This is a genomic window from Eisenbergiella tayi (assembly GCF_001881565.1).
Classification (GTDB): Bacteria; Bacillota; Clostridia; order Lachnospirales; family Lachnospiraceae; genus Eisenbergiella; species Eisenbergiella tayi.
Genome location: NZ_MPDJ01000001.1, coordinates 1,370,577 through 1,428,247, shown reverse-complemented (window position 1 = coordinate 1,428,247; position 57,671 = coordinate 1,370,577). Strand labels below are relative to the sequence as shown.

45 protein-coding genes (2 of these 45 cut by a window edge) are annotated in these 57,671 nt (G+C 47.7%); 27 read left to right on the top strand and 18 right to left on the bottom strand.

Translation table 11 applies throughout. The features are described 5' to 3' along the window. The 6 genes from BLA28_RS05870 to BLA28_RS05845 form a co-directional block, all read left to right on the top strand. Positions 1-19, top strand: the end of a protein-coding gene (locus BLA28_RS05870; RefSeq protein ID WP_050018580.1) for a hypothetical protein. 785 nt of this gene lie to the left of the window's left edge; 19 of the gene's 804 nt are visible here — the last part of the coding sequence; its start codon lies off the left edge, out of view; it ends in the stop codon at positions 17-19. Between the two features lie 14 nt (positions 20-33). Continuing rightward, entirely contained in the window at positions 34-489 is a 456-nt protein-coding gene (locus BLA28_RS05865; RefSeq protein WP_169897205.1) for a prepilin peptidase, read from the top strand. 15 nt (positions 490-504) lie between these two features. After that, positions 505-945, top strand: a complete 441-nt coding sequence (locus BLA28_RS05860) for a hypothetical protein (RefSeq protein ID WP_009256521.1) — start codon at positions 505-507, stop codon at positions 943-945. Positions 946-980: 35 nt separating this feature from the next. Further along, positions 981-2,555, top strand: a complete 1,575-nt coding sequence (locus BLA28_RS05855) for a DUF6382 domain-containing protein (protein WP_069156406.1) — start codon at positions 981-983, stop codon at positions 2,553-2,555. Positions 2,556-2,687: 132 nt separating this feature from the next. Then, positions 2,688-3,317, top strand: coding sequence for a rhomboid family intramembrane serine protease (locus BLA28_RS05850; RefSeq protein ID WP_069156647.1), 630 nt, complete (start codon positions 2,688-2,690; stop codon positions 3,315-3,317). Positions 3,318-3,356: 39 nt separating this feature from the next. Further along, positions 3,357-3,770 (top strand): HIT family protein, encoded by a 414-nt coding sequence (locus BLA28_RS05845; RefSeq protein ID WP_009256524.1) that lies wholly within the window; start codon positions 3,357-3,359, stop codon positions 3,768-3,770. Positions 3,771-3,867: 97 nt separating this feature from the next. On the opposite strand, the gene BLA28_RS05840 is transcribed toward BLA28_RS05845, so the two are convergent. Both BLA28_RS05840 and BLA28_RS05835 read right to left on the bottom strand, forming a co-directional pair. Beyond that, a complete protein-coding gene (locus BLA28_RS05840; protein WP_044966033.1) occupies positions 3,868-4,956 on the bottom strand; it encodes an undecaprenyldiphospho-muramoylpentapeptide beta-N-acetylglucosaminyltransferase in 1,089 nt (362 codons plus the stop codon). Between the two features lie 23 nt (positions 4,957-4,979). After that, entirely contained in the window at positions 4,980-5,228 is a 249-nt protein-coding gene (locus tag BLA28_RS05835) for a TIGR03905 family TSCPD domain-containing protein (RefSeq protein WP_009256526.1), read from the bottom strand. Between the two features lie 191 nt (positions 5,229-5,419). Here BLA28_RS05835 and BLA28_RS05830 point away from each other — a divergent pair, with 191 nt between their 5' ends. The 5 genes from BLA28_RS05830 (at position 5,420) to BLA28_RS05810 (ending at position 13,970) form a co-directional block, all read left to right on the top strand. Then, positions 5,420-6,232, top strand: coding sequence for a hypothetical protein (locus BLA28_RS05830; protein WP_044966036.1), 813 nt, complete (start codon positions 5,420-5,422; stop codon positions 6,230-6,232). A gap of 269 nt (positions 6,233-6,501) precedes the next feature. Beyond that, entirely contained in the window at positions 6,502-7,848 is a 1,347-nt protein-coding gene (locus BLA28_RS05825) for a glucose-6-phosphate isomerase (RefSeq protein ID WP_044966038.1), read from the top strand. A gap of 307 nt (positions 7,849-8,155) precedes the next feature. Further along, positions 8,156-10,150 (top strand): ATP-binding response regulator, encoded by a 1,995-nt coding sequence (locus tag BLA28_RS05820; RefSeq protein WP_069156405.1) that lies wholly within the window; start codon positions 8,156-8,158, stop codon positions 10,148-10,150. A 414-nt stretch (positions 10,151-10,564) separates the two neighbouring features. Next, complete coding sequence (locus tag BLA28_RS05815) at positions 10,565-12,952, top strand: glycoside hydrolase family 31 protein (protein ID WP_069156404.1); 2,388 nt, start codon at positions 10,565-10,567, stop codon at positions 12,950-12,952. A gap of 58 nt (positions 12,953-13,010) precedes the next feature. Further along, the gene (locus BLA28_RS05810) at positions 13,011-13,970 is read left to right on the top strand and encodes a D-2-hydroxyacid dehydrogenase (protein WP_069156403.1); all 960 of its coding nucleotides are present in this window, start codon (positions 13,011-13,013) and stop codon (positions 13,968-13,970) included. 5 nt (positions 13,971-13,975) lie between these two features. Here BLA28_RS05810 and rsgA read toward each other — a convergent pair whose 3' ends face one another. Together rsgA and BLA28_RS05800 are read right to left on the bottom strand one after the other, a co-directional pair. Continuing rightward, positions 13,976-15,025 carry a ribosome small subunit-dependent GTPase A gene (rsgA, locus tag BLA28_RS05805; RefSeq protein ID WP_044966044.1) on the bottom strand — a complete coding sequence of 350 codons (1,050 nt, stop codon included), beginning with the start codon at positions 15,023-15,025 and terminating at the stop codon, positions 13,976-13,978. 403 nt (positions 15,026-15,428) lie between these two features. After that, entirely contained in the window at positions 15,429-16,760 is a 1,332-nt protein-coding gene (locus BLA28_RS05800) for a hypothetical protein (protein WP_069156402.1), read from the bottom strand. Positions 16,761-16,947: 187 nt separating this feature from the next. Here BLA28_RS05800 and BLA28_RS05795 point away from each other — a divergent pair, with 187 nt between their 5' ends. The 10 genes from BLA28_RS05795 (at position 16,948) to BLA28_RS05750 (ending at position 30,757) form a co-directional block, all read left to right on the top strand. After that, on the top strand, positions 16,948-17,922 hold the full coding sequence (locus tag BLA28_RS05795) for an aldo/keto reductase (RefSeq protein WP_069156401.1): 975 nt from the start codon (positions 16,948-16,950) through the stop codon (positions 17,920-17,922). 126 nt (positions 17,923-18,048) lie between these two features. Then, on the top strand, positions 18,049-18,885 hold the full coding sequence (locus BLA28_RS05790; RefSeq protein WP_069156400.1) for a methyltransferase domain-containing protein: 837 nt from the start codon (positions 18,049-18,051) through the stop codon (positions 18,883-18,885). A gap of 7 nt (positions 18,886-18,892) precedes the next feature. Next, the gene (locus tag BLA28_RS05785) at positions 18,893-19,498 is read left to right on the top strand and encodes a GNAT family N-acetyltransferase (protein ID WP_069156399.1); all 606 of its coding nucleotides are present in this window, start codon (positions 18,893-18,895) and stop codon (positions 19,496-19,498) included. 272 nt (positions 19,499-19,770) lie between these two features. Continuing rightward, the gene (locus tag BLA28_RS05780; protein ID WP_069156398.1) at positions 19,771-21,456 is read left to right on the top strand and encodes a sensor histidine kinase; all 1,686 of its coding nucleotides are present in this window, start codon (positions 19,771-19,773) and stop codon (positions 21,454-21,456) included. Then, positions 21,449-22,744, top strand: a complete 1,296-nt coding sequence (locus BLA28_RS05775; protein ID WP_069156397.1) for a helix-turn-helix domain-containing protein — start codon at positions 21,449-21,451, stop codon at positions 22,742-22,744. The genes BLA28_RS05780 and BLA28_RS05775 overlap by 8 nt, the downstream gene beginning before the upstream one ends. A gap of 391 nt (positions 22,745-23,135) precedes the next feature. Continuing rightward, positions 23,136-24,848, top strand: coding sequence for an extracellular solute-binding protein (locus BLA28_RS05770; protein ID WP_081337260.1), 1,713 nt, complete (start codon positions 23,136-23,138; stop codon positions 24,846-24,848). Positions 24,849-24,904: 56 nt separating this feature from the next. Continuing rightward, on the top strand, positions 24,905-25,816 hold the full coding sequence (locus BLA28_RS05765) for an ABC transporter permease (protein ID WP_009256541.1): 912 nt from the start codon (positions 24,905-24,907) through the stop codon (positions 25,814-25,816). A gap of 11 nt (positions 25,817-25,827) precedes the next feature. Then, complete coding sequence (locus BLA28_RS05760) at positions 25,828-26,712, top strand: carbohydrate ABC transporter permease (RefSeq protein ID WP_009256542.1); 885 nt, start codon at positions 25,828-25,830, stop codon at positions 26,710-26,712. 38 nt (positions 26,713-26,750) lie between these two features. After that, on the top strand, positions 26,751-29,306 hold the full coding sequence (locus BLA28_RS05755) for a glycoside hydrolase family 97 catalytic domain-containing protein (RefSeq protein WP_069156396.1): 2,556 nt from the start codon (positions 26,751-26,753) through the stop codon (positions 29,304-29,306). A gap of 203 nt (positions 29,307-29,509) precedes the next feature. Further along, positions 29,510-30,757 (top strand): adenosylhomocysteinase, encoded by a 1,248-nt coding sequence (locus BLA28_RS05750; RefSeq protein ID WP_009256544.1) that lies wholly within the window; start codon positions 29,510-29,512, stop codon positions 30,755-30,757. A gap of 92 nt (positions 30,758-30,849) precedes the next feature. On the opposite strand, the gene BLA28_RS05745 is transcribed toward BLA28_RS05750, so the two are convergent. The 11 genes from BLA28_RS05745 to BLA28_RS05695 all read right to left on the bottom strand — a co-directional run bounded on the left by BLA28_RS05745 (position 30,850) and on the right by BLA28_RS05695 (position 45,192). Then, the gene (locus BLA28_RS05745) at positions 30,850-31,224 is read right to left on the bottom strand and encodes a LytR/AlgR family response regulator transcription factor (protein WP_069156395.1); all 375 of its coding nucleotides are present in this window, start codon (positions 31,222-31,224) and stop codon (positions 30,850-30,852) included. A gap of 41 nt (positions 31,225-31,265) precedes the next feature. Beyond that, positions 31,266-32,972, bottom strand: coding sequence for a GGDEF domain-containing protein (locus BLA28_RS05740; RefSeq protein WP_069156394.1), 1,707 nt, complete (start codon positions 32,970-32,972; stop codon positions 31,266-31,268). Then, positions 32,969-34,381: a sensor domain-containing diguanylate cyclase gene (locus BLA28_RS05735; protein WP_069156393.1), complete on the bottom strand. Its 1,413-nt coding sequence runs from the start codon at positions 34,379-34,381 to the stop codon at positions 32,969-32,971. The genes BLA28_RS05740 and BLA28_RS05735 overlap by 4 nt, the downstream gene beginning before the upstream one ends. Next, positions 34,378-35,670, bottom strand: coding sequence for a sensor histidine kinase (locus tag BLA28_RS05730; protein WP_069156392.1), 1,293 nt, complete (start codon positions 35,668-35,670; stop codon positions 34,378-34,380). Before BLA28_RS05730 ends, BLA28_RS05735 begins: the two co-directional genes overlap by 4 nt. A 193-nt stretch (positions 35,671-35,863) precedes the next feature. Then, positions 35,864-36,667, bottom strand: a complete 804-nt coding sequence (locus BLA28_RS05725; protein WP_009256549.1) for a response regulator — start codon at positions 36,665-36,667, stop codon at positions 35,864-35,866. After that, a complete protein-coding gene (locus BLA28_RS34075; protein ID WP_069156391.1) occupies positions 36,664-38,484 on the bottom strand; it encodes a sensor histidine kinase in 1,821 nt (606 codons plus the stop codon). The genes BLA28_RS05725 and BLA28_RS34075 overlap by 4 nt, the downstream gene beginning before the upstream one ends. Before the next feature lie 232 nt (positions 38,485-38,716). Beyond that, complete coding sequence (locus BLA28_RS05715) at positions 38,717-40,120, bottom strand: glycoside hydrolase family 32 protein (RefSeq protein ID WP_069156390.1); 1,404 nt, start codon at positions 40,118-40,120, stop codon at positions 38,717-38,719. Between the two features lie 69 nt (positions 40,121-40,189). Further along, positions 40,190-42,004 (bottom strand): extracellular solute-binding protein, encoded by a 1,815-nt coding sequence (locus BLA28_RS05710; protein ID WP_069156389.1) that lies wholly within the window; start codon positions 42,002-42,004, stop codon positions 40,190-40,192. Positions 42,005-42,083: 79 nt separating this feature from the next. Continuing rightward, positions 42,084-43,016: a carbohydrate ABC transporter permease gene (locus BLA28_RS05705; protein WP_069156388.1), complete on the bottom strand. Its 933-nt coding sequence runs from the start codon at positions 43,014-43,016 to the stop codon at positions 42,084-42,086. Positions 43,017-43,032: 16 nt separating this feature from the next. Further along, complete coding sequence (locus tag BLA28_RS05700) at positions 43,033-43,968, bottom strand: ABC transporter permease (RefSeq protein ID WP_069151556.1); 936 nt, start codon at positions 43,966-43,968, stop codon at positions 43,033-43,035. A 249-nt stretch (positions 43,969-44,217) separates the two neighbouring features. Continuing rightward, complete coding sequence (locus BLA28_RS05695; protein ID WP_044969040.1) at positions 44,218-45,192, bottom strand: LacI family DNA-binding transcriptional regulator; 975 nt, start codon at positions 45,190-45,192, stop codon at positions 44,218-44,220. A gap of 232 nt (positions 45,193-45,424) precedes the next feature. On the opposite strand from BLA28_RS05695, the gene BLA28_RS05690 reads away from it, so the two are divergent. Continuing rightward, positions 45,425-46,522, top strand: coding sequence for a glycerol dehydrogenase (locus tag BLA28_RS05690; RefSeq protein WP_069151558.1), 1,098 nt, complete (start codon positions 45,425-45,427; stop codon positions 46,520-46,522). 12 nt (positions 46,523-46,534) lie between these two features. Here BLA28_RS05690 and BLA28_RS05685 read toward each other — a convergent pair whose 3' ends face one another. Next, positions 46,535-47,437 (bottom strand): AraC family transcriptional regulator, encoded by a 903-nt coding sequence (locus BLA28_RS05685; protein WP_169897204.1) that lies wholly within the window; start codon positions 47,435-47,437, stop codon positions 46,535-46,537. A gap of 136 nt (positions 47,438-47,573) precedes the next feature. On the opposite strand from BLA28_RS05685, the gene BLA28_RS05680 reads away from it, so the two are divergent. The 3 genes from BLA28_RS05680 to BLA28_RS05670 all read left to right on the top strand — a co-directional run bounded on the left by BLA28_RS05680 (position 47,574) and on the right by BLA28_RS05670 (position 50,872). After that, a complete protein-coding gene (locus tag BLA28_RS05680) occupies positions 47,574-48,743 on the top strand; it encodes a uroporphyrinogen decarboxylase family protein (RefSeq protein ID WP_069156386.1) in 1,170 nt (389 codons plus the stop codon). Between the two features lie 79 nt (positions 48,744-48,822). Then, positions 48,823-49,947 carry a uroporphyrinogen decarboxylase family protein gene (locus BLA28_RS05675; RefSeq protein WP_069156385.1) on the top strand — a complete coding sequence of 375 codons (1,125 nt, stop codon included), beginning with the start codon at positions 48,823-48,825 and terminating at the stop codon, positions 49,945-49,947. Between the two features lie 70 nt (positions 49,948-50,017). Continuing rightward, positions 50,018-50,872 (top strand): hypothetical protein, encoded by an 855-nt coding sequence (locus tag BLA28_RS05670; protein WP_069156384.1) that lies wholly within the window; start codon positions 50,018-50,020, stop codon positions 50,870-50,872. Positions 50,873-51,624: 752 nt separating this feature from the next. On the opposite strand, the gene BLA28_RS05665 is transcribed toward BLA28_RS05670, so the two are convergent. Together BLA28_RS05665 and BLA28_RS05660 are read right to left on the bottom strand one after the other, a co-directional pair. After that, positions 51,625-53,136 carry a helix-turn-helix domain-containing protein gene (locus BLA28_RS05665; protein ID WP_071698893.1) on the bottom strand — a complete coding sequence of 504 codons (1,512 nt, stop codon included), beginning with the start codon at positions 53,134-53,136 and terminating at the stop codon, positions 51,625-51,627. A 12-nt stretch (positions 53,137-53,148) separates the two neighbouring features. Next, positions 53,149-54,915: a cache domain-containing sensor histidine kinase gene (locus BLA28_RS05660; RefSeq protein ID WP_069156381.1), complete on the bottom strand. Its 1,767-nt coding sequence runs from the start codon at positions 54,913-54,915 to the stop codon at positions 53,149-53,151. Between the two features lie 547 nt (positions 54,916-55,462). Here BLA28_RS05660 and BLA28_RS05655 point away from each other — a divergent pair. After that, on the top strand, positions 55,463-56,881 hold the full coding sequence (locus tag BLA28_RS05655; RefSeq protein ID WP_069156380.1) for an ABC transporter substrate-binding protein: 1,419 nt from the start codon (positions 55,463-55,465) through the stop codon (positions 56,879-56,881). Between the two features lie 100 nt (positions 56,882-56,981). Continuing rightward, a protein-coding gene (locus tag BLA28_RS05650; protein ID WP_069156379.1) for a carbohydrate ABC transporter permease crosses the window boundary here: on the top strand, positions 56,982-57,671 show its 5' portion. Its footprint extends 222 nt past the window's final position; 690 of the gene's 912 nt are visible here — the first part of the coding sequence; the start codon lies at positions 56,982-56,984; its stop codon lies beyond the right edge, outside the window.

Genomic DNA, 57,671 nt, shown 5'->3' with positions numbered 1-57,671 from the left:
CTGTTCCAGATGTGGATAAAGGAAGGAGAAAAAATGGCAGAAAATTTAATCTTATGCAGTTTCCTGGGAATCTGCTGCTGTTACGATTTGAAACTCAGAAAAATACCGGGATGGCTTCTGTATACCGGTATCCTTCTGGGAGCGCTTTACTGGGGGATTTTGAAAATGGCCGGACAGGTCAGCTGGGCTGCTCTGCCGGTAAGCTTGCTTCCGGGAGGCGTGATACTTTTTTACAGTTATATAACAGAAGGTAAGATTGGGATTGGCGACGGACTGCTGGTCATGCCGGCAGGGCTTATGCAGCAATGGCAGAGATGTACGGCGGAAATTATCGGCGCCTGTCTGCTCACCTTCTTTTTGGCGGCGGGATTACTGATAAGCAGAAAAGGAAACCGAAATACCCGTATCCCTTTTGCACCGTTTTTTCTGGCAGCGGTGGTTTTGGTGTGGATAATGGAGGCCTGGATCGGAGTTCCTGTGGATAAGTGAGGAAGAAGGAGCTGTATGGATAAAATGAAAAAAATGTATGATGCCTATATGACCCTGGAAGCCAGCTTCATTATGCCGCTGGCAGTCTTTCTGATTGCGGCATTGATGTATCTGTCCTTCTATCTGTATACGGTATCCTTTCTGAATCAGGCGGCATATGTATCCGCCTTCCGGGGAAGCCTGTGCGAGCCGGACAGCGGAAGAATGAAAGCGACAGCAGAGTCGGAACTGGAAAAGCTTCTGGAGGAGAGGGTGCTGCCGGTAAGGAATCTGGAAAAGCAGGTGAGGGCGTCCCCGCTGGGAGTGAACGTATCCCTGAGAGCGGAGCTTTCACTTCCCTTTCCGGGGGTACGGTTATTTACCGGGGCAGGCTGGGAGATAAAGGCGGAGAAAAAAGCCCTGAGCAGGGATGCCGTTGCTTTTATCCGCCTGGCAAGAAAGGCCGGCAATTTATGATTGACTGACGCAAAGGAGCGCAGATAGGAGAAAAGATGATAAAGCCTGAATATAAACGCGAGCTTAGCCATAGCTATCTGATTCTGGAAAATATACCGAAGGACAAAATGGACAATTATCAGTGCCGGATGATACTGAAGAATAAAATTCCCGGTCTTCTGTGCAGCAGTGAAAGATTTATAAACGGAAAGGTATGCCTGTATTATGATATCAGTTCCCGCCAATCCCTGGAACAGCTGTATGAGGCGGGTAAGATGTCTTTTGCGGAAATACTGGGAATAGTAGACGGACTTGCCCATGTACTGGAAAATATGTCCGGTTTTTTGCTGGAGGAACAAAATCTTTTGCTGGATCCCCGGTATATGTATCTGGATTTGGATACACAGCAGCTGTGCCTCCTTTATTATCCCTTTGCGGAGAAGGAAAATCCGGCCGGCAGCATTTATATGCCGGTAGCGGAGTTTTTTCTGGAGCATGTGGATCATAAGGAGGAGAAAGCAGTGAGTGCTGCTTATCAATTCTATAAAATGTCAAAGGCGGAGAGCTTCAGTATAGAGAGCTTCCGTGGTATATGGGAAAAGAACGAAGGTATCGGGCAGGAGGATACAGGACCGGCCGGCCATGCCGGAGAGGCGTTTTACGGAGATGACGGATATCCGGAGTGGGTGGCGGAAAGTGATGACCGGCAGGGACAGTTTTATGAGGAACCAGGCCTGTATACCTACAGTACAGAGAATGAAAAGCAGAAACTTTCCTTTATTGATATAGATGAAGATAATTTTACGAGGGAATATATCGACAGAGGAATAGCAGAGAAAAGAATAGCAGAAAAGAGAACGGCTGAGAAGAAAGAGAGCGAGAAGAAATCGGCAAATAAGAAAGCGTCAGGTAAGAGATCAGCAGATAAGGCAGCAGCAGAAAAAGGGATGGAGAAAAAGACGACGGGAAGGGATATTGCGGACGCTGCAGAAAGTGAGAAAAGTGCGGATAAGCTACGAAGACTTAATCTGACAGGCCTTGGATCGGCCAGTCTGGCCTTCGGAATTTTGTGTATGGTTATCTGGTATCTGCAGCCTGAAAAACTTTTAAAAACAGCCCTGTTTGGCCTGCTCGCGCTGGATGGTGTCGTTTTGCTGGTATTTTTATGGAGACTGACAGTGAGGAAAGAACCGAAAGAAGAAAAAGGAGAGGAGATGCAGGATGCAGATACATGGGAGTCCTTTGAATGGCTGTCGGAATATGGAGAAGACAGTAAGATGGTTTTTCTGGGGGAGCCTGGATGTAATCAGGGAAATTCAGGACAGCAGAAGAAAGGAAAGCCCAGGCTGAGGGGAGTGGTGGAAGGAAAGGAAGTCAGTTATCGGCTGGAGCCGCTTCCAATGATAGCGGGAAAGCTGAGAAACCGGGTTCAGCTGCTGCTCCCTGATGCATCGGTGAGCCGTATTCATGCAAGGCTTGTGGAAAAAGAAGGAAGGGTGGCATTGATGGACTTAAATTCTGCAAATGGGACTTATATCAACGGAATACGTCTGGAACAGAACGAGAGCATGGTGCTGGAAAAAGGGGATGAAATCCGGTTTGGAGATATGATTTTTCAATATGAGGAATAATCGGAACCGGAGGTGAAATAGTAAGCGGATAACTGCACAAAACGGCGAACGGTTTATTGACAAGTATGTAAGGAAGTGTTACCCTTTTGGTATTGACAAATATTGGACTAAAGGGCAGTAATGGGGGTTCCTATGGTAAAACCGCAGACTTATCGGTACCAAAACCAGAACATGAAAGAGATTCCCTGGTGCAGTGCAGTGCTTACGGCTGCAAATGTCATTATTTTTCTGGTGTGCCAATTTACAGGAGACTGGCTTTATATTAAAGGTGAATTCGGGGCTTTCTATTTAATCCGCAGCCAGGAATACTACAGATTGGTGACAGCTATGTTTCTTCATGCCGATATCAGCCATCTGGTTAATAATATGATATTGCTCTATTTTGGCGGAGAGATTGTGGAGAAAACAATTGGCAGCGTCAGATATCTTGTGCTCTTTTTTGTCTCCGGTATTTGCGGGAATCTGCTGACCGCTATTTATGAGGTTTCCACCGGAATGTATTTTAATTCTATTGGTGCGAGCGGCGCGGTTTTTGGATTGATCGGCGGCCTTCTTTATCTGGTGATTACCAGAAAAGGGTATGCGGCTCAGATATCTGTACGGCGGATGATTTTAATGATAGCTTTATCCCTGTATTCCGGCTTTCAGAGTGTTAGGGTGAATAATGCCGCTCATCTGGGCGGACTGCTCAGCGGTTTTTTGATTACATTTATATTATGCCATATCGGAAAGAATGTTGGAGAAAAGTATTATCATAGTTAAATACAGGATGCCATTCATGGCAGGAGGGAGACAGAGTCAATGAAAGATGAAGCATGTATTTTCTGTAAAATAGCAAATGGGGAAATCCCTTCCAAGACACTTTATGAGGATGAAAAATACCGTGTGATCCTTGATTTGGGACCGGCAGCAAGAGGGCATGCCCTGATTCTTCCCAAAGATCATTATGCGAATCTTTATGAGCTTCCGGATGAAGCCTGCGGGGAAGTGATGATGCTGGCTAAAAAAATGGCGGTCCGGATGACAGAAAAGCTGGGATGCAGCGGCTTTAACCTGGTTCAGAATAATGGTGAATGCGCGGGCCAGACTGTAAACCATTTTCATTTGCATCTGATTCCCCGGTATGAGGATGATAATCAGAATATTAACTGGGTTCCGGGAAAACCTGAACAGGAAGAACTGGAAGAAATCCGGAAGCTTATCTGCGAAGATTGAGAAGTATAATAAAAGGCCCGCCGCCGGGATCATTCTGAGTCAGGAGGTATTTCCTGTCAGTAAATCCGCTGCGTCGGGCTGTAAAATTCTCAGCTGTCTATTTTCTCTTGTTCATATGTTCTTCTGCAATTCCATCCAGCAATTCTGTAATCGTCTTGGTGGCGTTCATCTGCTGGCTCTTACCCATGGCATCAATATAAGTCTGACGGTTAAAATAAAGTTCCTGTACCTTCTCAATCAGAAGATCGGGGCTTAAATAATCTTCGTCAATAACCATGCTGAAGCCCTGGGCTTCAAAAGAACGGGCATTCAGGATCTGGTCTCCCCGGCTGCTTCCGGCGGAAAGCGGGATAAGCAGGTTGGGTTTCTTTAAGGCCAGCAGTTCACAGATGGCGTTGGCGCCGGCTCTGGATACTACCACATCAGCCATGGCAAAAACATCCTTCAGTTCAGATTTCAAGTATTCAAACTGGGTATAACCGGACTGGTTCAGCAGCAGGTTATCAATTTTTTCCTGGCCGCAGAGATGGACTACCTGAAAATCGTTGAGCAGCTTGGGAAGGGCTTCCCTTACGGCCTGATTGATGGAAGCTGCGCCCAAAGAGCCGCCGATTACCATGAGGACCGGTTTGTTGGCAGTGAAATGACACAATTCCAATGCGGCAAGCTTATTTCCCCTGGAAAGCTCCTCCCGGATAGGAGAACCGGTAAGTACCGCTTTTTCCGTAGGGAGGGAACGCAGGGTCTCGGGGAAATTACAGCATACCTTGGTACAAACCGGGATACACAGCTTATTGGCAAGACCGGGCGTCATGTCGGATTCGTGGATAACACAGGGGATTTTCAAAGAAGAAGCAGCTCTTACTACCGGAACAGTTACAAATCCTCCCTTGGAAAAGACAATATCCGGACAAATTTCCTTCAGGATCTTCCTGGCTTCCCCATAACCCTTAAGTACACGGAAGGGATCCGTAAAATTCTTTAAATCAAAATAGCGCCGGAACTTTCCGGTGGATATTCCATAATAGGGGATGTCATAATCCTCTATCAGCTTTTTCTCCATTCCATTATAGGAACCAATGTAGGAAATTTCATAGCCGAGCTGTAACAGCCTGGGCAGCAGGGCAATATTTGGCGTAATATGACCGGCGGTGCCGCCGCCGGTTAGAACGATTTTTTTAGACATGAACAAGCCCCCTAATGAATTGTTTAATCAGCCTTTCCCACAATGGATTCCAAAGCGATTGCCAGCTGATCCGGGCAGGAAGTGGGCTTGAAACCGCATTTTATTCCTTTCAGGCGGGAAATGGCATCTTCTGCAGACATTCCTTCCACCAGTTTGGAGATACCCTGCAGGTTGCCGTTGCAGCCGCCTGTAAATATCACCGATTTGATTACATTGCCGTCCATTTCAATATCAATGGAACTGGAACAGGTACCCTTAGTTCTGTATTTCATAATAAAACCTCCAATAATACTTATAAATTCAATACACGAATTATATCAAAAAACATCCTTTGTTACCAGTATTTTCACAATTATTCCATGATTATGGCAGAAAGGCACGGAATTTTCCGATCGATTTGCGGCCTGTCCGTATTGTGGCGGACGGTTCAATCTCCTATAATACTATTCACAAAGGAACCGTAATGGAACCGCTGATCATGGGACAGACGTCTCTTAAGAACAGCAGATTGGAGGAAAATATGACTTCATTTATGGAAAATAAAGAACTGGTGGCTATGACAATTATATTGCTATTATTAAGCATATTATGCAAGTTTATTACAGGAATTTTTTTAAATTCCCTGATAAAAGAGGCGGAAAATATGTCGGCCACGGAAAACAAGATACTAAAACAGTGTAAAATCAAGTTCAGGAACTGTTATAAGCTCAATGACGGAGTACCTAATATTCCTGTGTTTGTGGACAAGTTTATCAACCGGATCCAGATAGGAAAGTTTTCTATGGACGGTCTGTCACATTTTGCAGGACAGCTGATGATGCTGTCGGTATTCTTCGCAGGTGCGGGGGCCTGCAAGGGAATTATAGACGGAAAAACTCTCGGAGAGATCCTTCCCTTCTATTTAATGAGCTTCCTCGGACTGTATTTATACTTCAGTGTATCCGGGATGGTTGACCTGAACGGAAAAAGGGCCGCGCTGAAAACCAGTCTGACAGATTATCTGGAGAACCATATGGCGGTGAGGCTTTCGGTACTGGATGAAACAGAGAGTCTGATAAACGGAGAGGTACCGGCCCCGAGAGCGGAAAAGGGCAGAAAGCAGGCTTCCGTTAATGCGGCTGAAATCGCGGAAGTTTCAGCACCTGTAAAAAAGGAGCGGGTAAAGGGAATACCTATTCAGGAGAAAAGCCTGGCCGAGGAGCAGCTTGAGGAACAGGTCTTTACGAAAAACCAGGAGAAGGAACTGGAGGAGCTTCTTAAAGAATTCTTTGCATGACTTTAAAGTTTCAGTTCCCCCCTGCCTGCAGGTTTCAGTTTCCCCCTGCCCTGTGCATCGTGTCTGCCGCCAGCCGGTCCGCCTTCCCTCTGCGAAGGAACTGGGGCGAGGGAACCGCAAAGGAACTATATCATAAAAACTCTTGAAATTAAAAAACAACTTTGCTACACTAAGAACGGATAAAGAGCCAAATTGCAGAATTTTGCGATGAAAGCCGGTTATATCTATTGGTTTGCTGCATATGGGCAGCAGAATTGGAGGAAAAACGGATGAGCAAAGTAACTTTTGATTATTCAAAAGCAGCGCCTTTTATCGGTGCGCATGAAGTAGATTTTATGAAAAAACAAGTAATGGATGCCAAAGACCTTCTGGTTTCCAAGACCGGTGCGGGAAATGATTTCCTGGGATGGATTGACCTGCCGGTGGATTATGATAAGGAAGAGTTTGACAGGATTAAAAAGGCGGCGGCTAAGATCCAGAGCGATTCCGAAGTGCTTCTGGTTATCGGAATCGGAGGTTCTTATCTGGGAGCCAGAGCAGCAATTGAATTCTTAAGACACAGCTTCTATAACTGCGTAAGCAAAGAGATCAGGAAGACTCCTGAAATCTATTTTGTTGGAAATTCCATCAGCTCCACTTATATCAGACATCTGATCGATGTAATCGGCGACAGGGATTTTTCCATTAATATGATTTCCAAATCCGGTACCACAACTGAGCCGGCCATTGCTTTCCGTGTATTTAAGGAAATGATGGAAAAGAAGTATGGAAAAAAAGAAGCGGCGGGCAGAATTTACGCTACCACAGACCGTGCAAAGGGATCCCTGAAGGGACTGGCTACGGAAGAAGGCTATGAAAGCTTTGTGGTTCCGGACGATGTGGGAGGACGTTTCTCCGTACTTACGGCTGTCGGCCTGCTTCCTATTGCAGTGAGCGGAGCGGATATCGACAAGCTGATGGAAGGCGCTGCAGACGGACGCAAAAAGGCTATGGAAGCAGCATTTGAGGATAACGATGCTCTGAAATATGCGGCAGTACGCAATATCCTTCACAGAAAAGGAAAAGAGGTTGAAATCCTGGCTAATTATGAGCCCAGTGTACATTATGTATCAGAGTGGTGGAAACAGCTGTACGGTGAAAGCGAAGGAAAGGATCAAAAGGGAATTTTCCCGGCAAGCGTTGATTTGACAACGGATCTGCACTCTATGGGACAGTTCATCCAGGACGGCGCCCGTATTATGTTTGAAACCGTAATCAATGTGGAAACCTCTAGAGAGGAAATCATCATCAATGAAGAGCCCGTTGATCTGGATGGCCTGAACTATCTGGCAGGAAAGAATGTGGACTTCGTAAATAAGAGCGCCATGAACGGAACGATTCTCGCTCATACGGACGGACAGGTTCCCAATCTGATGATCAATGTTCCTGAGGTAAATGAATTTTATCTGGGACAGCTGTTCTATTTCTTCGAGTTTGCATGTGGCGTGAGCGGATATCTGCTTGGTGTGAATCCGTTTAACCAGCCTGGTGTGGAAAGCTACAAGAAAAATATGTTTGCACTGCTCGGCAAGCCGGGTTATGAAGCGCAGAGAGAAGAACTGCTGAAGAGACTGTAATCTGGCAGGGGATATTATAAAAAGAAGCTGCTGTAAATAGAATATATAGTTCCCGGAAAAGAGAAACGGAAGGATTAGGCCGAATAGAGGCAGAATTCTTCCGTTTTCTAATTGGGGAAAACCAGTCTTGTATTAAAAAGCAGTATTGTATTGCTGTTATGAGATAAATAAGTTACAATTTGGATATATAGAATTATGGTGTACTTGAAAAATTTTCTGCAGAAGGCGCGGAATTATTTTTCAGGCATACTCTGATAGAGAATCAGCCGTTTAGGGCTGTAAGGGACGGAAATGAGGTAGCAGAATTATGATTGGTATGATTCAGGATATATCAACCATGCATGATGTTTTGCATGAGTCAAAGACGGGATTATGGATTATTGAGATTGAGGACGGCAGACAGCCCCGAATGTTTGCGGATCAGACCATGATGGAGCTTCTGGGCCTGAAGACGGTGGTGACGCCTGAAAAATGTTATGAACATTGGTATGAGAGAATTGCCGGGGAATATTATCCGGTGGTCAATGCCTGTGTGGAAGAGATGGTGAAAACAGGGCGTGCGGAGGTGCAGTATCCCTGGTACCATCCGGATTTGGGAAAAATCTATATACGCTGCGGCGGTGTTGCCGACAGGACCTACAGTAAGGGGATGCGTCTGAGGGGGTATCATCAGAATGTGACGGATACTACGGTCATGCGCCGGGAGAAGGAAAAGCTGGAGGAACTGAATCAGGAAATTGTGGGTTCTCTGTATAACCTTTTCTTCGCTGTATACCGGATTGATATTGAGAAAGGCACTATCTGCGCCATACGTGTCCCCGGAGATGTGCAGGAAATCCCCCAGGGAGATTTTCCCTATGAGAGCTTCTGGAATGATTATGCCAGCCAGAATTTTCATCCTGATTACATTGAGGAAATAAGGGAAGAGCTTTCCATAGCTCATTTCCGCAGTCTGATGGCGGAAGGAAATGAGAGATATGCGGTGGAGAGCCTCCGTAAGGTGGATGGGGAATATCATTCCATATCCTGCAACGTCTATCTGGGAGGAAAGAAAAGCTGGGTGCTTCTGGCCCTCCAGGATTTGCATGAGCAGAAGAAAAAGGATGAAGAAAGCAGAAGAGCGCTGAAAGAAGCTTATGAGATGGCTCAAAAAGCCAATGAGGCCAAAAGTGATTTTCTCTCCAAAATGTCACATGATATCAGGACTCCGCTTAATGCGGTACTTGGAATGACGGAACTGGCACGGCTTCATATGGATGACCGGGAAAAGCTGGAGAATGCGCTGGATAAAATTTCTTCCTCCAGCCAGCTGCTGCTTGGCCTTGTGAATGAGGTTCTGGATATGAGCCGGATTGAAACCGGTAATTACGAGCTGCAGGACGGCAGGTTTGATCTTGATAATCTGATTGAGGAGCTGATATGTCTCATTATGCCTCAGGCCGAAGTGAGAAAGCAGAAAATTCATCTGGAAAAGAAGGATCTTACACACGTCAGGGTAATCGGTGATAATTCCAGAATCAATCAGATATTCATGAATATCATGAGCAATGCCTGTAAGTATACGCCCGAAGGAGGCGATATATATATTACGGTTTCCGAACTCCCTTCAGGGAATAAGGAAGTGGGGCGTTATCAATTTGTCTTCCGGGATACGGGGATCGGTATGAGCGAGGAGTTTCTCCAGCATATTTTTGAGCCTTTCAGCAGGGCGAATGATTCCCGGATCAGTAAAATCAGCGGAACGGGCCTGGGGATGGTGATCACGCAGAGCCTGGTGCAGATGATGGGGGGAGAAATTACCGTAAAAAGCCGTCTGGGGGAAGGAAGCTGTTTTACCGTGGTAATAGGGCTGAAGCTTCAGATGGATGAGGCGGAGGAAGAGAGCCTTCCGGATATCCAGGAGGTGGATTGCAGCGGCGCCCATATATTGCTGGTGGAGGATAATGAAATCAACCGGGAAATTGCGGCGGAGATGCTGCAGATGACAGGGGCTGTAATAGATACGGCGGAGAATGGGCAGGAGGCGTTCGAGAGGTTTCTGGATTCTCCCACCGGTTATTATCAGATGATTTTCATGGATATCCAGATGCCGGTTATGAATGGTTATGATTGTGTGAAGGCGATCCGAAGCTCTGGCAGAGGGGATGCGGAAAGCGTACCGGTAATTGCCATGACTGCGAATGCTTTTGCTGAGGATGTGATTATGTCGGCTCAGGCAGGTATGAATGAGCATCTGGCGAAGCCTATTAAGTCCAGCCAGCTGGCGGAGATCCTGCAGAAGTGGGTGATCCGCAGATCATAGTATTGTGTTAGTTTGGAATAGGATTAAGCTAGATTTCCCAATAGCCCTTGGATATAATGAAGAAAAAATACAGTAATTTACTCAAACTTCGCCCATGCCTCGGTCCCCTCCGTCCCGTTCCTTCGGGGCTGCTGTCCGGTTCGGATTCCCCTCCTTCCCGCTGCCGGCCAGGCAGGGATCCTTGCAGGGGACACTCTCGCTCGGATAAACACGCAGCGGTACTAAGGCCGCAAAGGACGCGGCCTTAGTACCGGCGAGTTTATACGCCCCTTACAGGAAAACCCTGCATAGCCGGCAGCGGGAAGGAGGGGAATCCGAACCGGACAGCAGCCCCGAAGGAACGGGACGGAGGGGACAGGGACATGGGCGAAGTTTGAGAAATTACCACTAAGAAGAACAACGGAGGGTTACAGCATGGAACAATTAGTTAAGCTGCCTGTGAGGCCTGCGGCGGACAGCAGAAATATCATTCAGGGAGAGAATTACCGTATTACAATGCTCACAGAGGGGCTGGTCCGCCTGGAATACAGTGAAGATGGTATTTTTGAGGATCGGGCCACACAGACTGTTATCAACAGAGATTTTCCCGCAGTGGATTATCAGGTGAAGGAAACTCCGGAGGAGCTGGAAATCCTGACATGGCGGTTCCGGCTTACCTATGATAAAAAAGAATTTAATCCCCGGGGGCTTCGGATTCATGTGACGGGGAATACCGGTTCGGGAAATGATGTATGGCATTACGGGGATCCTGTCCATGATCTGAAAGGTACGGCCAGAACCCTGGATACCATTGACGGCGCCTGTGAACTGGGTTCCGGTCTGGTTTCCAGAGACGGCTTTACGGTTCTGGATGATTCCGCCTCGCTGATCCTGACCGAGGAAGGCTGGGTAAGTCCCAGGAAAAAGGGGATAAAGGATATTTATTTCTGGGGATATGGCCTGGACTTTTTGGAATGTCTGAAGGATTTTTATTATCTTTGCGGCAAGACACCCATGCTTCCCAGGTATGCTTTGGGCAACTGGTGGAGCCGTTATTATGAATATACCGAGGAAAGCTATCTGGAGCTGATGCACCGTTTTGATGAGGAAGGGATTCCTTTTACCGTTGCCGTTATCGATATGGACTGGCATCTGGTGAATATCGATCCTAAATATGGCACCGGCTGGACCGGCTATACATGGAATAAAGAATTTTTCCCGGATCCTAAAAGGTTTATGGATCACCTCCATGAGAGAGGAATGCGGGTTACGTTGAATGTACATCCGGCGGATGGTATCCGGGCTCATGAGGAAATGTATGAGGCTATGGCCAGAGAGCTGGGAAAGGATATTTCCAGGGAAGAACCGGTTTCCTTTGAAATAACGAATCCTGCATTTCTTTCGGCTTATTTCAAATATGCCCATCATCCCAATGAGGAAAAGGGTGTGGATTTCTGGTGGCTTGACTGGCAGCAGGGCGGCATCACCAAAATGGAAGGATTGGATCCTCTGTGGATGCTGAACCATTTTCATTTTCTGGACAGTGCGAGGAACGGAAAACGCCCGATGACCTTTTCCCGCTATGCAGGTCCCGGCTCTCACAGATATCCGATAGGTTTTTCCGGAGATACGGTGGTAACCTGGGAATCTCTTAGATTCCAGCCTTATTTTACCAGTACGGCCTCTAATATTGGCTATGGCTGGTGGAGCCATGATATCGGCGGACATATGAATGGCTTTAAGGATGATGAAATGGCCGGCCGCTGGTTCCAGCTCGGAGCCTTTTCTCCGATAAACAGGCTTCACAGTACCAAAAATGAATTTAACGGTAAGGAGCCCTGGCGTTACAAACAGGAGATCCGCAGCATGATGGGTGAATTCCTCCGCCTGCGCCATAAGCTGCTTCCTTATTTGTACACCATGAATTACAGGGCCCATGCCCAGGATATTCCTCTGATTCTGCCCATGTATTATAAGAATGCCAGATCCCAGGAGGCTTATCAGGTGCCCAATGAATTTTATTTCGGATCCCAGCTGATCGCAGCGCCGATCACCTCCCCGCGCCTGCCTTCTCTGAATATGGCAAAGGAGAAGGTATGGCTTCCGGAAGGTGTGTATGTGGACTTCTTCCGCGGAGTTATTTATGAAGGCGGCAGGATGATGGATATGTACAGGGATATTGACACCCTGCCTGTTTTTGCAAAAGCCGGTTCCATCATTCCCATGACGGAAGAAATCGATGCAAACAGCGCGGCGGGCAATCCGGCTTCCTTTATCCTGAAGGCTTATGCCGGTGCGGACGGAAGCTTTACCATGTATGAGGATGACAATGAAACCTGTGATTATGAGAAGGGTATCTGTGTAACCACCCGGTTTGATCTGCAGTGGGAGAACGAACAGTCCTTTACCATTTATCCTGCCCGGGGAGAGCTTTCCCTGATTCCTGTGCAGAGAGCTTATACCATTGAACTGTACGGCTGTACGGAAAGTGAAGTTGATTGCTGCCTTGCAGGCGCGGCTATGGAAGTGCAGACGAGCTACGACAGCAGCAGGAACTGTCTGCGCATCGAGCTTCCTGCGGTGTCGGTGACGGAGGAGATTTCCGTAAGCTTCCGGAAGAAACTTACATTGGCTGAAAATAATGTGGAAAAGCTGATCTATGATTTCCTGGATCAGGCAGAAATCGCATTTGATATTAAAACGAGGATTTATAAGCTGGTATGCAGCGGCAGGGCGCCTTATATTATCATAGGAGAACTGCAGTGCATGGGTCTGTCCGAGGATCTTGTGAAATGCATTACTGAAATTCTGACGGCAAAATAGAAGGGCCGGATTTGGCAGAACGCTTTAGAGAAAGCAGAGAAAGGGGGTGCGCCATACATTGAATATCGTGGTTTTGGACAGAAGCAGTGTAGGTGAAGATGTTTCTGTGGAGCCTTTGAGGAAATATGGGAATGTTACCTTTCATATGACTACAAGGGATGAGGAGGCTGCGGATCGGGTAAAAGACGCGGATATTATTGTGGTAAATAAGACGCCTATGAATGCCTGTACTTTGGAAGGCGCATCCCATTTGAAGCTGGTTTGTGAGTTTGCCACGGGTTACGATAATGTGGATTTGGAATACTGCCGGAAACGCGGGATCCCGGTGGTGAATGTGGTAAATTATTCCACTGCTGCGGTAGCCCAGCATACGATAGCCTGTGTTCTTTACATCCTGGAAAAGCTGCGGTATTATGACGATTATGTGAAAACAGGCATTTATGCCTCCCAGCCCCGTTTTTCCCATTTCGGCCTTCCTTATTATGAACTGGACGGCAAGACCTGGGGGATTGTGGGGATGGGGAATATAGGCAGAAGGACAGCCGCCATCGCGGCCGCCTTTGGATGCCGGGTGATTTATTTTTCCACATCAGGAAAGAGCAGCTGCGGGGAATATACACGGGTGGACTTTGATACCCTGCTGAAGGAATCCGATGTGATCACTCTGCACTGTCCCTTAAATGACAGAACAAGGAACCTGATTGACTGGGATGCCCTTGAAAAAATGAAAAAAACGGCTGTCCTGGTAAACGTGGCCAGGGGAGCCGTAGTGAATGAGGCCGACCTGTGCCGTGCGCTTAAGGAGGATCAGATTATGGGTGCCGGGATTGATGTTTTGAGCCAGGAACCCATAAATCCGGATAATCCTCTTCTGCAGATCCGGGACAGCAGCCGTCTGCTGATCACGCCTCATATGGCATGGGCCAGTGTGGAGGCGCGTACCCGTGTGGTGACGGAGACCTGTAAAAATATCGAAGCATTCCTGCGGGGAGAACCGCGGAATGTATTAAATCCTTAGAAAACTCAGCGGTATGCACCGCTGTTTTTTCTTTTTTGCTTTTCGGTCCGGGCCCTGCCTTTGGCTTTCATTTGCTGATTCTTCAGATAGACTTCCCTGGAGGCTGAATATCGCGCCTCTTTTTTCAGCTTTAAATAGCTCTTCCAGCGTTCCTGGGATAATTCCCCGTTTTCCAGAGCGGCCTTTACCCGACATCCGGGTTCATTTTGATGGCGGCAGTCGGAAAAACGGCATTGCGTGAAATACTGCTCCACATCGCTGAAGGTTTCGCCCAGGCCGTCGGTTACATCCCACATCCCCAGTTCACGCATGCCGGGAGTGTCTATAATCATGGCGCCGCAGGGCAGCATGATGAGCTGCCGGTGAGTGGTGGTGTGACGGCCTTTGGAGTCATCCTCCCGGATGCTGTTGACAGCCATCATATCCTGACCGGCCAGGGCATTTACAAGGCTGGATTTGCCCACGCCGGAGGATCCCAGGAAAACAATTGTTTTGCCAGGTTCCATATAGGGCTGCAGGTATTCCAGGCCGTAACCGGTTTTGGCGCTGACGGCAATGACATCCACTGTCCGGGCAATGGCGGCGGCCTCCTGAAGCTTCTGCATATAGTCCTCCTCCAAATCCGCTTTTGTGAGGACGACTACGGGCCGGGCGCCGCTCTGCCAGGCCAGGGTAAGATACCTCTCCAGCCGCCTTGGGTTAAAATCGTGGTTGAGAGACTGCATGATGAAAACATAGTCAAAGTTCGCGGCTACCAGCTGCTCCCAATGGCCTGCCGAAGAGGGATCCAGGCGGGCAAAAAAGGTTTTTCTTGTCAATGTTCTTATAATCCGGCTGTCCCCCTCCGGTTCCCAGTTGATCAGGACAAAGTCGCCGGTTGTGGGGAAGGATTCTTCCCCTGTATAATAGCTGCTCTTTTTCAAAGCAGCCAGGCCTGTGCCATAGCTGCAGATTATTTCGTATCTGTCTTTATAAACTGCGGTTACCCTCGCAGGGGTTTCTCCGTCTTGAGACGGCTTACCATCGGGTATATATCCATATTCTGTAATATTCAAAGTGATTTCCTCCAAAATAATTTGTTCGATTTATAGTTTTCTTGTTTTCATTCTTGTTTTCGCTTTTTGTCATTATAAAATCCTCCTTTTCCTATTAGGGCGGCATGCTTAAAAAAGGGCATAAAAATCCCGCAGAAACAAGCCTTCTCATACTGTTCCTGCGGGTATTAATTCCGTATCAAGTATATTCTGAAAGGATTGTTATCGGGTATGCCTGTGAAGTTAAGTGAATGCCACCTCATTATTTGCTTTCATTAAACAACGCTCCTTTCATTTTCTCTCCGGGGAGAGAACAGATTTATAATTAGTATAAGGGATGAACATAAAATATGCAATACCAAATTATTACTTAGGTTTCGATACAAAAAATGAGTGCTGCCGTCCGTATCGAAACCCTCATGGCTCAGGATGGGGATTCACTGAGAACAGCATCCAGCATATCCATCATTCGGTTCTGGTCGGCCGGCTTTCCCGCGGAAAATGCTGCGGGCATCTTCTCTTTCGTCTGCTTCAGATAGGAGAAGGAAACCGGAAAGGCCCGTTCCAGCCCTTCCAGATAGCTGCTGCTGAAAAAGTCTCCGCTGCCTGCGGCTGAAGAAAGTATCAGCTGGAAGCAGTTCTGAAGAAGGAAGTTCCGGAAAGCGGCGCTGGAGGGAGGGGAGAAATGAAACAGCCGGTCTGTATAGTGAAACAGCCGGTTTACTACGTCTTCCCTCTCCTCCGGCGTCTGACAGCGGGAGAGCAGCGTACGGCTGCCGCTTTCCCGATCCTGGGCGATATCCTGGAGATCATCGCATATCTGGAGCAGAAAACCGAAGCCAAAGTAGAAAAGAGCATCTTGTTCTGTCATTTTACAGTTAATGAAGTATCGGTCTATTAATACGGATAATCCGCCTTTATAGATGGAGATGTCCAGTATGTTTTTTTCGGTCAGGGAAAGGGATGCGTCCGTCTGCTTCTGGCTGATTTCCTGTGCCTCCAGCATCAGAAGGAGTCCCTGCCGGATATCCGCCGCGGCTTCTGCGCCATAGGCTTCATCGGCTTCCGGCCCGGGATAGTCAGCGGCTATGGCGTCCAAAAGCATGGCTGTTTTTTCCTCATGCAGGGACAGGGGTGTTACAGGCAGGCCGCTGATTCTGTGATGGATGAGCTTGTTATAATGTATCTTTTCTTCCTCTGTATGGGACGGATCATCCAGAAAATTGTCGGTAAAGGGGTACAGCATACTGTAACCGAAAATGGAGGAAGAACATTTCTGGGGAAGGCCGTTCTGCTCCCGGAAAATGGCGTAAACCATGTAATTCCGGATAGCCTGGCCCATATCCTCCAGTTCCATATCCGGTGCAAAACTGCGCACCTTGCGCAGAAATTGTTTTATTTTGTCCTGAAAAGCATCCAGTGTCTGAGGGGAAAGAGCATTTCGGATTCCAAGCACCGGTTCGGTGAGAAGGAGGCTGTGGAACAGGCTTTCCGTTTCCTTTAACCAGATTTGCTGACGGGGAGTGATCCGTTCACTTCCTTTTTTATTGGGAAAAGTAAAAGCGCTGCGGGAGGGAAAGGCCTTCAGGTGAAGCCGTATCCGTTCCGTGCTTTCGGTAATCCATTTTTCGTTCGTTCCTTTTTCACCGGCATTTATTTCCGTAAGGAATGGCGGAAAGGTACATTCGGCAGACTGCCACAGCTCCTGAATCCGGGGCATGAGGGAGCCGGTTATATATTCTTTCTGAAATAGCATGGGATTCTCCTGTAATTTTAAATCGGTATCATCAGTTCGTGGAGCATCACCAATATTATGAAGGGAAAGCAATGAAATTACAAGCAAATTATGGTTGCGGCGGAATAAATCTCCCTCTTTCACTTTTACGAATAGAATGATACAATAATATATCATTAACATACAGTTAGGGGAAAGGGGTTACACAATGGACAGAGTCAGTCTGACTAATACGGATCTGCAGGTTTCGCAGCTATGTCTGGGTACCGCGGATTTCGGCACAAAAAAGAGCCGGGAGGAAGCTTTCCGGCAGATGGATATCTTTCTGGACGGCGGGGGGAATTTTATCGATACTGCTCACGTTTACGGCGATTGGGCCTGTGATGAGAAAGGGCGCAGTGAGAAGGTCATTGGGGAATGGCTTAAGGGAAAAAGGGATCAAGTGATCCTTTCAAGCAAAGGCTGTCATCCTCCCATTGATAATATGCTGTACTCACGGGTAGATCCCGGGAATCTTCATAAAGATGTGGAAGAAAGTCTGAGCCAGCTGCAGACGGATTACGTGGATCTGTACTTCCTGCACAGGGATAATCCGCAGGTGCCGGCAGGAGAGCTGCTGGAAGCCCTTGAGGAAGAGGTCCGCAGAGGGCGCCTGCGTTATTACGGCTGCTCCAACTGGAGCCTGGATCGTCTGAAGGAAGCGGATACTTACGCCAGAGAGCATGGGCTGCATGGATTTGCCTGTAACCAGATGATGTTTGTCCTGGCCGATGTGGTTCCGGAAACATTAGTGGAACCGCAGCTTACCATCCTGGATGATGCGTATTACCAGTATGAAAAACAAACCGGCCTGAGCTTTATGGCCTATATGTGTTTGGCCGGAGGCTATTTCTCCAAAAGAATGGCAGGTAAGCCGGTTTCCCCCCAGCAAAAGGAACGGTACCACGGGGAAGCGAATGAGGCCATATTAAGGCAGCTCAAGCTGTGTGTGAGCGAGGGCTACAAGGTTACGGATTTTCTGTACAGCTATGTGAAGCGGGCGGCGTTCCCTTCCATTCCGATTTCCGGATTCGGAAATGAGGAGCAGCTGAAGCAGGCGCTTGTGAGCATTGAGCAGGAGGTTCCGGATGAGATGATGCATGATCTGGTGTCCTTAAAAAGAATGCAGTCCTATCATTGGTAGGCTTTTTTACAACCGGCAGTTGATTTCTGCCGGTTTTTCTATTGTGCCGTTATTTTCTCCGGAGATAAGGAATGATACAATGAAGCGGTAAAGAGGCCGGCAAGTTGTATATAGGAGGAATTTAAAATGGAGATCAGGTTATGTGATAATATTGTACGATTCCGTAAATCAAAGGGCTATACCCAGGAAGAACTGGCTAAGAAGCTGAATATTTCTTCCCAGGCGGTATCCAAATGGGAAAATGCCCAGTCCCTTCCCGATATCGCCCTGCTTCCTGCGCTGGCAGGAATACTGGAAACGGATATCGATACACTGATGGGATATATCCCCAAAAAGAAAATGGTAACACCCTATGAGGATCGCTATAATGCGAAGGAATATTACTGGGGAACCATGCCGAATGAAATGTGCATGGAAGTGCTTCGAAGGTACTATCCCACAAGGCCGCTCCGGCTTCTGGAGGTGGGCTGCGGAGAAGGAAAGGATGCCGTTTTTTTCGCCAGAAATGGTTACCAGGTCACGGCCTTTGATGTGACGGAATCCGGAATTGAAAAAGCCAGAAGGCTGGCGGATATCCATCAGGCGGATATTGATTTCTTCCGTGCGGATTTGCGGGACTTCCGACTGGATGAGGATTTCGACATTATCTACAGCTCCGGGGTATTCCATCATATCCTGCCGGAGCTGCGGGATGAGATTATGGAAAATTACCGGTCGCATACAGCTTCAGGCGGCATGCATGCGGTCAATGTTTTTGTGGAAAAGCCCTTTATCCCGGAGCCGCCGGACTCGGACCTGTGTTCCCGGAACTGGGCATCGGGGGAATTGTTCACCTGCTATAAGGATTGGATGATTGAGGAGTGCAGGGAAGTGATTTTTGACTGTAACAGCAGCGGGATTCCTCACAAGCATTGCATGGATACCGTATTTGCAAGGAAAATGCCGGATAGAAAGGGAGAATAGGAGTGAGATGGAAGCAATAATGACAGAAGAAAAAAACAGAGAGACAGCACCTGTACAACTGGAAACAGCGCGTATGATTCTGCGGGATCATCGTCAGGAAGATTTCGAAAGCCATCATGCGCTGCTCTCCGATCCGGAGGTGATGTATTATCTTCCGGATATCATGACTCACAGCAGAGAAGAATCCCTGAAGGATCTTATGATCTCTGTGGAAGCAATTACAGCACATCCGCGGAAGGAATATTTCCTGCGCATGGAGGATAAGGAAACGGGGGAACTCATCGGGGAAACCGGTTATACGGTTTTGGAAGAAACTCCTGTGGGCAAGCTGGTACACGCCGGATATTTCAGCAGAAAAAAGTTCTGGGGAAAAGGGTATATGACGGAGGCGTTCCGGGAATTGCTGCGTTTTGCCTTTGAGGAAAACGGAGTATGCAGGGTGACAACGGGGTGCGACCCGGAGAATAAGGGCTCGGAAAATGTCATGATTAAGTGCGGCATGATCAAAGAAGCGGATATGAAGAAAAAAGTATGGATGCATGGTGAGCTGCGGGATCGGGTGGAGTACCGGCTTTTAAAGGAGGAATGGGAGAACGGGAAGGAACAAAAGTAAAAGGGCTGTCTTTCCAGAAGAATAGAGTTCTGTTATACTGTAACCAGGCTGTGATTTCAGATATCATCGGGAACGCCTGTTTTTAAGGACGAAAATCGGCCGCCATTTTATGGCGGCTTTTTTGGTACTGGATGTTGGTACAGCCTTTGGATGCGTACCTTCGGATTCTGAATCCTGAATAAGGGGCTATAGGCTGCAAAGGGGGGATAGCTATTTCTGTTTTAAAATTAGTTAAGAAATCTTTTTTCTACAGGGTAATCAGAGCCTTTTTAGTGGTTCTGGTACTTGTGTATTTATTGTATTTCGGGATCTATATGGCTGGCTATAATATGCTGACCGATGAAATTTCCCAGTCATTATATTCCAAAACCTCTTATCTCACCAATACTCTGGAAGAGGAAATCAGAAGAATTCAGAAGCTGCAGTTTGAATGTATTAATGACGATATTATTTTTTATACCATCAGTGCATTTCCCATCCTGACCAAAAGCGAGCAGGTGAAGAAGCTTTTGGAAATGCAGAATCGACTGAAAATTCTGCATGAAAGCTCCACCTATATAGATGAGGTGTTTGTCTGTATCCCGGGGATGAACCGGAAAATTTCTTCGGTGGACGGAGTGGAATTAGTGGGAGAAAAGAATCAGGAATTTCAGAATATGCAGGAAAAATCTTTGCTGTCCCCTATTTTTTATGATCAGGGTTCCATGTACCTGGGGGCAACCTATCCCAATAATATAGTGAATATGGATACCGCCCAAATGTTTACGCTGGTCATCCGGCTGTCTGAAAAGGAGCTGAAAAAAGAACTTAATTTCCTGGGTGAATATCCGGACAGCGGGATAAAGCTGGTAGACTGCGGAGGAAAATATGAACTGAATGTGGGCAGGGATATCAATCTGGAAGGGATCAACAGCACGAAGGAGCAGTGGCTGCAGCAGGTTACGGATGAAAAAGATCATCAGAAATATACGGTTTTTAAAATAAATTCCGCTTTCCTGAACATGGATTTATTCGCCTATGTTTCCAATCAAACGGTATACCGGAATCTGCAGATTTACCGGAATATTTTCTTTATCTGTCTGCTGATGGTAATGCTGATGATGGCAGTCTATATCTATTCTCTCCATGTTGTTATCAGCCACCCGATTAAAATTCTGGTGAAAACCATAGAGCGGATGGAAACAGGAAATCTGGGGGTGCGGATTGAGGAGAAGCGGGAGGATGAGTTTGGATATGTGTACATAGCCTTTAACCGGATGGCGGAATCTCTGCAGAACCAGATGGAAATCAATTATAAACAGAAGCTGCTGACACAGCAGGCAGAGCTGAGGCATCTGCAGTCGCAGATCAATCCGCATTTTCTTTATAACAGTTTCTTTACGCTCTATCGGATGGCCAAGGATGAAGACTGTGAGGGTATTGTGGAATTTTCTTCCTATTTATCCGAATATTATCGGTATATAACAAAGAGCGCCAGGAGTGATACGGAATTGAAAACAGAGGTGGAGCATGCAAGGCGTTACGCCCAGATCCAGGCGATGCGTTTTAAACGGCGGCTTACCGTGGAATTTGAAGAATTGCCGGAGGAGTTTGAAAAGATTACCGTTCCCCGGCTGATTGTGCATCCCCTTTTGGAAAATGCCTTTGAACATGGACTGAATAATGTGGAGAAGGGCGGCGTCCTGCGGGTCTGGTATGAGCGAAAGGAAGAAAAGCTTTATATTCATGTACAGGATAACGGCGTGGGAATGACAGCTGCGGAGCTGGAGACTTTAAAAGAAAGTTTCCGGCAGACGGAGGAAACCATAGAGAATGGCATCTGTAATATTGACCGGAGACTGAAGATAAAATTCGGTGAGGAATATGGAATAGAAATCAGCGCGGAAGAAGGAAGGGGAACCGTCTGCAGTCTGGTTCTGCCTGCAGACAGCGATGAGCAGGGGGGAGAGTATGTATAGGGTATTAGTGGTGGATGATGAAGAAATGATTACGGACAGCCTTGCCGGTATGCTGGAAGAAACACCTCAGTATGAGCTGGATGTTTATAAGGCATATTCCGGGACAGAGGCATTGCGCCTTCTGAATGAGTTCCAGTTCGATATCGTTGTATCGGATATTTGTATGCCGGGAATCACAGGAATTGAACTGGCAAAAAATATTCGGCAGAAATGGCCTTTGTGCCATGTTATTTTCCAGACGGGTTATGATGATTTTCATTATGCACAGCAGGCAATCCGGCAAAGGGTGACTCATTACATTTTAAAAAGCGAAGGGGATGAGTTCCTGTTGGAGGCGATAGGGGAATGTATCCGAACCATTGAACGGGATATGGATATGCAGGATACCTTGCTGAAGACAAAGGAGGAAACTCGTCTTTATAAGGCCATGCTTCGTCGGAATATGGTGCAGACGCTGCTTTTTGATCAGAGTAAGCGGACGAGCCACAGGGACAGGGCGTATGAAAAGGTGGAAATAGATTTGAATTTAAGTCTCCCTGTTATGCTGCTGGCGGGACGCAGCGCACAGGAGCTTACGGAAGAGACGGCTCTTGCTATTGACCTGGCCATGCAGGAGAAAATTTCCTATGCCGTAAAAAGTGAAGCCGCATGGATGGACAAGCATGTGATTATGTGGGCTTTGCAGCCGGTGGAAACAGAGAATCTCCGGCATGCCCAGGCGGTGGTAAAAGGAATGGCAGAGGGGATTCAGCGTACGATCTGGCAGATGCTCGGTATTTCCATTTCTTTCGTGTTCCGGGAGAAACAGATTGACTGGGAACATGTTTCGCAGCCGTTTGAGGAATTGAAGCATATTGCGGCTAATCGTCTGCGGGCGGATTCCCAGATTGCAATGGCAGGTATTGAATATTTTGAGGAGGATGGAGGAATGGCCGGAGGGCAGAATGAGGCGGAGCTGGAAAAGTCCTTTGTAAGCCGGCTGATGGCTTATATGACGGAGCATATAGACGGGGATCTGTCCCTGTGTACGTTATCGGAAAAGCTGCACCTGAACCCCTCTTATTTGTCGCGCCGGTTTAAGGAGCTTACCGGCAGGACACTGACGGAAGTAATCCTGCGGATCCGGATGGAAACCGCATGTGAGCTGTTAAAAACCACATCATACCGGATCAGCGAAATCGCCCAGATGGTGGGATATGAAACGGCGGCTAATTTTTCCAAAGTATTTAAAAAGGCTATGAAAATGACACCCAGGGAATACAGAGATGGAGAAGGAACAATGCAGTAGAAAGATGAGAATTACAAATGGGGATTCCTCTCCGTCCGTTCCATCTGCTGTTCCCGGTCATTTTGATAAGGGTCTGTTTCAAACAGTTTTGTCTATGCTCTCCACTGCCGAAGCGGCTGGATGCGGTTGACGCCGAAGCGGCTTTAGCCACTTAAACCGCTGCTGCGGGCGGTCAGTGGAAAATAGAAACAAAACAGGGAGAAACAGGCCCTTTTTTGTGATGGCAATGAACAAAGTATAAATATGACGGATGGTTCCTTTTATTTGTTTGATAAACGTAAATTAAGAACAAGGTAAAAAAAGAACAAGAAAGATAAAGAATGCAATATATACAAACAAAATGGCAAAAACTATAATTAAATATATAAAGTATATAAAAGGAGGGCTTGGTGTGAGGAGAAAGTTTAAACTGGTTGCTTTGACAACTGCAATGGTGATGACGGCAGCGGCAGTAATGGGCTGTGGATCGCAGTCGGGGGACGGCGGCACAGCGGCGCCGGAAGAAAAGAATACGGAAAATAATGTGGAAAGCAGTGTGGAAAGCGGCTCGGAAGAGTCAGGGGAAGTAGATGTGTTTGCGCGTTATGATGAGCCGGTGGAAATCAGCTCGGTAAAGAATCTGGGGGCGGGCATGCAGTTTCCGGAAGGGGATTCCCTGGAGGATAATGTCTGGACCCGCTATTATGAAGAGGCGCTTAATATTAAGGTGAACTGGGTATGGTCCACGAATACGGAGCAATATGCGCAGAAGGTAAATATTGCCATAACCTCGGATGATATTCCGGATGTCATGCAGGTCAATGCGTCTCAGCTTAAGATGATGTATGACAACGGGCAGATTATGGATGTGACTGAGGTGGCAGAAGCAAATCTTGCCCCGTTTACGAAGGAGGTATTGAATTCTGACGGAGGGCTTGCGATGCAGGCGGCAACTTTTGACGGAAGGCTGTATGCCATTCCCAAGATCGGCTCCCCGCTGATGACCGCAAAGGTCCTTTGGGTACGTACCGACTGGCTGGATAATCTGGGGCTGGAGCTGCCTGAGACGGTAGAGGACATGAGAAATATCGCTGAAGCGTTCACAACTCAGGATCCGGACGGCAACGGTGTTGATGATACATATGGACTGGCGGTTTATAAGGATCTTTATGGCAGCGGTTATGCGGATTTGACGGGCTTTTTCAATGCTTATAATGCCTATCCCGGGATTTGGGTAGACAAGGGGGATGAGGTTGTATGGGGCGGCATTCAGCCTGAAGTAAAGGATGCTATGGCCGCTCTGCATGAAATGTATGCGGCAGGCCAGATTGATCCGGAATTCGGTGTAAAGGATGCCAATAAGGTAAATGAGGATGTCAGCGCCGGACGCTGCGGCATGATGTTCGGTGATTTCTGGAATATGGCGTGGATCAATGATGCAAAGATAAAGGATCCTTCGTTTGAATGGGTTCCGGTGGCTATTCCTTCCCTGGATGGCACAACACCCGCAAAGGCCCAGCTTTCTGCAAGTACAGTAGATTTTTATGTTATCAGTGCGGACTGCGAACATCCGGAAGCGGTTATCAAAATGCTCAATTTACAGCTTGAAAAGAGTTACGGTGAAACAGCGGAGCCTGAGGTATACAATATCACACCGGAAGGGTTTGGCACATATCAGTATCCTGTTGTATCCATCGAGCCTCCTATGAAGAATTTCACTGCGGCACAGAAGGTAACGGCAGTTATCAACGGCGAAGCGGATCCCGATACCCTGAATGATGAAGAGAGAGGGTATTATGAGATGGCATGTAAGAGCCTGGATGGCGATCATAAGGACAATAACTGGCATCAGCTGAAAATGTATGGGCCTGGCGGCGCGCTCGGCGTTATCTATGACAATTACTGGGTTTCCGGCAATGTGGTTAATGATGCGTATTATGCGGCCCCTACAGAAGCCATGGCGGAAATGCTTCCCACTTTGAAGAAACAGCAGCTGCAGGATTATACCAATATTATTCTGGAAGGGGATCTGGATAAATTTGATTCCTTCGTGGCGAACTGGAATCAGCTCGGAGGGGAAGAAATCACACAGGAAGTGAATGACTGGCATGCAGAGCAGAATTAAGGAATGAAAAGAAGCGGAGGAGATTTTCTCCTCCGTCTTTGATAAGGGGTGATGTCATGAAAAAGTCCAGAAAGACAAAAAAGTTTTTTAAAAACGGATCTCTGCATCTTATGATGATGCCGGCGCTGATTTTGCTGCTGATTTATAACTATATTCCCCTGGCCGGGAATATTATGGCCTTTCAGAAATTTAATCCCAGCAAAGGCTTCTTCCATTCTAAATGGGTGGGGCTTAAAAATTTTCAGTATGTGTTTCATCTGCCGGATATTTACCAGGTTATATGGAATACCTTTTACATTGCAATTCTGAAAATTATCATGGGTATAGTGATTCCTGTTATTGTGGCTTTGCTTTTGAATGAAATCCGGAAGATGAAATTTAAGAGGACCATTCAGACCATGATTTATTTCCCCCATTTTTTGAGCTGGGTTATACTGGCGGGAGTTTTTGTGGATGTATTGTCCCCGTCAAACGGGGTTATCGGCAAAGCATTTACGGCGATGGGGCTGGAACCGATTTTCTTTTTAGGGGATTCCAAATGGTTTCCCTATACGATGGTTCTGACTGATACCTGGAAGGAGTTTGGCTACGGAACAATCGTGTATCTGGCGGCGTTGACAGGGATCGATCCCAGCCTGTATGAGGCGGCCGTCATGGATGGTGCAAACCGTTGGAAGCAGACCCTGCATGTAACACTGCCCGGTATTCTGCCCATTGTGATGCTGATGTCCATTCTGGCTATGGGAAATATTTTCAATGCGGGGTTTGACCAGATTTTCAATATGTACAGTCCGCAGGTTTACAGTACAGGCGATATTCTGGATACGCTTGTATACCGAATCGGCATGCTGGATGCTCAATATGGAGTGGCAACGGCCATAGGCCTGTTTAAATCAGTGATTTCCTTTGCCATGCTTGGCATTTCTTATATGGTGGCTTATAAATATACCGATTATCGTGTGTTCTAGGAGGTGGCATTATGCGCAGAAAAACACTTGGAATGAAGATATTTACCGTTTTTAATTATGCATTTCTGACGCTGCTTGCAATCAGCTGCCTCTTACCGATGCTCAATCAGCTGGCGATTTCCTTCAGCTCCAGCAGCGCGGTGGCGGCGGGGGAGGTGGGGCTTCTTCCGGTGGATTTTACGCTGGATTCCTACAAATATATGGCGGATAAGCCGGAATTCTGGAAATCCCTGAGCGTTTCCCTGGGAAGGATTTTGCTGGCGGTTCCCATCAGTATGATTGTCTGTGTGCTGGCGGCATTTCCGCTGTCCCGGCTGGATCATGAATTCCCGGCAAGAAAATATTACATCTGGGTATTCGTAGTCCCTATGCTCATCGGCGGCGGCCTGATCCCTACCTATATGGTAGTCCGCAATACCGGGCTGATCGATTCGATATGGTCCCTTGTATTGCCTAACGCAGTCAATGTATTCAACACGATTCTGCTGATGAATTTCTTCCGTTCCCTGCCCAAGGAGCTGGAAGAGGCGGCTTATGTGGACGGAGCCACGAACTTCAGGGTGCTTCGGATGATTATTCTTCCCGTATCCAAGCCCGTATTGGCAACCGTAACGCTGTTTGTCATCGTAAATCACTGGAATTCCTGGTTTGACGGTTTGATTTACCTGAATTCTCCGATGAAATATCCGCTCCAGACTTATCTGCAGACACAGGTGGTTTCCACAAACCTGATGGCTTTGGAAACGCTGCGGGATGTACGGCAGATCGGTTTGATTTCGGATCGGACCGGAAAAGCGGCGCAGATTTTTCTTGCAGCTGTTCCTGTTTTGATGATTTATCCTTTCCTGCAAAAATATTTCACAACCGGTATTGTAATGGGCAGCGTTAAAGGATAACACGGCCTGACACTAAAAACTAGGAGGAACGATATATTATGTGGACTTTGGATTCACCCAATAAAGAATTGAAGGTCATGATAGAGCAGCAGGGGGATGGTTCTCTGCGGTACTGTGTCAGTAAACATGGAAAAAAGGTTATTGAGGAAAGTTCCATGGGGATTTGCACGGATTTGGGAGATTTTACCGATGGTCTGCTCTTTGAAAAAGAAGAGAGAGATTCCATTCGGGAAGAATATTCCATTCCTGTGGGAAAAAAAGAGGTGTATACGAATCACGCGCAGGAATTGGCGCTGTGTTTCAGAGCCCATGAATCGGAATTTACGGTAAGGCTGCGTGCTTTCGATGACGGAATGGCTTTTCGCTATGAAATCCGTACTTCCGGAAAGGATACGTTTCTGGTGAAAAGGGAAAATACGGAATTCAGAATTTCGGAAAATTGTGACAAGCTCTGGCTTCAGGACTGGATTCCAACCTATGAAGGCCCTTATAATGCGCGGAATTGGGATAAGAGTATGAACGGGCAGCCTTTTGGCATGCCGTCCCTGTTTTTTTCGGAAACGGACGGGGAGTGGATTATGCTCAATGAGGCAAATGTGATTAATACAAACGGCAGCTATTGTTCCTGCCATCTGGTTGGAAATGAAAACAGATGTATGTCCGTTGGATTTGCGCCGGAAGAAAAAGGAAAGCCTGTTAAGACGCGCCTCCCTTTCCAATCTCCCTGGAGATACGCAGTGGCAGCGGATAATCTGGACGAGCTGGTAAATTCCACGATAAATTATAATCTGAATCCGCCTTCTGTGATTGAGGATACCTCCTGGATTAAGCCCGGGCGTGCTCTCTGGTCGTGGTGGGAGGATATGAATGGGGCCCAGCTATACCTGGAATCCAGAAATTATGTGGATATGGCGGCGGCATATGGCTTTGAAGGGCTGACCCTGGACTGCGGCTGGGATGCCTGCTGGGTGAAGGACCTTTGTGAGTATGCCCATGAAAAAAATGTGCAGATCTGGATTTGGACTGCCATGCAGCGGCTGGATACCAGGGAAAAGGCTGAGGAACTGATCCCTTTGTGGGCAAGCTGGGGTGTGGATGGGTTAAAGATTGACTTTTTCGAGAATGATTCCCAGCATACCATGTGGCAGTACAATATGCTTGCGGACCTGATGATTCAGTACAAGCTGATGATTAACTTCCATGGTTCCGTGAAGCCCATGGGTGAGGGGAGGACCTGGCCGAACTTCATGACGGCGGAAGGCATTATGGGTATGGAACACTACCAGTGGAGTGATCTGCCGAATTCCCTCCATAACTGTACCGTTCCCTTTACAAGAAATGTGGCGGGCCCTATGGACTATACCCCCACGGCATTTTCCAATCTGAAAAACAGGAATACCACCATGGGGCACCAGCTGGCGCTGCCGGTGGTTTTCGATTCCGGCCTGACTAACTATGCTCTTGCCCTGCGTTTTATGGAAGGATGGAAGGGGACGGATTTTCTGCGCCGCACCAAAAACCATTATCAAGGTGTGAAGGTACTGTCCGGTTATCCGGGTGATCATGCGGCAATTCTGCGTTATACGGATACGGAATGGCTGATAGGTGTGATTACGTCACCTAAAAAGGTAGTAAACCTTTCTCTTGATTTCCTGGGTGAGGGTGAATATGAAGCGGAGATTTATGAAGACAGCGCCAAGGGCGAAATGATTTCCAGGACCTGCAGAAAGGTAAGGGCAGAGGATGTGCTGGAACTGAGCCTTCTTGCGAACGGAGGCGCCGGAGTTTATATAACGAGGAAGCTGGAGCCCTTATCCTTCGGTATCTGTTCCGGATATATGAGCGATAGCTATACGGAGTATCCGGGAAAAGACGCGAAGATGCTCCAGGGCAGTGAAAAGGTGGAGTGGGATGAAGAGACTGCCGGTTTTGTATTAAATGGAGCCGCCGAGTTTTACGGTAAGGCGGAGGAGACTAAAAATTATTCTCTTCGTCTGTTCTATGCGGCAGAAGAACCCTGGGTCATGGAATTTACCTGCGGCAATTTTACGGCTACGGTGAAAATGCCTGCGAGCACTGCGATCCGCACCTTTATAACACATGAGATCATCATTCCCGTTAATGCGGGGGACTTTACTTTCCGGATGAAGCGGATCTCCGGTAAAGCGCCGGCCGTATGGAAGCTGAAACTGATTGATAATGATCCTTTTATGCCCATTGCCTATGGAATCAGGGAAGAAAATCTCTGCGGAGGAGGGGAAATCACCTGCGTGGACGGCACTGCAGTGGCGACCGGCCTCGGCTGGGATGCAGAATTGAGGTTCAATGAGGTTATGGTGCCTGCGGCAGGAAGATATATCCTTCGGATCATCTATGCGGCAGGAGACTGCAGGGATATTTCCATTCAGGCGAATGATGATGAAGTGATTAATACCTATCTGCACAGTACCAGCGGCTGGGAATTCCCCACCTGGGAGTATGTGGGAGAAAAGGAAGTGCTGATCGACCTGAAGGAGGGTAAAAACCGGATCCGGATGTTCAACGATCATGGCCTGATTTCCCATATCCGGGGGATAGAACTGATAGCAAAATAAAAAATGTCGTAATAACAAGTGTTTTGTCGGGTTGTTTAAAAAAGATAACAATATATAGTGCGGGCGGTCTTGCATTTTCCGGTTTTCTTTGATACCATTAGTACGGAATGCTCCAGTGATGACAGGACAGACGACCATCACTATAATAAAAATTCGGCTGGTAAATGGAAGGTGAAAACTGCAAATTTTAGGAGGAACTAATAATGAGTAGCGAAATCAGAGACATTAACCTGGCCGGATCCGGCGAGCAGAAAATCGAGTGGGTAAAGAGAAACTGTGACCTGCTTCGTATGCTGGAAGAAGAATTCAGTCAGACAAAACCCTTCGCAGGCAAGAAGGTGACCCTTTCTGTGCATCTGGAAGCCAAAACCGCATATCTGTGCAAGGTGCTGGCGGCAGGCGGTGCAGAAATGTACGTGACGGGATCCAACCCGCTTTCCACACAGGACGATGTGGCGGCAGCGCTGGTAAAGGCCGGACTGGAGGTACATGCCTGGTACGGAGCGACGGAAGAAGAATACAATTCACATATCCGTGCGGTGCTGGCAGCAGGCCCCAACATTATTATTGATGACGGCGGCGACCTGGTACACATGGTGCATACGGAAATGCAGGAGCTGATTCCGGCCATCCTGGGCGGCTGTGAGGAAACAACCACAGGTATTATCCGTCTGGAAGCCATGAACAAGGCAGGGGATCTGAAATTCCCCATGATCCGTGTGAACAATGCACAGTGCAAGCACTTTTTTGATAACAGATACGGTACGGGACAGTCGGTGTGGGACGGCGTGATGCGTACCACCAACCTGATTGTGGCAGGCAAGAACGTGGTAGTAGCCGGATACGGCTGGTGCGGCAAGGGCGTTGCCATGAGGGCAAAGGGCCTGGGCGCTAAGGTAATCGTGACGGAAATCAACCCGGTAAGGGCGATTGAAGCGGTTATGGACGGTTTTGAGGTAATGCCCATGAAGGAAGCGGCTAAGACCGGAGATTTCTTCGTGACGGTGACCGGCTGTGATAAAGTAATTGACGCCGAGGATTTTGCGGTGATGAAGGAAGGGGCCATTCTCTGCAACGCAGGGCATTTTGACTGCGAAATCGATATGGCGGGCCTTCGTGAAATAGCCGTGGAATCCAGGGAAATGCGCAAAAATATTATGGGTTACAAGCTTCCCACCGGACAGTGGATTTTTGTCCTGGCTGAAGGGCGTCTTGTAAACCTGGCGGCAGGCGACGGACATCCTGCAGAAATCATGGATATGAGCTTTGCAATCCAGGCTCTTTCTGCGAAATATCTGGTAGAGCATGGAAAAGAGATGACCGAAATGCTGATTGACGTGCCGGTGGAAATTGATGAGGATGTGGCGGCAAGAAAGCTTCGTTTTATGGGGAAGGAAATCGATACCCTGACTGCGGAGCAGGAGGCTTATCTGAATAAGTCGCTGGTATAGAAGGCAAGACGGATAGTAATAGCGGAAAATTCCGGCACCCCGGCAGCAGAAGGTAACTGCCGGGGTGTTTCTTATACCGTTCCGGCATATATTCAGTTTTTTTGGATGAAAGGCTGAAATTTTGTCTCCTTCAGGGCATTTCTCGTTTTTTCCGGGGTAACAGGTTTTACCATATAATCGAATACCCGGCAGTTCAGTGCGTCCATTGCGTAGGCAGCTGTGGCAGAGATAAATACGGTCAGTGCGCCGGGATTGCATTTTTCCGTGATCTCTTTCAGTCTGAAGCCCGACATTCCGGTCATTGCGATTTCCGTAAACAGTACGTCAACGGGATGGCTGCGTACATAACCTGCCGCTGTCAGAGGATTGCAGAACATAACGATTTTGCAGCCCGGATATGCGGACTTCAGGAATTTTACCAATTGCTTCAAATCTTTTTTATTGGGATCGACTGCTGCAAACAGCATGTAGTTTCTCCTTTCCGTACAATAAACAGGGGTTAAGTTCTCTATAAACTGTATTGGTTTCTTCCGGCAGCTTTGGCACGGTAGAGAGCCTCGTCGGCCTGATGGTACAGGCTTTCAAATTCAGCATCCTCACATTTAGCCAATGCGATGCCGATGCTTGCCGTAATGCTGCAGGCCCCCGATTCTAATGTGATGTTCTCCGCAAGGGCAGCGTTTATTTTTCTTGCCTTTTCACAGATCCATACTTCGTCCGGAACCCATATAAATACTGCAAATTCATCGCCCCCTATACGCCCGACGATGTCCCCATCGCGGAATTGTTTCCTTAGGTTTCCTGCAAATATCAGAATGACAGAATCTCCTGCGGCATGTCCCAGGGTATCATTGATTTTTTTGAAGTAATCGATATCAATCATGAGAAATGCGGCAAGGCTGTCAGGATTTCCTGTGCGAAGAGCGCCGGCAACCTGTTTTTGGGTGGCGGATTTATTGTAAAGTCCGGTAAGGGGGTCTTTCTGTACCTTTTCTATTAGCTCCTGCTTCTGTTCTTCCAGCAGAGCGGCTTTCGTACTGTCGGCAATAATCCCTTTGACCGATTTTGCCATATGCCAGAACTGCAGAATTAGAAAAATAAAAAAACCGAGCTTGAACCAGAACAGGGAAGTCTTGTTTTCCCTGTGTTCTCCGAAAATCTGTAAAAACATCCCAGCCACGAGAGCGAGTGAATCAATGAGGGAATGGTTTATTTTGTCGGAAAACCGTATGTTTTCATAAAGTATCATAGCTGGTATGGATATTCCTTCCAGTATGGTAAAAACGATTATAACGTTTAAAAAATCATAATAATCATAAATACCCATCAGCTGCGCAGCGGTTGCAGCCGGCAGCAGAATAAATTCCAGCGCCGCTTCTGCGGCAAGGAGGATTTTCCAGCGTGTGTGCAGCAGGAGTATAAAATAGGACACAAGGAATACGCTGGTTATAATCATACAGACAATATCCAGGCTGTTATTGAATACCGGAAGGGGAATCAGGTAACATTGCACATTAAAATCAATAAAAAACCAAAGCCCGGCAGACAGGGACAGCCCGGCAAAGCAAAAAGTCTGCCGGACCACTTTTTTCAGCGGATAAAGAAGTATACAATAAACAATTGCAATGATTCCCAGACAGAAAATAAAGACAGCCAGCAGAAGCTCCATTGCTTTTGACCGGATAAGGGAGGTGATGAGTTCGCCCTCATAACCATAGTACATGAATTGAAAGAATACCGAAAAAGCGGTATCCGAATGGTTTGTATAGAGATTCTCAAGCTCAATGCGGACATAATCGTCAGATGATATGCCGGGAGAGATCAGGCTGTCCCATCCATTCCCGGCAGATCTGGCGTAGTGAGGGAAGGTGCCCTTTTCCCCAAAGGAATATATCTTTTTATCTGCTGCATAAATAGTTACCTTTAGATTATCAATGCGAAGCATGAGCTGCCGGCCGGCAGGGATGTCTTCGCTGAAGGTTCCTGTTACCGTTACATGATGCCGGTCATGGCTCAGCCCGTCAATCGAACCGTTAAAAGGGAGCAGCTTTCCATTGTTATCCACCTCATAGGTTCCCAGGAAGTTGATTTGCTGCAGCTCCGTCTCGCTATGGAAACGGCTTTCATCTGTCCGTATATAAACAAGCGCGCCAATGCACAGTAAAGTAATCAGCAGTGCTGAAGAAGCAAGACATTTTATTAGTTTCCCGCTCATGATTTCGCCTTTTTCTTTTCCGTTTTGTTTTCATACATGATACTGTCAGCACGTTTAAATACATCCCCAAATTCATGTCCCAGAGCATCATTGACTGCCTTCAGATTGTTCACATCAAAAACCGCCAGTGCAAATTCGGGTTTTTTCAATCGGATCATTTCATCCATTTTTGTTCCGGCTTCCAGATAAGCGGTGCGGTTTTTAACCCCGGTCAGTAAATCCCGATAGGCCAGATTGTTGATATAATCAATATAATGTTTCAGATGAGCTACAGTCTGGCGGAAGCTTTCAGACAGAGTACCAATTTCGTCATGAGAGTGGCAGGTCAGCAGCACGTCCAAATCTCCATTTGCGATTTTCTGTGCGGCGGTATTCAATTCTATAAGCGGTTTCACCAGCTTTCGTGTTACACAAATGCTGATGCAGACGGCTACAGCCAGGATGAACAGCATTTGGATAATGACTTGTTTAATGAGCTGATTTAGGTTTTCTTCAATTTCTGATACAGGGGCGGTGAGTACGAATTTCATTCCGTTTACAAGACTTAGAAAAGATGCATTTTTAGGTACTCCGTTATATATATAAGAATACAGAGTGTCACCGCTGCTCTCCTGTTCCTGCTTCAGCAATCCTGCAAAATCCTGAAATTCACCATTGTTGTAGGTTTCCAAATCGGTTCCGTTTGAAATGTCTTTGTGGTATACCACCTTTGCGGTATCGCTGGTCAAAAAAGCATACCCGGTCCGGTATACGGTGGTTTCACTGACAATCTCCTGCAGATATTCAAAATTTATATCCAGTCCTACCACACCTAAAAAATAACCATCCTTATAGATGGGAATCACATAAGATATCATTTGCACCCCGATATTTTTATTAAAATAAGGATCCATCCAAATGCCTTTTCCGTTCTCCTTTGCGTGATAAAACCATCCTACATGCTCCGTATCGGTTTTGTCATAAACAGACAGATCGGTAGGTATCTGTTTTTCAAAATCGCTGCCGCCTCGTTCCCGGCTGTAAAAAAAACCGGACTGGGAATCCGTAAGCTCCGGACTGAACCGAAGATACACGGCGACAGCACCCTGCGTATTTTCTGCGGTACTGACGGCAGGGCCTACCAGCTTATCACTGAATGCTTTTGCATAGGACGCATCTTCCTGTAGTTTTTCCACACCCTCAAACTCAGCGAGGGCATAATTTTTCAGCGATTCTGTGGACAGCATAATTTCGGACAATATCCGGTTTAATTTCTCGGCCCTTACTGTGCAGAGCAGATTCATGGCCTGAGCGGCATCTGCCGTCACTACATGATATGTTTTGATAATTCCGGTACCTCCGATTGCAGCCGACGAAAGCAGCAGACACAGAAGCACCAGTGTCATTACCTTTGTTTTTATAGATTTCACAGGATTCCCTCCTTCAATGGTATGGTTATTTCTGCCTTCGTCCCCACGCCCGGTATACTTATAATGGCGAGTGACGCATGGCATTGGCTTTCCAGCCTCTGCCTTACATTTGTGATACCAATGTGGGTGTGTCCGTCCGCTTTGGTTTCCGCCGTATCAAACCCGCATCCGTCATCGATTATGGTAATGATTACGGCATCCGATGTCAGCTTGCTCTGAATCCATATGGTGCCTCCCTCTTCCTGTTCGGTGATGCCGTAACGAACCGCATTTTCCACCAGGGGCTGGAGTGTGAGCGGCGGAAGGAAGAAATCATCAAATGTAATGTCCCATTCAATATTCAAACGCTCTTCAAACCTCATTTTTTCCAGGTAGAGATAGTCTTGCACATGGTTTATTTCTTTGCTGAAGGGAATCAGCCTGATATCGGTAAGAGAATCCAGGTTTCCTCTTAGAAAATAGGAAAAATGGACTAAAGCATCGGACGCTTTCCGGGGCTCCGTATCGCAGAGCTGTTTGATTCCCAGCAGTGAATTATATAAAAAATGCGGTTGAATTTGACTGAGCATGACGGCGATACGCCCCTGTGTCAGTTCCCGTTCTTTTTCCCGGCGCTTGTTGGCTTCCTCCTCCTGGATTCCTAAATAGATACACAGTATGGTTATGGTAGTGGAAAGGTACAGCAATGCAATGCCATAGACGAAGATCTGGATCAGCATTGCCAGAAGCGGCAGTGCAATATAGACTGTAAAAACAAGAATATCCTTATCGGAAAGCTTTTTCCGGTGGTGGAATAAGAGTCCCGCATTAAGGACAATGCAGAAAATCCCCCACATCTGAGACAGCCAGAAAAGTCCCTGCCTGTGATAAACATTATTTTCATCAATCAGGTAGTACATATGATTGAACTGGGATATAATCACCAGCAGGACGGCGGTAAGGGCCAGTCCCCGCATAAGGATAACCGGTTTTCTTGAAACAGGCCCTTTGGCAGCAATGTAATTCATCAGATAATCGGTAAACGCGGCCAATAGAAAATATCCTAATACATAGACCAGGAAATTAGCAGTATGTACGCCATACCAGGCGGCGGTTCCGGGTCTGCCCCTAAGCCCCCACGCTGCTGCATCGCTGCCCAGAAGGAGAGTGTTCAGGATTAAAACCTTCAGAAAACAGCTGTTGAGAGCATCCTTTTCTATGCGGTAAAGCAGCAGGGAAAGAATGAGTATGAGAGACAGAAAAACACCGAACAGCTCCAGCGATATATTGATGCAGCGTATGGTACTCATGAGATTCTCCTTTTTCATCCGTACAACATTTCTGGTTGGAGGCGGGGGCCCTGATTAGCTGCCGCCTGCCTGCTTGTAATAATAGAATACAAAGCATGACAATACACTGACAAATTCCTGATTTTATCGGCAAAAGCAAAAAAATACCGGCAGCATGAAAATGCTGCCGGAATCGCGCTTCCCTTTCCGTTATTTATTCATAAATTGTTTTCCGTTCCAGTTCTCCCAGGGTGAGTTCCGCCCAGCTGTAATTCGCCATGTACTGTCCGCAGTAGGAATTGACAGCCATCATATCCATTTCCAGAAAACGGTAATAATCACAGTCCACTTTGGCCGTATCAATCGCTATTCGGTTGCGGCTTTTGATTACAATATCCTGCACACCCGCATCCTTGAGAACCTTCATCATATCAGAGAGCACCTTCTGTGTGTTGTTCTGCAGAGCCCGGTCATAGGGCCTGTCCTCCCATAAAACAGCAGATATTTCAGCGATAGTGGCGGTAGCCCCTTTCCTGTCAATAAGGTAGGCAAGGCACTCCTTACTCTTTGTACGGGGCCATTTTACCGGCTGCCCATCCACAAAGAATTCAAAATTTCCAAAGGTCTGTACCCGGACACGGGATTCTCCGGATGGATGACAGGGTGGATTTCTCAAATTATCTAATTCATACCGTAAATCTTCCATACGAATCGGTTTCATGATATAGCCGCTGGCGTGGAGCTTCAGAGCATCCATGGCATATTCGGAATAGCCGGTGGCAAAAATAATATTGAGTGCAGGGCAGAGATCCTTGCATTTCCTGGCGAGGGCAATCCCATTCAGCCCCGCCATTTTAATATCCAATACGGCGATATCAACATGATGCTCTGAAAGATAGGCAAAAGCTGCCGCGGATTTCAGGAATCCATTAACTTCCGCGTCAGGCGCTGCTTTTTTTAGAAGTGCCACTGCATTGTCCAACGCAAGACGTTCGTCATCGACTGCGATAATATTCATTCGGGAACCTCCTTTACCGGCAGTATGATACTTACTTTTGTACCGGTTTCCGGCCGGCTTTCCAGCTGAAGCGTGCCGCCGCACTGATTTTCCAGCCGCCAGCGTACATTATTCAGACCGATGTGGATGCGTCCGTCCGTTCCGGACTCGTTTTCTGAGAAACCCACGCCGTCATCCGTTACGGTGATACGCACCCATTCCAATGTTCTGCTGCTGTGAATTCTCAGCGTACCGCCATCCTCGCGCTCGGTGATGCCATAACGTATGGCATTTTCTACAATAGGCTGGAGCGTGAGAGGAGGCAGCAGAAAATCAGAGAAGGTGATGTCCCATTCGATATTCAGCCGTTCCTCGAATCTCATTTTTTCCAAATAAAGATAATCCCTGACATGGCTCAATTCTTTTTCAAAGGGAATGAGCCGGGTGTCCGACAGTGAGTTCAGGCTGCCTCTTAAAAAGTAAGAAAAATGTTCCAGGGCAACGGAGGCTTTCCGGGGCTGAGTATCACAGAGCTGCTTAATGCTCAGCAGAGAATTATATAAAAAATGGGGCTGTATCTGGCTGAGCATGATGGATATGCGGTTCTGTGTAAGTTCATTTTCTAATTTCTGGGTTTTCAGCCCCATGAGAATAGCGGAACGGATATAGCGGATAGCATGGATGAGCTGCGCGGCCATAAGGAGGATAAATCCGGGGAACAGCAGCCTGCCGGGCGGAAACCATTCAAAAGCATAGTTGAGAAATTCCCAAAGGGCGGTGAACAGAAACAGCAGGCCCGGCACCATTAAAAAACGGAAATCATGTTTCCTGCACAGAAATTCCTCATATAAAATTTCCCCTGTTTCGGCCAGAGCCGCCAGCCCAAGCACGATGACCATGGCGGTGCGTACCTCATAGCCGTCTGTAAATCCCATAAGCTGCAATATCAGAAATCCAACGATAAACAGTAAAAGAAAAGCAGTAGTTATATTGTTGATGCGTTTCGCTTTTGTCTGCATAAAGGAGCCCAGATAAGCTGCCAGAAACACTCCGGACGAGAGAATACACAAAGGTTCAAGCTGCATGATAAGCGCTGTGTTTTCGAATAGCAGGGTGCTGTACTCCGGACTCAGCAGGATCCAAAAGCAGCTGGTCATGGCAAAGCTGGAGAAAAGGTAAACGGATGGGTGAATGGCTATCCCCTGTACCGACAGCGCAAGCGCGAACAGGAAAAGCAGTATGCTTAAAAAGAAAAATACAAGTCCGCCTATGATATAAAACCAGTATTTCTGCATGATGGACCGTGCCAGGGCTCCGCTGTCCCCGGTTTGCAGGCTGTCCATGAAATCCCGGTAAGCACTGTAATAATTGTTCTGATATTTGCTGGAGAGCTCAATCGTCCATTCGTCGGCTGAGGAAACATCTTCGGGAATGACCAGACTGCCCCATGACATTCCGGAGGAACGGACGAGAGGAGAACGGGATTCTTCTGTTCCGAAAGAAAAGAGAGGTGTGCCGTTCAGTGAAATATGCACTTCCATGTATTCCATAAGAAAAAAGAGATGTTCCCCTTTTAACAGCGGGCGGTTAAAATATCCCTGCATGACTATGCCTTTACTCTGAAAGGCGCTGACAAGCTTGTTATCTGCGGGATGAGATGTTTCTGACCCATCGGTATGGTATGTCCCCACAAAACCGAGGGGAGCAATTTCGGTCTTGCACTGACTGCCGTATGGGATCAGCCGCACGATGATAATGCCTGACAGAATGACGGCAGCAAGGATGAGCAGAAGCAGAAGGCGCTGTTTCAAAGATAAGTTTACTTGTATTTTCTTCATACGTCTGAGTTCTCCATGAGGACAGGTATGTAAATCAGGGTGTCAGAACTGTCAAAGCTCTCCGGCATGCTGAAGATATGAGTTTCGGAGTGAAACTTATTATACCATACTCATTCGGAAATCTATAGAACTTCTGTCTGTATAAAAATGGTATCTTTTCAGATACGATTGGAAGCCCTGGCTTGAAATTACACAGCCAGGGCTCCCGGATAAGCGATACAAATAATTGGAATTAGCATAAGTAAAACAGTTTTGCCTGAATGTCCCCCGTCACACCTATTTTTTCGTAGGGCTGCAGCGGGAAAACACTGACTGTAAATGGAGTCAGACCGTTGTCTGCGAGAACCTCCAGAATACATTTATCAAATATGATTTCTATTTCGGAAGAATCACGGAGCTGTCTCGGGGCACGGTTCAGGCCGTAGGATTCTTTTTCGTAATCCTGCTGGAATGAGGACTGCCCGGCATGCCTCCGGTCGACGGTTATTTCTTCTTCTGTGACTGTGATTTCCACAAATTCACCTGAACTGTTCCGGAATACAATTTTTCCGGTGCCGTTCACGGCTGCTTTCAGCCCGAAGGAATCCGAGTGCAGCCGGTTATCACCCTGTGCCAGAGGGAACGATACGGCCTCCAGGGCCTCCGTTCCTTTAAAGGAAAAGGAAAGACGGTATCCCTGTTCAGTCTTAACAAGCTTCATTTCTCTTGCAAGAGTCATTTTGCCCCGGAAGCCTGATTCGGCGGTAGGGGCCTGCGCGGCATAATCCCAGTTATCCGCCCAGCCGATCATGACTTTTTCGTCCAGGTTCTGGAAGGTCACCGCTGCGTAATTGTCGGTTCCGAAATCGGGCAGGAGAGGAATATCCGATTTTTCGGTATCAATAAAGGTGTTTCCGTCGAAGGCTCCTACATAGTACTGCGTGATATGTGACATTCGGTTAAAGGCGTTATTTTCCTTCCCTGTTTCTTCGGGAGGCAGTATCATGCTGATAATAAGGACCCATTTTTCCCCATCCTCCGTCTGCAGGGGAAAGCAGTCAGGGCATTCGCAGATTCCCCCCAGGCCATGGATTCCGGCCTGGAATTCGCCCGTCTTTTCCCAGTCCTTCAGATTTCGGGAGCTGTAAAATTCCACATTTTTTCCTGCCGCGAGCACCAGGCTGTAGCATTGCTTTATGGGGTTCCAGAAGACCTTGGGGTCGCGGAAGTCAGGCTGGCCTTCGTTTGCTATGATTGGATTCCCGTAATACTTTTCAAAATGTTCATAGTCCAGACTGTATGCAATGCTTTGCTGTTCCAGATGGGTCGTTGTATTATGGCTGGTATAAACGGCTATCATCGGGGGATTTTCAAGGCTTCCGAAGCCGGACAGGTTTTCTCTGTCCAGTACGCAGGAGCCCGAAAAGATACACCCCAGTTCATCGGGATACAAAGCGGTGGGAAGATGCTCCCAATGGAGCAAATCCCGGGTAACGGCGTGGCCCCAATGCATCGGCCCCCAGTAGGGGGCCGCCGGATAATACTGGTAAAACAGATGGTATCGGCCGTTTGCATATACCATGCCGTTAGGATCATTCATCCAGTTTGCCGGAGGGGTAAAATGAACGACAGGTCTGTAGTTGTTTTTTGTTTGCATTGTTCAGATTATCTCCTTTTTATTTTTCTGACTATAGTAATGCATGGTATAAAGAATTTATTGTTTTTATTATTTGCGGCTTCTGTCAACAGCTGACTGATAAATGGATACCAGCTCTTCCACACCTGCGGACTGCAGCTCGCCAAGGTAGGCATTCCAGTTATCATCGGTAACGCCGCCGGTTACCCACTGATTGATATATCTGTCAACGATATCGGAAATAGTGGGCTGTATCTGGGCGAGTCTGGACAATTCACTGGTGGTCATCATGACACGGGGGATTGTATCATATTCTTCCATGATTTCATCTTTGCCGTTTGTTTTCTGGTTCTCAAGAAGCTGTACGGCATCATAGGCGTAACCTGCAACGGTTTCGTAATATTCATTCAGGACGATCATGGATCCGCGTGTGGTGGTGGAATTCACACGGGCTTCCCCGAAGGTGGTGTACTCGGTCTGCGGCTGATATCTTCCCTGTTCATCAAGAGGGGTTCTTAAAATACCGTTTTCATCCTTTACATAGTTATAGCCTTCGGCGCCCCAGTTGGACTGGATGGAGATGGCGGGATCGCCTACCATGTAATCCACGAATTTGGCTATTACATGAGGGAATTTACAGCTGGTGGTAATGGCGGTGTTGGAGGAATCCTGAAGCTCGGAATAATTGTTTTCGAATCCGGTCATTCCTGCTTCGCCCTGCAGACGGGGAATGGCAACGTATTCGTCATGTACATCCAGGTTCGTGATTTCCTGATCGGTCCAGGTGCCGAAGCATCCGATTCTGGCGACCTCTTCTTTGATTAAAGAAGATTTATAGGATGCGCTTTCATCCGCTTCGAAGGAGCCGTTCCAGATTAAGCCCTCGTTGTAAAGCATGTTGAAGAATTCTGCCGTTTTACGGAAGGCTTCATCCTGTGCGGTAAAGGTAACCTTATCATCGATCAGCCTGAGGTGATCGGCATATGCGTTGCCGCCGCAGTAAGAGTCTGCACAGCCGAAAGCGCCGGTAAAACGATAGAACATGTTATAGGAACCAAAGGTATCGGTAGCGCCGAACCAGGTAGCCATAGGGATTTCATCGGCAGCACCGTTGCCGTTTAAATCGCCGCCGTCACGGAAAGCCTTCAGGCAGTCAACCCATTCATCAACAGTGGTGGGTACTTCTTTGCCGACTTCATCCAGCCAGGTTTTGTTGATCAGCAGAGGGCCGCCTGTAAGAACGAGGCCGTACATTTCTTCTATGTAGGGGAAACCATAGGTGTGTCCGTCGGGAGCGGTAATTTCCGACCAGTAATTTTCACTGTCATCAAGGATTTTCTTCAGGTTGGGCATATATTCGTTGATAAGGCCTTCGGTAGGCATGAAGATATCCTGATCCGCATACTGAACAACGATGTTGCCGGATTTGCCGTCGCCGAAGCTCCAGAATACATCGGGAAGCTCTTCACCGGAAGCGAGCATCAGATTGATTTTTTCCTGTGCGCCTTCGGAAGGGATGGCCTGCCATTCGAATTCGATACCGGTATCTTCAAACCATACCTTGCACATTTCCAGATCCTCTACAGGAACGACTCTGTCTGCGGAGTTTACAATCAAAGCGGAAATTTTGCCGTATTTGGCTTCAAAGGCTTCCGGATCCTTGATGATGGGAAGGGTGCCGTCCAGGCTGATAAGGCCTGCGTCCACGGCTTCCTGTTCCTCCTCCGTCAGGCCGCTGTCTTCGGCTGAGGAAGCGGCTGCCACCGCTTCTTCCAGATTGTCGGTTGTCTGGCTGACGGCTCCCGCATCGGAAGCGCCTCCGGATGTGGAGCTGCTCCCGCAGCCGGAGAGAAGTCCGATTGCCATTGTCAGTGAGATCAGTAATGAAACGATTTTCTTTTTCATGTGTGTTCCTCCTTAATTTTGGAATACATTTATTAAAGATACCTTCCGCTCATTGGGAAGATATTATTAACCGCGGAGCTTATCCCTTGACGGCTCCGATTGTGACACCCTTTGCGAAATATTTCTGGATGAAAGGATATACGATCAGCAAAGGGGCGGCTGATACAACAACGATACAATATTTCAGCTGTTCGGCGAGCTTCTGCTTGGTGACCATGGCATCTCCCGAAGAGCCCATCTGGTTGGCCTGATTCATCAGGACCAGATTGCGCAGCACAACCTGCAGAGGCATCTTGTTATCATCCTGCAGATACATCAGCGCATTGAAGAACTGGTTCCACATCGCCGTGGCATAGAACAGGCACATAACAGCGATGATGGTGGAAGAAAGCGGGATTGCAATCTTAAAGAAAAAGGTAAAGTCCGAGCAGCCGTCAACCTTTGAAGCTTCCAGAAGCTCATCCGGAACCCCTGCTTCAAAAAAGGAACGGCAGACAATCAGGTTATAGGCGGAGACTGCCACCGGCAGTACCATGGCCCATATGGAATTGTAGATTCCCAGGTTTCTGATTGTCAGGTACAGGGGGATGATACCTCCGCTGAAAAACATGGTGAAGGTAAAAAGGAATATCAGCCCCCGTCTTCCGGGAAGATCCTTTCTGGAGAGGGCGTATCCTGCCGGAATGGTGGCGAACAGGGAAACCAGTGTTCCCACAACGGTATAGGAAATGGTGTTTCCGTAAGCGGTCCACAGAGGGGTATAGCTCAGTGTGGTTTTATAACCGTTCAGATAAAGCTTGACCGGATAAAACAACGGCCTGCCGGAGTTGACGATTACCGGATCCGTTATGGAAGCGATTATTACGTAGTAAATGGGATACACAATAACAAGACAAATGATTATCATGATTACTGCATTCACAAGATTAAAAATCCTGTCACCCACGGATAGCTTCATTTTTGTTTTATGGCCGGCATTTTTTGCTGTTTTGTTTAATTCCTGCCCTTTCATCCTGATTCCTCCCTTTTTAGAAAATACTGATATCGCTCACTTTTTTAGCTATAAAGTTAGCAGTAACAAGTATGATAAAGTTGACTACGGAATTGAATAACCCGACGGCTGTTGCAAAGCTGTACTGCGCCGTCTGCAGGCCGACCTTATACACATATGTAGAAATCAGTTCACTCACAATGGTATTGGATCCGTTCTGCATCAGGTATGCCTTTTCGTATCCTACGTTCATGATATTGCCGATCTGCAGGATGAGCATAAGTATGATGGTGGGCAGAATCATGGGAATGTCGATATACAGAATCCGCTGAAACCGGGAAGCGCCGTCTATCGTGGCTGCTTCATAATAATCGGGGCTGATCGCGGTCAGCGCGGCTATAAAGATGACTGCATTAAAGCCCATGGTCTGCCAGATGTTGGAGCCGATAAAAAGAGTCCGGAACCATTCGGGCAGAGAGGTAAACAGGGTTTCTTTGCCGCCTGCGCTTGTAACCAGGTTGTTTACAACGCCGTTCGCCGCGAAAAAAACGGAAATAATGCTGACAACAACAACGTTTGACATGAAGTAGGGGGCATAGCTGATGGTCTGAATGGTCTTTTTGGTTTTGTCGCCCCGGATCTGGTTCAGCAGAAGGGCAAAAATGATGGGGATGGGGAAAGCAATAACAAGGCTTTCCAGGCTGATAACAATGGTATTTTTAATGGCGTTCAGCGCAATGCTGGTACTGAAAAACTGTTGGAAATATTTCAGTAAGGGATCGGCCCAGGGACTGCCCAGGATACCGGCCCTGATTTTGTAGTCCTTGAACGCAATGACTACACCGTACATCGGGTAATAGGCAAAAATGATTGCCCAGAGCAGCGCGGGTATGAGAAGTACATACAGCTGCCAGGCCTTAAATGTCTTCTTGGCATTGGTTTTTAATAAATCACGTTTCTTCACCGCATTCATCGCTTATCCTCCTATAACCTAACCAATTCGTATGGAACTGTTCCATTTATAAATAATATCACTTTTGCTGATAATGTCAATTGCAATTTAGACAACTTCCGTCGATTTGTCTGATTGTTACAAAAATGAATCGTTTAAACTAGTTAAAATTACGGAGATAAATTGAAAAAGTTAAAAATAAGCATAAAAAACAGCTGCTTTGCAGTTTCCTCAAAGCGGCTGTTTTTTATGCTTATCTATATGGAACAGTTAAGTTGTTCCACGTTCGCGCCAATGAATCGGCACTATCCGGAGCATGCTCTCAGGCTCCTTATTCTGAATCAGCTGAAGTACAGCATCCACACATTCCTTCGCCAATGCGGGACAATCCTGTTCCACAACGGAGAGCTCGGGATAGGTGAGATTGGTAATTTCCGTTCCGTCATAACCGATAATTTTGAACTGTTCCGGTATGGCAAGCCCCATTTTACGGGCTACGGCCAGACAGCTCAAAGCGCCTATGTCATTTGTCATGCATCCGTCGGTGTCCCTGATGATATCCCAATACTTAAGAATGATATTTTTATTATAGGCATAACTCATGGCATCCCATTCCATATTTACGGATATGACCTCACAGCCGTTTTCACGTAAGACCTGTTCCATGACTTCATGACGGATATTGGCGCTTTTTTTCCTGTCCAGGCCTCCGTAGAACTGTATGACTTTTCGGCATCCGTCCCTGAGAAAGACTTCTGCGGCGGTGCGGCCTCCCTGTTCATGATCGGAGCGGATCAAAGGAACATCCCCGGACCAGTATCTGTCCATGCTCACAATCGCTTTCCCATTACGGCCGGTAAAGCCCGGAACAGGATCCACACAGGCGATCAGGCCGTCCACGGCCTTTTTTTCAAGCATATCCATGAATTCGATCTGACGGTTCATGATATCTATGGTATTGCAGGCGATGCATTTATAATCATGTCTGGACAGCTCAAATTCGATACAGCGCATCATTCTCGCAAAGAACGGATGCTCCAGACTCGGGACAATTACGCCCACCAGACCTGTTTTCCTGCCGGATGATGTCCGGAGTGTGCTGCCCGGATTATAATTCATTTCCTCCATAATTGAATATATTTTTTTCCTGGTTTCTTCGGATACATAACCGCTGCCGTTCAGCGTCCTTGATACCGTTCCGATTCCGACCCCCGCCTTTTTGGCTACATCCCTTATGCTTGGCATAATCAATGATTCCCCCGTTTACTGATTTTAAAATAGTAGTGTTTCACATTGTTCCATCTTTTTATGATATCATATTATCTGTAATTGTAAAGTGGACGGCAGAAAAGGAAAGCACCGGAGAGGCGTATTAATTAACGCAAAATTGAATTGACATCACCATACCGCAATTATACAATGACCTTGTAACGTGTTATTAATCGGCTAATAAATTTATTGACAGGAGGCGTACATTATGGCAAACATTCTGAACAGCCCCGGCAGATATGTGCAGGGGGCGGGAGAATTGTCCAAGCTGGGCAAATATGCGGAAGGCTATGGCAAAAAAGCGCTGATTTTAATCAGCCAGTCAGGCTACAAAAGAATCGGCGGCCGTGTGGAGACGGGCTTTGCGGAAACCGGATGCAGTACTGTATTTGATTATTTTAACGGAGAATGCTGCAAGACGGAAATCAACCGTCTGATCGGGGTGATGGAAAAGGAAGGCTGCGATCTGGTTATCGGTATCGGCGGCGGTAAGATTCTGGATACTGCCAAGGCAGTGGCTTATTACAGGCATACTCCCGTGGTGATCTGCCCTACCATCGCATCTACGGACGCGCCCTGCAGTGCTCTTTCTGTTATTTATACGGAAAAAGGCGTTTTTGAAGAATATCTGTTCCTTCCCTCCAATCCGGATATGGTTCTCATGGATACGGAGGTCATAGCACAGTCTCCGGTAAGGCTTACTGTTTCCGGTATGGGAGATGCGCTTGCCACATATTTTGAGGCCCGCGCCGTATTGGCAAAGGATGCCCTCACCTGTGCGGGAGGACATGGAACACTGGCGGCCCACGCTCTGGCAAAGCTGTGTTTTGATACCCTGATGGAAGAGGGCGTGAAGGCGAAGCTGGCTCTGGAAGCGGGTGCATGCACGCCGGCTGTGGAAAAAATCATTGAAGCCAATACCCTGCTTTCCGGAATCGGATTTGAAAGCGGCGGTCTTGCAGGCGCCCACGCCATCCATAACGGCTTTACCGTATTGGAAGAGTGCCACCATATGTACCACGGAGAAAAAGTGGCGTTCGGAACCATTACACAGCTTGTTCTGGAGGATATGCCTGCGGATGAGCTGGAAGATATTATCGGCTTCTGCATTGATGTGGGACTTCCTGTGACCCTGAAGGAGCTGGGAGTGGAAGAAGTGACGAAAGAGAAGATCATGGCTGTGGCGGAAGCTGCATGCGCGGAAACGGATACGCTTCATAATATGCCTTTTGAGGTAACGCCGGAAAAGGTATATGCGGCGATTATGGCGGCGGATGCCTACGGAAATTATTTCAAAGGCATGTAGGCGGCGGATGGCTTATGGGCGGCCGTCCCCGAACCGGAAGGCTTTGTTTTTCCTTTGGTACCGGTACGGCGTTATTCCCAGCTTTCTTTGGAAGGCCTTATAAAAATGGGCGTGATCATAGAAGGCCAGGGCATTGGCCACTTCTGTCACCGTATATTCTTTCAGGAGCAGTTCACAGCTTTTTTCGATTTTAGTATCCAATATTAAGGTGGAAAGGTTGGTGTGCAGCTCCTTTTTTGTAAGACGGTTTATGTACTGAGGATTCAGGGACAGCTCTTCGGCGATTAGAGCAAGCAGGCTTCCGGTTGGCAGGGACAGGTTATCACGGATAAGGCCGAGGATCCGGTAAATACGGTCATCCTTTCTGGCAAAATGTGCCTGGTTGGCGCTGTAAAAGCTGCTGCACAGGATCAGGAGGATATTGAAGAGACAGTGATAACGGAATGAGTCCAGCAGCGGATCGCAGAGAGGGGTATTGTCGTAGGACTGAAAAAGCATTCTCACGGAGGAGAGCAGATCCGGAGAAAGGGTATTATAGGTAATCTGTTTTTTCCTGTATTCGGTATAGTACAGGAAAAAATCCTGAAGCAGGATGGGAGTATTTTCTCCGGAGGCTTCGGTGAGCAGGATTTTGGGCAGAAGGTACAGATTCCTTATGGTGAATTCCCGGTCGGATTCCAGCGCGTGTTTTTGGCCGATGGGTATACAATATACACATCCCGGCGTGAGCAGGCTGCTTTCCTCTTTTGTATGGTGAATGACCTGGCCGGATAAAATAATTCCGATTTCCAGAAATTCATGAGAATGCGCCGCTTCTTTTGGATGACGGGAATAATGGTATTCCTCCGTAAACAGCGGAAGGCTTGTGCGCGTGGTGACATAACTGCTTTGTATTAAATATTCCTGTGTATTCATAAGCTCCATTATAACGGGCCGGAAAGGAAGCTTCAAGAAAAAAAGTCCATATTTTACACATAAAGCACCGACCTTTACAAGCCATCATACGGCGGCTGTGCTACAATAGCCAAAAGAGCGTAAAGGTGGGAGTCATATGAATCATTCAGAACGAATATTAATGACATTGGGATTTGAAAAAAGAACGGAAAGAGGCGTGGTGCTGGAGACTTTTTTCCCATGGGACAAGACCATTAACAGGTGGTGTGAGGAGGGGCTTCCGAAGAAGTACAGGCCGTCCCGGCTCTATCCCCCGGCAGACGGCTATATGGGACGGTATTTAAGCGATCAGATGTCGGATCCTGTGTATACCTACGAGCGGTATCTGGGCTTTGACGGTGTAAAACGGATGGCGTTCCGGATTCCGTTTTCCTGTTTTGATGAAACGGTGATGGAGGAAACGGATACTTACATAGTGCGGCTGGATACGGATGGCTGGGTTCGGAAATACCACAGGAACAGCAATCTTGTGGAAGAGGTGAAAGCGCCGGTAACAGGGGAAGAGGATTGGAATGCCCTGAAGGAAAAGGTAAGGGAGCATCTTGCCCTCTATTGTACCGATGAAAATATCCGGAAGGTTTACGGCAGATATGTGGCGGGCCATGAGGCCGGGGATTATTCCATCCGGTTCCGCCTGACAGGCTTTTTCTGGCTGTCCCGTATGCTCATGGGCATTGAAGAGCAGATGTACGCTTTTTATGATATGCCGGAAGTGCTGCACGATATGAACCAGTTTGCGGTGGATACCTATAAGGAATATCTGGATAAGGTGTTTGATATTATCCAGCCGGAGGTGCTGCTTCTGGAGGAAGATCTCAGCGGCTGCAACGGGCCGATGATTTCTCCTGATATTTTCAATGAATTTGTGGGGGATTATTACAAGCAGCTCTTTCCTTTCCTGAAGGAAAAAGGGGTTAAAAATGTATTTATTGATACGGACGGGGATTTTAACCGGCTGATTCCTGATTTTATCGAAGCCGGAGTGGATGGATTCCTTCCGATGGACGTGAATGCGGGGATGGATATTGTAAAGGTCAGACAGCTGTATCCGGGGCTTAAATTTATCGGCGGCTTCAACAAGCTCACCATTGAAGAGGGAAAAGAGGCCATTGACAGGGAATTCGAACGGATACTGCCTGTTATCCGCAGCGGCGGCTATGTGCCGGGCTGTGATCATCAGGCTACGCCGGACTCTTCCTTTGACAATTACCGGTATTATATCAAACGGCTGAAGGAAGTGATGGAAGAGGCGGGAAGGGATATCTGATCATTGCTGTCCGAGAGGGAATTTCGGGAGCGGCAGAACTATAAAAATGTGTCCGTTACGGCGGACGGGAGGGGTTATAATGAATAACCGTGAAAATACCATGGCGGTATTAACCTATCGGAATTATACGAGAATACCGGTAGTGTCTTTTGGGTACTGGGCTGAAACCGTGATGAAGTGGGCTGATGAAGGCCATATCGGACGGGAGGAAGCCATAAATTATGTGGAGGCCGGGGATAATTCCGAAGGGGATAAGGCCATAATGAAAAAGTTGGGATTTGATTTCAACTGGAATTCCTGTTTTTCTTCTGAGGTCCTTTTGTTTCCTCCTTTTGAGGAAAAGATACTGGAGGAGTTTCCTGACGGCAGCCGGATTATCCATGACGGGCAGGGGCTGATCTGCAAGGTGAAGCCAGGAACTGTTTCCATACCGGCGGAAATCGGAACTTCCATGACGGACAGAAAAGCCTGGGAGGAGCTTTATCTGCCCAAGCTGCAGATGAGCCGGGACCGGATTGACTTTAAGCGGCTGGAAGAGTTGAAACAGGAGCCGGAGAGGGAAATCCCCCTGGGGCTTCATCTGGGTTCCTTTATGGGGAATATGAGGAATATGCTGGGCGTGGAGCAGCTTTCCTATCTGTATGTGGACGATGAGGATTTATACAGGGAAATTGTGGATACGCTGTGCGGCCTGGGCTATGCATGTGCAAAAGAAGTGCTGGAAACCGGTGTGAAATTTGACTATGCCCATTTCTGGGAGGATATCTGCTTTAAGAACGGCCCGTTGATTTCTCCGAATGTATTCCGGGAATTCGTGGGGCCATGGTACAAGAAGATAACGGATCTCACCAGCTCCTATGGAATCGAAATCGTATCGGTGGATTGTGACGGCATGATCGATTCCCTCATTCCCATCTGGCTGGAAAACGGAGTAAATACCATGTTTCCCATTGAGGTTGGAACCTGGAATGCTTCCATTGCTCCCTGGCGGGAGAAGTACGGAAAGCAGCTGCGGGGTGTGGGCGGTATGAATAAGACGATTTTTGCCAGGGATCGGGAGGCGGTGGATCAGGAAATAGAACGTCTGAAACCGCTTATGGCTCTGGGCGGCTATATTCCCTGCCCGGATCACCGCATAGCGCCGGATGCGAAATTTGAACTGGTGCAGTATTATTGTGAAAAGATGCAGAAAGCAGTCCGTTGATGCAGGAAGCGGCAGAGCGCGGTTTCCTGTTGGTATGTAAAGCCCGATACATCGGGCAGGAGGGGTTACTATGGAACAAATGCCGAGAACAGAAGTAGAAGGTATCTCTTTATCCAGAATGATAATCGGAACAAACTGGCTGGCCGGGTGGAGCCATACAAGCCCGTCGGCAGATAATATGATCAAGAAGACCCATGCCCATCCGGAATCGGTCGTTCCCATTCTGGAAACGTTCCAGGAGGCGGGAGTGGATACTATCATGGCTCCTTTTTCCCAGGTGCCGGTCATCTGCCGGGCGGTAGAAGAGGCATCGGAGAAAACCGGGAAAAAGTTCATCATGATTGACACGCCCATCATTAATGTGGACGACAATCCCCAGGCGAGAAAAGAGGCTATGGATGTTATCCGCAAGGGAAAAGAGCTTGGCGCAAGCCTCTGCCTGATTCATCATTCCAGCGCGGAACAGCTGGTAAACAAGGGAAAACGTACCATTGAACGGCTTGGGGATTATACCTCCATGATCCGGGATGCCGGAATGGTTCCCGGACTGTCGGCGCATATGCCTGAGCTGGTGGTTTACAGTGATTTGAATGAATATGATGTGCAGACCTATATTCAGATTTATAACTGTATGGGATTCATGATGCAGGTAGAGATCGAAACGGTCAACCAGATCATTCATGATGCGAAAAAGCCTGTCATGACGATAAAGTCCATGGCGGCGGGCCGCTGTACGCCTTTTGTGGGACTGAATTTTTCATGGGCTACCATCCGTGACTGCGATATGGTGACGGTTGGCTGCTTCAATGCCCAGGAGGCCAGGGAGGACATTGAGATATCGCTGGCGGCTTTGGAACACAGGAGGGTGAACCTGGAGAAGAGGAGCAGCCCGAATGTGAAGCAGGATGCTTTTGGAGGGGAGTAGGTGTTGATGTTGGGCGGGAGGTAGTGGAGCGCCGCCGGAGAGAGTCCTCCGCGGGCCGTTTCGTTCCGGGGTCTGCGGGAGGGATGGGCGGCGGGGCTATATTCTGCGCGGTCAGACGTAAAAATGGAGGTATTTCTAATCGTATTCTCCCGGTCTTCTGCTGTCCAACGCGGCTGAAACTCCTCGTTTCACTCGTCAGACAGCGCCGCTAAGGGCGGCCAGCAGAAGACCGGGAGAATGCGATAAGAAATATCTCCATTTTTGCGTATTCCCTTGCAGAATATAGCCCCGCCGTCCATCCCACCCGCAGACCCCGGAACGAAACGGCCCGCGGAGGACTCTCTCCGGCGGCGCAGGCAGTTTTTTGAAAAGGGATAAAGGTAAAGGACCTACGTACCTTGGGAATTAGTTCTTGGAGGGCTTAGGTCTTTTTTTTAGTAAATTTTGCCTCAACCTTGGGCCCTGCTCCGGCTCCCTCCCTCCGGTTCCTTTGGGGCTGCTGTTTGGTTCGGGGACCTGCCCTTCCCGCTGCGGGCTATGCAGGGTTTCCTGTAAGGGGCGTATAAACTCGCCGGTCCTTAGGCCGCGTATTTTGCGGCCTTAGTACCGCTGCGTGTTTATCCGAGCGAGAGCGTCCCCTGTAAGGATCCCTGCATAGCCCGCAGCGGGAAGGGCAGGTCCCCGAACCAAACAGCAGCCCCAAAGGAACCGGAGGGAGGGAGCCGGAGCAGAAGCAATGATTGAAGCAATATTTACGACCGGTATTCGGTGGGGGTGAGGCCGGTGTATTTTTTGAAGACTTTGTAGAAGTAGCGGGGGTCTTCGTAGCCTACGAGGGCGGCGATTTCGGAGGCGGGGATGTCGGTGTTCCTGAGGGTGCTTTTGGCGGCCTCCATGCGGACCTGGGTGAGGTAGTCTATGGGGGAGAGGCCTTCTTTTTTCTTGAAAACAGTGGAGAAATATCTGGGGTTGAGGTGGAAGTATTCGGCGAGCATTTCCATGGAAATGGGTTCGCGGTAGTGTTCCTTGAGGAAGTCTTTTGCCTGTTCGGTGACGGACTGGCTTCCTTCGGCGGGTTTGGTGCGGCAGGTGAGGGATATTTCTTCTTTTATGAGGGAGAGGATTTCTTCTCTGTTTTCGTGGGAGGACCAGAAGCGGTTGTCGGTAAAATGGTCCCAGCTTTTTTTGGAAGGGGTGTAGTTAAGGCGGATCAGGAGTTCGTATATGTATTGGATCAGGTATTCGAAATTGTGGACCAGGGGGTAGAAGCTGTCTATGAGGGAGCAGAGCTTTTCCGCGGTATCCTGGGGGCTTTTGCAGCGGAGCTCATTTTCCAGGTTTTTCCAGTCCAGGCTGCTGGGGAGCTGGCCGGTGTCGGCGGAGGGGTCTTCCATGTGATATATTTTGCCGTTCCCGGTCAGAAAACGGTGCTTCAGGGCCTGTTCGCTTTGGTCGAAGAGTTCGGGGGAGAGGGAACGGGAAATGGGGCTCAGCCCGAGGGTGATTATGGCTCCCAGGACATTGAGTTTCATGATCTGGGAATCCAGGGTTTCGTATATTTGCTTTTGGAGAGACTGCAGAGAGGGCGCGGAAAAGAGAAGGATTCGGTCGGGAGTATTGGGGCCCGGCAGGAGGCGGAAGGCGGAGGGGAGCCTGGGGGAGAGGCTGTCGGCCAGTATGCTGTATACGTTTTCTATACTGAAATAGCGGCTCTGGTCGTAGCGGCTCACATGGGCGGACCCCACGATGAATTCCCAGTCTTTGTCCGCTCCGAGTAGGGAGAGGAGCTGGGAGTATTCGGTATCGTTCAGGGAGTGGTCACGGGCTTTCTGGAGGAGCTGGTTCAACAGGAGAAGGGTGTTTTGTTCCTGGACGCGTGTGTATTTTGTGAGGGTGGTATTTTTTTCAATGGCTTTGTTGAGGGCGTCAAAAAGAGTCTCCTGGGTGATGGGCTTCAGGAGATAACAGCAGGCGCCGTGGTACATGGCGTTCTGGACGTAATCAAATTCAGCATAGCCGCTGATCACGATGATGGAGGAATTTATGCCCGCGGCCTGGCAGCTTTGGATCAGGCTCAGGCCCGACATGCCGTCCATCCGTACATCGGTTATTATGATCTCCGGACGCTCTTTTTTGGCAATAGCCCAAGCCTCCAGTCCGTCTCCGGCCTGGTAAATTTCTTCAAATTCGTAACGGCCTTTTTTCAGCCGGGCCATAATGGCTTCCCTGATCAGGGATTCGTCGTCTGCAATCAATAATCTCATAGGTAACACCTCTTATATCCTGGGGATAATGAGTTCCGTACGCATGCCTTCCCCTTCTCTTGTGGTGATGGTTAAATGATAAGCGGCTCCGAATTTTAACTTCAGGCGGTAATGGATGTTGAGGATGCCGATGCTTTCATTTTGCTCCTGAAAGTCATCGAAATCATCTTTTTCCAATTTCGCGGAAAGCTTTTCAAATTCAGTAGTCTCCATTCCCTTTCCGTTATCCGCAATGGTGATGAGGAGATTCTTTTCTCCGGCCTTTACGCAGAAAAAGATGCTTCCGCCGGAAGGGATTCCATTGAACCCGTGTTTGATGCTGTTCTCTATAAAAGGCTGGAAAACCAGCTTTATAATGTGGCAGTCCAGGCAGCTTTCATCGATATCGGTATGGAAGGTAAATTTGCTGCCGAAACGGATGCTCTGAATATAGACGTAGTTGTTCATGTAGTTGATTTCCTCTGCGAGGGTGACAATGCCGGAGGAATTATGGTTGATGCTGTAGCGCAGCAGGGCGGAGAGCCGGGCATTTACCTCACAGGCTGTATCATATTTTTCCACTTCAATGAGAGAGTTGATGATTTCCAGCGAGTTAAAAAGGAAGTGGGGGTTGATCTGGGCCTGGAGAGCCATGAATTCGGCGTCCTTTTTCTTCATTTCCATGACGTAGTTTTTTTCGATAAGCTGGCTGACCTGTCCCACCATTTGGGTGAAGGAGGTGTCAAAAATGCCGATCTCATCACTGCCCAGCCGGGAGGGTTCTATTTTCAGGTTGCCCCGGCTGACTTCTTTTATTTTGTCCAGAACGATGACAAACCGTTTATTTACACTTATGGACAGAATAAAACCGGCGGTTATGGTGATAAACAAAAGGATCAGGATACCGGTGGTGAGGGTGCGGTTCAGGTTATCTATGCTTTCCAGGGAGCTGGCGTAGGCAAAATAGTAAACGGCCCGGAAGCCGGAGGCGGAATTGGAGCTCGTCAGGTAGATCCCTTCTTTTCCGGGATAGTCCTCCACGGGATAGCCATTGTAGATGATATCGTATTTGTCCCGGACAAAATGGAGGTATTCATCCATTTCGGAGAAGGTCTGTCCGTAGATGTAGTTGCCCCGGTTATCAATAATAAAAAGCTGGTGGGAATAATTTCCGTCCACACCTTTCATGGCCTTGAACACCTTTTCCGGAAACAGGCTGAGTTTGATCATGCAGGTTATCCGGGAACCGTCGGTGGAGTATATCGGCTTCAGAATGGAAAGAAGCTCTGTGTTATAGGAGCCTTCCGTATGCATAAAGTAGTGGTCAAAATAACGGTTTTCAAATTGTTCTTTCCAGGTCCCGTTTTCTTTATCCAGCGGCCTTATAAAAATACTTCTGTTTTCCGAGCTGCCGGTGAGAGGATAGAGGGCGAGATCATAAAGGCCATAAGGGAACTGATTATTCAAAATCTGGCGGACTTCCGCATCTACGGCCGCATAATCGTCCTTATCCGGATTCGGCAGGGAAAAAACCTCTTTTATTTTATCATTGCTGTTCATGCTGTTTAATAAGGTCCTGAATTTCATCAGCTTATATTCAATGTTATCCACATACTGTTCCACAAATTGTTTGGAAGTGGTGCGTACCTCCTTCGTCAATAATTTTGCCGCATTATTTCTGATATAAAAATTAGATACGATAATTTCAATCAGAAGCAGCAAGACAAGGAGTGACAAAAATTTATGGACAAGTTTGGTGTCATAAAGGTAATATTTCCAGAGTTTTGTGATTGCCTTCATTCGAATATTTCCCTTCTTTTGGCTACTAAAAATTTTTCTTAGGGATTGGCTTTATTATACCTTAGGAAAAGAAGAGGACATAGGGGAAAATTGTTTTAACCCTAAAAATGGAACTGACATTTTTCCACACGAGATGTGAAAATTTTTTATTTTTGTGTAAAATCTGCTCTGCTATAATAAGCCCACAACCAAGCTTGGACGGTAGCAAACGTTACTATTCATGATACCTGTGCCGTAGGTCTTATGGTTCTGCCTGCCCGGCATCCCCTGTCCTGCCTTTCTGCGCAGGCTCTGGCTCTGCAAGGTTCCTGTCAGGGCACGCTCTCGCTCGGATAACTACGCAGCGGTACTAAGGCCGCAAAATACGCGGCCTAAGGACCGGCGTATTTATACGGCCCATACAGGAATCCTTGCAGATCCAGAGCCTGTGCAGAAAGGCAGGACAGGGGATGCCGGGGCAGGCAGAACCATAAGGCCGACGGCACAGGTATCATGAATAGTAACTGACAAACAACAATGATGGAGCAATAAGCAGGAGGAGATATTGATGTTAAAGAAAAAGGGGACTAAAATAACAGCGCTTATGCTGGCGGGAATGATGGCGGCATCTGCTTTTTTGTCGGGCTGCGGCGGAGCGGATTCGGGAAGCAGCCAGACCGGTGCCGCAGCTCAGAGCGGCAATACGGAAAGTGCGAAGGAAAATGCCGGCAGCGATACCGGATCGGCGGGTAAGACAAAAATTACCATGATTACTTATCTGGGAAATCCCACAAGGGATGCTTTGATTCAGGAAATGGTCGCAGGCCTTGATAATATTGAACTGGAAATCATCTCTCCCCCGGCGGATCAGGCCACGCAGAAAATTTCAACCATGCTTCAGGCTGGAGAGGATATTGATATCATCGAACTGGACTCCGTACCGGTGGATCATATTTCCAACGGATTTATTGAACCGCTGAATTCTTATGTGGAGAACTGGGAGGACTGGGGAAGTGTAAGTGAATTCTTAAAGGATCAGGTTACTTCCTATGATGGAAATATTTATTCCATTCCTTACGGTGTTTATGAAAGAGCCTTGTTTTATAGAAAAGACTGGTTTGAAGACAAGAATATCACTGTTCCCAAAACCTGGGATGACTTATATAACGCGGCTGTTGAACTGACAGACCCCACCCAGAACCGTTACGGCTATTCCTTCCGCGGCGGCGCCGGTACCGTAGGCTTCATGCAGATGACTCTTCTTTCCTTCGCGGATCCTGCAAAGCTGGATATCGGAGTTCCGTTCATCGCCAATGATTGTAAGAGTATTTATGATCAGCCGGAAGCCATCGATGCGCTGAATTTCTACAAAAAACTTTATGAAGACGGTTCCCATCCCGATTCAATCGCATGGGGATATCCTGAAATGGTGGAAGCCTTCTATTCAGGAGTAACCGCTATGCTTATCCAGGATCCCGAAGTAGTTGCAACCTGTGAGGAATATATGGAAGAAGGAACCTGGGATGTGGCTCCTCTGCCCGTAGGACCCAGCGGACAGGCTCTTTTCCCTGCTGGCTTTGCAGGCTGGGGTATTGCCGCAAACTCCAAGAATAAGGATGCGGCCTGGGAAGTAATCAAGACCCTTTCTTCCGTGGAAGGAAATACGACCTTCTGTAAGAAAAACGGTAATATCCCCATCCATACCACCGCTCAGGAGGATCCTTTCTTCAGCGAAGGTTACTATAAGTGTTATATGGACATGGCTGCGGATCCGGATTCCTATGTAGGCTATGTGGATTACGGCGAAAGAAGATTTGCATCCAAAGAAGAGCTGGAGCAGATTTCCCAGTTCGGAGCTGCCGCAGACAGCCTGGTACAGGAGATGCTTCTCGGGAAAATCAGCCCGGAAGACTGTGCAGCCAAGCTGGGTGCCTTCTACAGCTGGTCACAGGACAGTGAATGGGTAAAAGAAAGATTCAATAAATAAGATAAGTAAAAGTTAGGAAGGCTGTCCGGGCTGTTTACAGTCTGAGGCAGCCTTCCCGGTACACCCGAAGGGTGTGCTTTTTCGGAAAGGGAAGGAAATTATGCGGCCAAGCAAAAACAAGCTATCCAAAAAAATGAGAGACAGACTGTTCATTGCCCTGTTTCTTCTGCCGGGGCTTTTCATGATTCTGGTCATGCTGTATTACCCTGCTGTGGATGGAATAGTCATGTCATTCCAGGATGTAAAATCCTATAATATTTTCAGTAAGAAGTTTATCGGACTGGATAATTACCGTAATCTGTTTGACAATATAACGTATCTGGGAACCTGGAAAAATACGGTTATCTGGGTGTTCTGCTGTGTGGCTGTTGAGTTCCTGTTGGGCTTCGGAATCGCCCTTCTTCTGCAGAAGCCCTTTTTCGGGAAAAAGCTGTATGAGTGTGTGGTTTTCATGCCCTGGGCTCTTTCCGGCTTCATGGTGGGTATCATGTGGAAATGGATGTTCAACGGAAGCAACGGTGTGATCAATGACATTTTGATGAGGCTTGGAATTGTGGAAAGGCAGGTTGGTTTCCTATCCAATCCGGATTATGCCCTCCCCTGTGTAATTGTAGCCAAGGTATGGACCGGTATGGCCTTCTTCGCCATTATCATTATGGCGGCGCTGAAAACCATTCCCCAGGATATGTATGAGGCGGCGGCCATTGACGGGGCCGGACCCTTAAAGAAATTCTTTTACATAACCTTACCCTCCATCCGTGTCATACTGCTCCTCATGGTGCTTTTAAGG

Excerpts from the sequence above, each read along its gene's own strand:
- BLA28_RS05865 (WP_169897205.1), top strand. The coding sequence starts at position 34 with ATGGCAGAAAATTTAATCTTATGCAGTTTCCTGGGAATCTGCTGCTGT.
- BLA28_RS05860 (WP_009256521.1), top strand. The coding sequence starts at position 505 with ATGGATAAAATGAAAAAAATGTATGATGCCTATATGACCCTGGAAGCC.
- BLA28_RS05855 (WP_069156406.1), top strand. The coding sequence starts at position 981 with ATGATAAAGCCTGAATATAAACGCGAGCTTAGCCATAGCTATCTGATT.
- BLA28_RS05850 (WP_069156647.1), top strand. The coding sequence starts at position 2,688 with ATGGTAAAACCGCAGACTTATCGGTACCAAAACCAGAACATGAAAGAG.
- BLA28_RS05845 (WP_009256524.1), top strand. The coding sequence starts at position 3,357 with ATGAAAGATGAAGCATGTATTTTCTGTAAAATAGCAAATGGGGAAATC.
- BLA28_RS05840 (WP_044966033.1), bottom strand. The coding sequence starts at position 4,956 with ATGTCTAAAAAAATCGTTCTAACCGGCGGCGGCACCGCCGGTCATATT.
- BLA28_RS05835 (WP_009256526.1), bottom strand. The coding sequence starts at position 5,228 with ATGAAATACAGAACTAAGGGTACCTGTTCCAGTTCCATTGATATTGAA.
- BLA28_RS05830 (WP_044966036.1), top strand. The coding sequence starts at position 5,420 with ATGGAACCGCTGATCATGGGACAGACGTCTCTTAAGAACAGCAGATTG.
- BLA28_RS05825 (WP_044966038.1), top strand. The coding sequence starts at position 6,502 with ATGAGCAAAGTAACTTTTGATTATTCAAAAGCAGCGCCTTTTATCGGT.
- BLA28_RS05820 (WP_069156405.1), top strand. The coding sequence starts at position 8,156 with ATGATTGGTATGATTCAGGATATATCAACCATGCATGATGTTTTGCAT.
- BLA28_RS05815 (WP_069156404.1), top strand. The coding sequence starts at position 10,565 with ATGGAACAATTAGTTAAGCTGCCTGTGAGGCCTGCGGCGGACAGCAGA.
- BLA28_RS05800 (WP_069156402.1), bottom strand. The coding sequence starts at position 16,760 with ATGCTATTTCAGAAAGAATATATAACCGGCTCCCTCATGCCCCGGATT.
- BLA28_RS05795 (WP_069156401.1), top strand. The coding sequence starts at position 16,948 with ATGGACAGAGTCAGTCTGACTAATACGGATCTGCAGGTTTCGCAGCTA.
- BLA28_RS05790 (WP_069156400.1), top strand. The coding sequence starts at position 18,049 with ATGGAGATCAGGTTATGTGATAATATTGTACGATTCCGTAAATCAAAG.
- BLA28_RS05785 (WP_069156399.1), top strand. The coding sequence starts at position 18,893 with ATGGAAGCAATAATGACAGAAGAAAAAAACAGAGAGACAGCACCTGTA.
- BLA28_RS05775 (WP_069156397.1), top strand. The coding sequence starts at position 21,449 with ATGTATAGGGTATTAGTGGTGGATGATGAAGAAATGATTACGGACAGC.
- BLA28_RS05765 (WP_009256541.1), top strand. The coding sequence starts at position 24,905 with ATGAAAAAGTCCAGAAAGACAAAAAAGTTTTTTAAAAACGGATCTCTG.
- BLA28_RS05760 (WP_009256542.1), top strand. The coding sequence starts at position 25,828 with ATGCGCAGAAAAACACTTGGAATGAAGATATTTACCGTTTTTAATTAT.
- BLA28_RS05755 (WP_069156396.1), top strand. The coding sequence starts at position 26,751 with ATGTGGACTTTGGATTCACCCAATAAAGAATTGAAGGTCATGATAGAG.
- BLA28_RS05750 (WP_009256544.1), top strand. The coding sequence starts at position 29,510 with ATGAGTAGCGAAATCAGAGACATTAACCTGGCCGGATCCGGCGAGCAG.
- BLA28_RS05745 (WP_069156395.1), bottom strand. The coding sequence starts at position 31,224 with ATGCTGTTTGCAGCAGTCGATCCCAATAAAAAAGATTTGAAGCAATTG.
- BLA28_RS05740 (WP_069156394.1), bottom strand. The coding sequence starts at position 32,972 with ATGAGCGGGAAACTAATAAAATGTCTTGCTTCTTCAGCACTGCTGATT.
- BLA28_RS05730 (WP_069156392.1), bottom strand. The coding sequence starts at position 35,670 with ATGAGTACCATACGCTGCATCAATATATCGCTGGAGCTGTTCGGTGTT.
- BLA28_RS05725 (WP_009256549.1), bottom strand. The coding sequence starts at position 36,667 with ATGAATATTATCGCAGTCGATGACGAACGTCTTGCGTTGGACAATGCA.
- BLA28_RS34075 (WP_069156391.1), bottom strand. The coding sequence starts at position 38,484 with ATGAAGAAAATACAAGTAAACTTATCTTTGAAACAGCGCCTTCTGCTT.
- BLA28_RS05715 (WP_069156390.1), bottom strand. The coding sequence starts at position 40,120 with ATGCAAACAAAAAACAACTACAGACCTGTCGTTCATTTTACCCCTCCG.
- BLA28_RS05710 (WP_069156389.1), bottom strand. The coding sequence starts at position 42,004 with ATGAAAAAGAAAATCGTTTCATTACTGATCTCACTGACAATGGCAATC.
- BLA28_RS05705 (WP_069156388.1), bottom strand. The coding sequence starts at position 43,016 with ATGAAAGGGCAGGAATTAAACAAAACAGCAAAAAATGCCGGCCATAAA.
- BLA28_RS05700 (WP_069151556.1), bottom strand. The coding sequence starts at position 43,968 with ATGAATGCGGTGAAGAAACGTGATTTATTAAAAACCAATGCCAAGAAG.
- BLA28_RS05695 (WP_044969040.1), bottom strand. The coding sequence starts at position 45,192 with ATGCCAAGCATAAGGGATGTAGCCAAAAAGGCGGGGGTCGGAATCGGA.
- BLA28_RS05690 (WP_069151558.1), top strand. The coding sequence starts at position 45,425 with ATGGCAAACATTCTGAACAGCCCCGGCAGATATGTGCAGGGGGCGGGA.
- BLA28_RS05685 (WP_169897204.1), bottom strand. The coding sequence starts at position 47,437 with ATGAATACACAGGAATATTTAATACAAAGCAGTTATGTCACCACGCGC.
- BLA28_RS05680 (WP_069156386.1), top strand. The coding sequence starts at position 47,574 with ATGAATCATTCAGAACGAATATTAATGACATTGGGATTTGAAAAAAGA.
- BLA28_RS05675 (WP_069156385.1), top strand. The coding sequence starts at position 48,823 with ATGAATAACCGTGAAAATACCATGGCGGTATTAACCTATCGGAATTAT.
- BLA28_RS05670 (WP_069156384.1), top strand. The coding sequence starts at position 50,018 with ATGGAACAAATGCCGAGAACAGAAGTAGAAGGTATCTCTTTATCCAGA.
- BLA28_RS05665 (WP_071698893.1), bottom strand. The coding sequence starts at position 53,136 with ATGAGATTATTGATTGCAGACGACGAATCCCTGATCAGGGAAGCCATT.
- BLA28_RS05660 (WP_069156381.1), bottom strand. The coding sequence starts at position 54,915 with ATGAAGGCAATCACAAAACTCTGGAAATATTACCTTTATGACACCAAA.
- BLA28_RS05655 (WP_069156380.1), top strand. The coding sequence starts at position 55,463 with ATGTTAAAGAAAAAGGGGACTAAAATAACAGCGCTTATGCTGGCGGGA.